This window comes from Patiriisocius marinus (genome assembly GCF_008974325.1).
In the GTDB taxonomy this organism is placed as follows: domain Bacteria; phylum Bacteroidota; class Bacteroidia; order Flavobacteriales; family Flavobacteriaceae; genus Patiriisocius; species Patiriisocius marinus.
The window spans coordinates 1-50,791 of the sequence record NZ_BKCG01000013.1 but is presented as its reverse complement, the minus strand read 5'-3'; the positions used below and the strand labels follow the sequence as shown (position 1 = coordinate 50,791).

The 50,791-nt window shown below is 34.3% G+C and carries 35 protein-coding genes, 2 tRNA genes, 1 pseudogene and 1 riboswitch; of the genes and pseudogenes, 24 read left to right on the top strand and 14 right to left on the bottom strand.

Annotation, left to right across the window (positions count from 1 at the left end; all coding sequences use genetic code 11):
• The 4 genes from GBH57_RS16390 to GBH57_RS15555 form a co-directional block, all read left to right on the top strand.
• Positions 1-158 (top strand): T9SS type B sorting domain-containing protein (locus tag GBH57_RS16390; RefSeq protein WP_151675426.1); only part of this gene is annotated, 158 nt, incomplete at its 5' end.
• Between the two features lie 23 nt (positions 159-181).
• Positions 182-1,201, top strand: coding sequence for a PorP/SprF family type IX secretion system membrane protein (locus GBH57_RS15565; RefSeq protein ID WP_151675425.1), 1,020 nt, complete (start codon positions 182-184; stop codon positions 1,199-1,201).
• Positions 1,202-1,401: 200 nt separating this feature from the next.
• Positions 1,402-3,594 (top strand): histidine kinase, encoded by a 2,193-nt coding sequence (locus GBH57_RS15560; RefSeq protein ID WP_151675424.1) that lies wholly within the window; start codon positions 1,402-1,404, stop codon positions 3,592-3,594.
• Between the two features lie 18 nt (positions 3,595-3,612).
• A complete protein-coding gene (locus tag GBH57_RS15555) occupies positions 3,613-4,344 on the top strand; it encodes a LytR/AlgR family response regulator transcription factor (protein WP_151675423.1) in 732 nt (243 codons plus the stop codon).
• Positions 4,345-4,389: 45 nt separating this feature from the next.
• Here GBH57_RS15555 and murI read toward each other — a convergent pair whose 3' ends face one another.
• The 8 genes from murI to GBH57_RS15515 form a co-directional block, all read right to left on the bottom strand.
• Positions 4,390-5,178 (bottom strand): glutamate racemase, encoded by a 789-nt coding sequence (gene murI / locus GBH57_RS15550; protein WP_151675422.1) that lies wholly within the window; start codon positions 5,176-5,178, stop codon positions 4,390-4,392.
• Between the two features lie 126 nt (positions 5,179-5,304).
• Entirely contained in the window at positions 5,305-5,814 is a 510-nt protein-coding gene (locus GBH57_RS15545) for an OmpH/Skp family outer membrane protein (protein ID WP_151675421.1), read from the bottom strand.
• 58 nt (positions 5,815-5,872) lie between these two features.
• Positions 5,873-6,757 carry an OmpH family outer membrane protein gene (locus GBH57_RS15540; protein WP_151675420.1) on the bottom strand — a complete coding sequence of 295 codons (885 nt, stop codon included), beginning with the start codon at positions 6,755-6,757 and terminating at the stop codon, positions 5,873-5,875.
• 36 nt (positions 6,758-6,793) lie between these two features.
• The gene (locus GBH57_RS15535) at positions 6,794-9,406 is read right to left on the bottom strand and encodes a BamA/OMP85 family outer membrane protein (RefSeq protein WP_373865841.1); all 2,613 of its coding nucleotides are present in this window, start codon (positions 9,404-9,406) and stop codon (positions 6,794-6,796) included.
• Positions 9,381-10,121: an undecaprenyl pyrophosphate synthase gene (gene uppS, locus GBH57_RS15530; protein WP_151675419.1), complete on the bottom strand. Its 741-nt coding sequence runs from the start codon at positions 10,119-10,121 to the stop codon at positions 9,381-9,383. Before uppS ends, GBH57_RS15535 begins: the two co-directional genes overlap by 26 nt.
• A gap of 4 nt (positions 10,122-10,125) precedes the next feature.
• Positions 10,126-10,821 (bottom strand): type IX secretion system protein PorG, encoded by a 696-nt coding sequence (gene porG / locus GBH57_RS15525; protein ID WP_151675418.1) that lies wholly within the window; start codon positions 10,819-10,821, stop codon positions 10,126-10,128.
• 109 nt (positions 10,822-10,930) lie between these two features.
• Positions 10,931-11,815: an NAD kinase gene (locus GBH57_RS15520; protein WP_151675417.1), complete on the bottom strand. Its 885-nt coding sequence runs from the start codon at positions 11,813-11,815 to the stop codon at positions 10,931-10,933.
• Positions 11,816-11,884: 69 nt separating this feature from the next.
• Positions 11,885-12,541, bottom strand: coding sequence for a CBS domain-containing protein (locus GBH57_RS15515; protein WP_151675416.1), 657 nt, complete (start codon positions 12,539-12,541; stop codon positions 11,885-11,887).
• A 144-nt stretch (positions 12,542-12,685) separates the two neighbouring features.
• Between GBH57_RS15515 and GBH57_RS15510 the strand changes: the two genes are divergently transcribed.
• From GBH57_RS15510 to clpX, 7 genes are all read left to right on the top strand, one after another.
• A complete protein-coding gene (locus GBH57_RS15510) occupies positions 12,686-13,399 on the top strand; it encodes a pyridoxine 5'-phosphate synthase (protein ID WP_151675415.1) in 714 nt (237 codons plus the stop codon).
• The gene (locus GBH57_RS15505; RefSeq protein WP_151675414.1) at positions 13,399-14,160 is read left to right on the top strand and encodes an alpha/beta fold hydrolase; all 762 of its coding nucleotides are present in this window, start codon (positions 13,399-13,401) and stop codon (positions 14,158-14,160) included. The genes GBH57_RS15510 and GBH57_RS15505 overlap by 1 nt, the downstream gene beginning before the upstream one ends.
• A 116-nt stretch (positions 14,161-14,276) precedes the next feature.
• Complete coding sequence (locus tag GBH57_RS15500; protein WP_151675413.1) at positions 14,277-15,527, top strand: OmpP1/FadL family transporter; 1,251 nt, start codon at positions 14,277-14,279, stop codon at positions 15,525-15,527.
• Positions 15,528-15,544: 17 nt separating this feature from the next.
• Complete coding sequence (locus tag GBH57_RS15495) at positions 15,545-17,080, top strand: SGNH/GDSL hydrolase family protein (RefSeq protein ID WP_151675412.1); 1,536 nt, start codon at positions 15,545-15,547, stop codon at positions 17,078-17,080.
• Between the two features lie 212 nt (positions 17,081-17,292).
• Positions 17,293-18,612, top strand: a complete 1,320-nt coding sequence (tig, locus tag GBH57_RS15490; RefSeq protein ID WP_151675411.1) for a trigger factor — start codon at positions 17,293-17,295, stop codon at positions 18,610-18,612.
• 164 nt (positions 18,613-18,776) lie between these two features.
• Positions 18,777-19,451: an ATP-dependent Clp endopeptidase proteolytic subunit ClpP gene (gene clpP, locus GBH57_RS15485; protein ID WP_151675410.1), complete on the top strand. Its 675-nt coding sequence runs from the start codon at positions 18,777-18,779 to the stop codon at positions 19,449-19,451.
• Positions 19,452-19,561: 110 nt separating this feature from the next.
• On the top strand, positions 19,562-20,794 hold the full coding sequence (gene clpX / locus GBH57_RS15480) for an ATP-dependent Clp protease ATP-binding subunit ClpX (protein ID WP_151675409.1): 1,233 nt from the start codon (positions 19,562-19,564) through the stop codon (positions 20,792-20,794).
• 165 nt (positions 20,795-20,959) lie between these two features.
• Here the strand turns inward: clpX and GBH57_RS15475 are convergent, their stop codons facing one another.
• Together GBH57_RS15475 and GBH57_RS15470 are read right to left on the bottom strand one after the other, a co-directional pair.
• Positions 20,960-21,145, bottom strand: a complete 186-nt coding sequence (locus GBH57_RS15475; RefSeq protein ID WP_151675408.1) for a hypothetical protein — start codon at positions 21,143-21,145, stop codon at positions 20,960-20,962.
• A 194-nt stretch (positions 21,146-21,339) separates the two neighbouring features.
• The gene (locus GBH57_RS15470) at positions 21,340-22,854 is read right to left on the bottom strand and encodes a GH3 auxin-responsive promoter family protein (RefSeq protein WP_151675407.1); all 1,515 of its coding nucleotides are present in this window, start codon (positions 22,852-22,854) and stop codon (positions 21,340-21,342) included.
• Positions 22,855-22,897: 43 nt separating this feature from the next.
• Here GBH57_RS15470 and GBH57_RS15465 point away from each other — a divergent pair, with 43 nt between their 5' ends.
• Positions 22,898-23,692, top strand: coding sequence for a DUF2797 domain-containing protein (locus tag GBH57_RS15465; RefSeq protein WP_151675406.1), 795 nt, complete (start codon positions 22,898-22,900; stop codon positions 23,690-23,692).
• A 17-nt stretch (positions 23,693-23,709) separates the two neighbouring features.
• On the opposite strand, the gene GBH57_RS15460 is transcribed toward GBH57_RS15465, so the two are convergent.
• Genes GBH57_RS15460 through GBH57_RS15450 form a run of 3 tightly spaced genes read right to left on the bottom strand, consistent with a single transcriptional unit; the run spans position 23,710 to position 27,790 of the window.
• Positions 23,710-24,339, bottom strand: coding sequence for a LysE family transporter (locus GBH57_RS15460; protein WP_151675405.1), 630 nt, complete (start codon positions 24,337-24,339; stop codon positions 23,710-23,712).
• A 46-nt stretch (positions 24,340-24,385) separates the two neighbouring features.
• Positions 24,386-27,082: an AsmA family protein gene (locus tag GBH57_RS15455; protein ID WP_151675404.1), complete on the bottom strand. Its 2,697-nt coding sequence runs from the start codon at positions 27,080-27,082 to the stop codon at positions 24,386-24,388.
• A gap of 9 nt (positions 27,083-27,091) precedes the next feature.
• The gene (locus tag GBH57_RS15450) at positions 27,092-27,790 is read right to left on the bottom strand and encodes a queuosine precursor transporter (protein ID WP_151675403.1); all 699 of its coding nucleotides are present in this window, start codon (positions 27,788-27,790) and stop codon (positions 27,092-27,094) included.
• A gap of 75 nt (positions 27,791-27,865) precedes the next feature.
• On the opposite strand from GBH57_RS15450, the gene folK reads away from it, so the two are divergent.
• Positions 27,866-28,993: a 2-amino-4-hydroxy-6-hydroxymethyldihydropteridine diphosphokinase gene (gene folK, locus GBH57_RS15445; protein WP_151675402.1), complete on the top strand. Its 1,128-nt coding sequence runs from the start codon at positions 27,866-27,868 to the stop codon at positions 28,991-28,993.
• A gap of 13 nt (positions 28,994-29,006) precedes the next feature.
• On the opposite strand, the gene GBH57_RS15440 is transcribed toward folK, so the two are convergent.
• Positions 29,007-29,543, bottom strand: a complete 537-nt coding sequence (locus GBH57_RS15440) for an RNA methyltransferase (RefSeq protein WP_151675401.1) — start codon at positions 29,541-29,543, stop codon at positions 29,007-29,009.
• A 281-nt stretch (positions 29,544-29,824) separates the two neighbouring features.
• Positions 29,825-29,950, top strand: a riboswitch (SAM riboswitch).
• A 107-nt stretch (positions 29,951-30,057) separates the two neighbouring features.
• Between GBH57_RS15440 and GBH57_RS15435 the strand changes: the two genes are divergently transcribed.
• The 11 genes and pseudogenes from GBH57_RS15435 to GBH57_RS15385 all read left to right on the top strand — a co-directional run bounded on the left by GBH57_RS15435 (position 30,058) and on the right by GBH57_RS15385 (position 50,667).
• Entirely contained in the window at positions 30,058-31,353 is a 1,296-nt protein-coding gene (locus GBH57_RS15435) for an O-acetylhomoserine aminocarboxypropyltransferase/cysteine synthase family protein (RefSeq protein WP_151675400.1), read from the top strand.
• Positions 31,354-31,404: 51 nt separating this feature from the next.
• Complete coding sequence (locus tag GBH57_RS15430; RefSeq protein ID WP_151675399.1) at positions 31,405-31,857, top strand: OsmC family protein; 453 nt, start codon at positions 31,405-31,407, stop codon at positions 31,855-31,857.
• 8 nt (positions 31,858-31,865) lie between these two features.
• Positions 31,866-32,852: an alpha/beta fold hydrolase gene (locus GBH57_RS15425; RefSeq protein ID WP_151675398.1), complete on the top strand. Its 987-nt coding sequence runs from the start codon at positions 31,866-31,868 to the stop codon at positions 32,850-32,852.
• 91 nt (positions 32,853-32,943) lie between these two features.
• Positions 32,944-34,020 (top strand): annotated as a pseudogene (locus GBH57_RS15420) (homoserine dehydrogenase family protein); the annotation flags it as partial.
• Positions 34,021-34,066: 46 nt separating this feature from the next.
• The gene (locus GBH57_RS15415; RefSeq protein ID WP_151675396.1) at positions 34,067-35,089 is read left to right on the top strand and encodes a homocysteine S-methyltransferase family protein; all 1,023 of its coding nucleotides are present in this window, start codon (positions 34,067-34,069) and stop codon (positions 35,087-35,089) included.
• A 4-nt stretch (positions 35,090-35,093) separates the two neighbouring features.
• Positions 35,094-37,844 (top strand): methionine synthase, encoded by a 2,751-nt coding sequence (gene metH, locus GBH57_RS15410; protein ID WP_151675395.1) that lies wholly within the window; start codon positions 35,094-35,096, stop codon positions 37,842-37,844.
• 31 nt (positions 37,845-37,875) lie between these two features.
• Positions 37,876-38,832, top strand: coding sequence for a methylenetetrahydrofolate reductase [NAD(P)H] (metF, locus tag GBH57_RS15405; RefSeq protein ID WP_151675394.1), 957 nt, complete (start codon positions 37,876-37,878; stop codon positions 38,830-38,832).
• Positions 38,833-38,992: 160 nt separating this feature from the next.
• Entirely contained in the window at positions 38,993-41,641 is a 2,649-nt protein-coding gene (gene mutS, locus GBH57_RS15400) for a DNA mismatch repair protein MutS (protein ID WP_151675393.1), read from the top strand.
• A 254-nt stretch (positions 41,642-41,895) separates the two neighbouring features.
• A tRNA-Gly gene (locus GBH57_RS15395) sits at positions 41,896-41,968 on the top strand.
• Positions 41,969-42,007: 39 nt separating this feature from the next.
• A tRNA-Leu gene (locus GBH57_RS15390) sits at positions 42,008-42,093 on the top strand.
• 600 nt (positions 42,094-42,693) lie between these two features.
• Entirely contained in the window at positions 42,694-50,667 is a 7,974-nt protein-coding gene (locus GBH57_RS15385; protein WP_151675392.1) for a cadherin-like domain-containing protein, read from the top strand.
• Positions 50,668-50,791 lie beyond the last annotated feature (124 nt).

Genomic DNA, 50,791 nt, shown 5'->3' with positions numbered 1-50,791 from the left:
ATGGAAAACTGTTAAAGCAGATAAGTCCAGTAGAGTCAGGATGGGATGGAACCTATAATGGAAACCCATTACCATCGAGTGATTATTGGTTTAGAGTAGAGTACCAAGAAGAAAATGTAACAAAAGAATTGAGAGGGCATTTTACCCTAAAACGCTAAGTTAAAGACGACAACAGACAATTATGAGAATAAAAATGACCTACGTTGTTTTACTATTATTAGTATCACAATTTTCAATTGCGCAAGACGGTATACCAATATACCAAGATTATTTAAGTGATAATCTTTATTTGTTGCATCCCTCAATGGCAGGTGCTGCAGCTCACAACCAAGTGAGATTAACTGCACGTCAACAATGGTTTGGACAAGACGATGCGCCTAATTTGCAAACTTTAAGTTTTAATGCAAGAACTGGTGAGAATGTTGGTCTTGGAGCTATTGTTTATAATGATAAAAACGGTTTCCATTCACAATCTGGAGGGTATTTGACTTTTGCATATCATTTAAAATTTTCTAGGAGTGATGCAGATTTGAATCAATTATCTTTTGGTTTAAGTGCTGGTTTGTCTCAAAATAAATTAGATGAGTCTACATTCTTGTTTTCTTATCCAGACGATGATAGTTTTGATCCTAGAATTTCAGCAGGAATTGAACAGTCAGCTTCATATTTTAATATTGATGCGGGTGTTTCTTATAATTTCTTAAACTTTTCTTCTCATTTTACTGTTAAGAATTTAATATATCAGAATAGAGATATTTATGATCCAAGAAATGAATCTAATAATCAACGTCGCTATTTAATTTCAACAGCATATGCAATTGGTAGCTATGGTGCAGATTGGAGCTATGAGCCTTCTTTGTTATTTCAATTTGTTGAAGCTACAGGAGAACAAGCTTTAGATGTTAATTTCAAAGCATACCGTGAAATGGATTTTGGACAACTATGGGGAGCACTTTCTTATAGAAGAAGTTTTGACGGAGCAGAGTATTTTAACGGTGGTGCGGTTGATGCTCAAAAACAACAACTAATTACTCCAGTTGTAGGTGTTAATTATAAAAACTTTGTTTTTGCTTACACTTATAGTATTCAATTAGGTGATGTGAAATTTGATAATGGAGGATTCCACCAAATTACTTTAGGATACGATTTCTTAGGAAATCGTCCTGAGCCTTATGACTGTAATTGTCCTGCAATTAACTAGAAAAGAATTGATATACATATTTTAAGACCTCCTTTGTGAGGTCTTTTTTTATGGCAAAGCCGAAATGAGCAAAACTTATTTTTTAATTAGTAAACGCTACATATTGATTCGTGAAGTGCTGTTTTAAACTATAATTCTTATCGAAATCTTTAAATACCTGTTTTTATTCTCAAAGTAAAGGTTGTAAGTTTACTTCAATTATGAATATATACTTTAAAAAACACCTTCTTATTTGCGTCTGTTTTATAAATACTATTTTAGGTATAAGTCAAGTAACATCTGTTCAGGAAGATTTCCTCTTAAAAGGAAAGGTGGTTGATGAATTTACTAATGCGCCTATAAAAAATGTAAATATTGAAATTAAATCTGGCGATTATACTACCACTGGTATTGACGGTTCTTTTAAGCTAAACGCTAAAATTGGAGATGAGTTAGTGATTAAAAATTCCGATTTTAAAACTGTTTATTATAAAGTTTCATCGCGAGAATCCATAACCGTTAAAGTCCAAGCGTTAGTGGCTTCTACTAGATTAGAACAAGGTAAGTTTAGGTCTCACGAACAATTTATAGCCTATTTAGATTCTGCTAGGGCTGTTATGAAATTTAGTGCAGAGCGAAGTATTGAATACGTTGCAAAAGCACTTGAAGGAAGTTCAGGGAAACCACCCACAAGTCTTCAAAAAGCAATGGCATTTGAAACCTTAGGAGACACTTACCAGTATTGGGCGTTATTTGATTTAGCCATAGATAATTATAAACGAAGTATTAAAAATCAATTTAGCTCTACAAGAAGTATTAAGTTAGGTGCTGCTTATAGTAAACATAATAATTACCAAGAAGCAATACAGCTTTATACTAATTTGCTTAAAAATAATTTGACGCCTAAACAGAAAACATTAGTTTATGAAGGCTTAGGAGATGTTGAAACTGCTACGGGGAAAGTTGCTCAGGGAGTAGGTCATTATAGAGAAGCATTAACAATAGCCCAAGCACAAGGGTTTAATGATAAGGTTTTAGATTTAAATTCTAAGATTGGAGCCGCTTTTGCTCGTGATGGAAATATTCAAGAGGCAGATAGTTATTATGGAAATACTTTAGAACTCTCTAAAAAAGAAAACCCAGCTCGTGCCGCTGCACAAAAAAATACGGTAGCTGATTATTATAGTCAAAATGGTGAATTTGAAAAGGAAATACAATTACGTGAAGAGACTATTAATGAAATAGAAAATTTGAGTGACGATAATGCTATTAAAGACCAATCATCTCCATTGACACCACAACGTCAAAACTATAAAATTGCAAATGCATTATTAGGCCAAGAAAAATATATTGAAGCAATACCATATCTGGAAAAAAGTATTGAGGAAGCAGATGAGAAAGCTGATTTAATTGTTGAAAAAGATGCAAGAAGAAAACTTTCTGAAGTATATGCGGATATTGGTGAATTTGATAAAGCGGCAGAAGGTTATAAACGTTACACGGAAGTTTTTGACGAACTATATATAAAAAAAGAACAAGAATTATCTCAGGCAACAAGGTTTGCAAGAGAAATAGCAGCTAAACAAAACCGAATTGCTGGACTTGAAAACGAACGTTCATTAAACGAAAGTAGGTATAAATTGGCTTTTGAAAATCAAACCTTAATTGAGCAGAATAATAAAACTCAAAAATGGATTATTGGTTCATTAATGCTTGTAGCTTTATTGTTACTATATACCGCGTACGTTCAATATAAGAATGTGAAGCAACAAAAATATGCCAACAATTTACTTGCTCTTAAGTCATTGAGAACACAAATGAACCCCCACTTTATCTTTAATGCTTTGAATTCTGTTAATAGTTTCATTGCTACTAATGATGAACGAGCTGCAAATGCGTATTTAAGTGAGTTTTCTCAATTGATGCGTTCGGTTTTAGAAAATAGTGAAGAAGATTTTATTCCGCTATCAAAAGAAATTGAATTATTAGAACTTTATACCAAGCTAGAACATTTCCGCTTTAAAGATAAATTTGAATATTCAATTAACGTTGACGAATCGATTGCTCAAGACGATTTTGTTATTCCACCTATGTTGTTACAACCATATGTAGAAAATGCTGTATGGCACGGTTTACGTTATAAAGAAGAGAAAGGAAAGTTGGCTATTTCGTTTAAAAAGATGAATGCTCAAAGCGTAATGATTATAATTGAGGATAATGGAATTGGTCGTATTAAATCGGCTGAATTTAAAACAGAAAATCAAAAGAAACAACGTTCTCAAGGAATGGGAAATATTAAAAAACGAATCGGCATTTTAAATGAAATGTATGATGATAGGGTAGATGTTTCAATAAGTGATGTTGAAGCTGATGGCACTGGAACTCGTGTGAGTCTAGTTATAAAAAAGGACTAAGTATATAAAATTGTTTGAATGAAAATAGATGCAATAATTGTTGAAGACGAAGAAACAAGCAGAGAGATTCTGCGAAATTATGTAGCTAAATATTGTCCTAATGTTGTAATAAAGGGTGAGGCTTCAAATGTAGATGAAGCTTATGCTTTGATTCAAAATAATACATTAGACTTAGTTTTTCTAGACGTAGAAATGCCTTTTGGGAATGCTTTTGATTTATTAGATAAAGTAGGGGATAGGCAATTTGAAACTGTGTTTGTTACAGCCTATAATAATTATGCAGTAGATGCACTAAATGCGCACGCTTCATATTATTTACTAAAACCAATTTCAATAGATAAATTAATAGAAGCGGTAGCCTATGTTACTGAGATAAAAGAAAAAGAAAATAGTTTACAACATCAGGTTTTGAAGTCGAACCTAACACAAGTTATTGGTAAAATAACAATCCCTTTGGCTAATGGTTTTGAAGTAATTGAAACTGCAGATATTATATATTGCCAAGCAGATGATAATTACACGCATATCTATTTAAAACAAGGAAAACGGTTAGTTAGTAAAACATTAAAGTATTTTGAAGACGCATTAAAGGATAGTGGTTTTGCTAGAATCCATAAATCCTACGTAGTAAATGTGAATGCAATAACTGAGTATAAAAAAGGCAAGGGAGGCAGTGTAACTTTATCAACTGGTAAGGAACTTATGGTGAGTCCTTCAAAAAAGAAAGAGCTACTCTCATTTTTTGCGTAAGTGGTTTTCTTCGGAAATATTACAACTGAAACTAAACGCTTCAAATTAAAACGCTTCAAATTCTATTTTAAGACGCCTGTAGCTGCTAAGTAGTAAGCTAAGTGTATAAGTTGTGGTGTTTGTTTTAAAAATGCATAGAGGGCTTTCTTTTGAAGTGTTTAGTAGGTTTGATTTTGATAAAACATTTTGAGTTTGTTTAGCTACTGCAGCACCACTATCAATTATTGTAATGGTTTTAGGTAATATATTAATTAGTAATGGTAGTAAATAAGGATAATGAGTGCAACCTAAAACAAGATGGTCGCATTTTGCTTCAACAATAGGGGTGATATATGATTTTAGGAGCTGTTTAAGTTCTTCACTTTCTAATTCGCCGTTTTCAATTAACGTTACCAAGCCTTCTCCAATTACTTCTACAAGATTAATGTTTTTAGTAAATAAAGAAGAAGTTTCATTAAATAATGCACTACTAAGTGTTCCTTTTGTAGCTAGAATTCCTATGCTTTTTGAAGTTGTAGATAATGCTGCAGGCTTAATTGCAGGTTCAATACCGATAATTGGAATATTAAACATTTCTCTTAATTCAGCAATTGCATTAGTAGTGGCGGTGTTACAGGCAACAACTATAAGTTTACATCCTTTATCAATTAGATATTTTGTGTTTTTAATTGAAAGGTCAACTATTTCTTGAGGAGTTCTATTTCCGTAGGGTGCATTTGCACTATCAGCTAAATAGATGGTGTTTTCATAAGGTAGTAAGGAATGAATCTCTTTCCATATAGAGGTTCCACCTACACCTGAATCAAATATACCTATGGGCGATTTACTATTCATTGTATTGTAAAAATACACAATTTGTCGTGTTTGTTTGTTGAAGTTTGAAACTTGTGTTTTTAATTTTAAGGCAAAAAAAATACCCGTCTATAGACGAGTATTTTTAATATGTATTTTAAGGAAAAATTAGATTCCTAATTCTTTTTTTACATCTCCAAAAAGATCATAACCATCTGCTAAAATTACACCGTTTCCAGTAGCAGAATCTAATACGTATTGGTATCCTTTAGCACGTGCAACTTTTTGAATTGCAGCTCTTGCTTTTTCTAAGATAGGTTGAAATACATCAACTTCTTTCTTTTGAAGATCTTGAAGTGCTTGTTGTCTGTAAGCAGCGATGTTACGCTCCATACCTTGTACTTCTTCAACACGTTTTGCGTTTTCTTCTTGAGTTTTAGATCCTTCTTCAGCTCCGTACATTTTTACTTTAGCTTCAAATTCCTTTGCCATATCTTTAATAGCAGTATCATACGTTTTTTGTAATTTTTCAAGTTGACTTTGCGCTGCTTTCATTTCTGGCATAGCTTCAACTAAAGCTTGAGTATCAATATGTGCAGTTTTTGACTGTGCATTCATAAAACTAGTAGCTCCTACAAAAAGTGCGATTGCTACGAATAGAGTTTTCATTGTTTTCATTGTAATTGTATTAAAAAATTAATTAAGTGTTATATATAATTAGGTTACTAAACTTCGATTATTTATTTCCTCCGTCGCCCTCTTCACCACCACTAGGTAATGCATTACTTGGTGGAGATTGTGTTCCATTTTCTTCAGGAGGCCAAGGAGTTCCATTTCTTACAGCTTGAACACTGTCTCTCTTACGCTGGCGAATTTCAAGTAAACGAGCTCTTTTAGCATCATATTCAGCTTTTTTAGCAGCTCTTATTGAATCACGTTCAGCTTTACGATCATTCATTATTTGTTCACGCGCTGTTTGCTTTTCTTCAATTGCTTCTTCTCTTTTTGTTACTTCAGCATCTTCTTCAGTGCTTAAGTTATCGCGTTGTTGAATTTCTCTCTTCTCTCTTTTAGAGGTGGCTTCTTTTCTTTTTTCTACACGATTAATACTTCTAAGTACTTGTTCACTTATATCGTTTCTTTCTGCTGCAAACAGCATAACAACATCAGCTGATTTGTCAAAAATGAAATCATATTTCTTAGCTTCAGCAATATCTTGTACAATATTAAATACTTGATCTTGGATAGGCTGAACTAATTGACGTCGTTGAATTACAAGGTCTCCTTTTGGTCCAAATTTCCCTTGCTGATAAGCGACCATTTCATCTTCTTTGATTTGAATTTCTTCTTCTCGCTCAACAATTAATTCTTTAGTCAATAAAACGCGCTCGTTTGTAAGCGTAAGTTTCATTAAGTCAATTTCTGCTTGTTTTTTTTCGATATCAGCTTTCCAGCGTTGTACTTTTCCGTCTAACTGAGTTCCTGCTTCTTTATATTCTGGAACATTTTCAAGGATATACTCCATGTCAATGTACCCTATACGAACACCTCGTTGTGCTTGTAGTGTAAAAGTTATGCCCAAAAGAGCTATTGCGAAAAATAGTAATTGATTCTTTTTCATAATGCTATTTATTGTTTAGAAATAATCGTGCCAAAATTAAAATTGTTGTCCAATAATGAAGTGAGTTTCCCACCCACTTTTCTCTGTACCACCTAATATTGGGTCAAATCCGTAACCAAAATCAATACCAAGTAGTCCAAATGCTGGCATAAATATACGTAATCCTGCGCCAGCAGACCTCTTCACATCAAATGGATTGTAATCTCTAAATCCATCGTAAGAGTTTCCTCCTTCAACAAAAGCCAATACATAAATAGAGGCTAATTGCTTCAATGTAATAGGGTGCCTCATCTCTAACGAAAATTTATTGTAAATGGTATTTCCATCTTGTGGAGATAATGATTGATTTGGATATCCTCTTAATTGAATTACTTCTCTCCCATCTAAACTATATGCTCCTAAACCATCCCCTCCTACGAAGAAACGCTCAAAAGGAGGTATCCCTCTATCATTATTATAAGCTCCTAAGAAACCAAATTCAGTATTAGTTTTTAATACCAAATCTCCAACTAATTTTGTGTACCAAGTACCTTGGAATTTAATTTTATAATATTCTAACCACTTAAAACGTTCTTGGTCAATTTCAGCAATACGTTCTTGAGTGTCTACATCACTTGTGTTTTCTAAAAGGAAATCAACTAGACCTTCACGTTCAGCTTGTAATGCTTCATAATCAACGCCATTAAATGCAGAGTAAGGTAAAGTTACCTTAGCCGTTATTTTAAATTCAGATCCAAATTTAGGGTAAATAGGATTATTACCTACATTATTACGACTAAGTCCGATTGTGTATGCTAAATTGTTTGAGTATCCATCTCCAAATGTAAAGAGTCCAGTGTTGTAATTTTTTAAGTTATAATGTTGGAAACTTATAGCATTAGAAAATGTAAAGTTGTCATCTGGCCAAGTTAGTCTTTTAGCTAAGCCAATTGATCCGCCAGTAATTAAGAAACGACGATCTCTATCTGCTTCACGTTCTGTAAAGTCGTAGAAATATTGCACTGTGTGAGAAAACGAAGTGCTTAATTGTACTGGGCGTTTTCCACCTAACCAAGGCTCAACTAAAGATAAACTATATGTTTGGTAATAACTACTTGCTTGAGCTCTTAAAGAAAGTTTTTGTCCATCACCCATAGGTAGCGGAGTGTAAGCGTCTTTATTAAGTATGTTTTTTAATGAAAAGTTGTTGAAAGATAATCCAAGTGTTCCAACAAATCCACCACCTCCGTAACCACCTTGTAGTTCAATTTGACTAGATCCCTTTTCAACTACTGAATATTCCATATCCAATGTTCCATTGTTAGGATCTACATTTTTAAAGTTAGGGGCAATTTGTTCTGGATCGAAAAATCCTAGTTGACTTAATTCTCTAATAGTTCTAACTACGTTTTTCTTACTATATTTTTGTCCCGGACGTGTTCTAATTTCTCGATAGATAACGTGGTCATTAGTCTTGTCATTTCCAACAACGCTAATGTGATCAAAATAGGCTAGTTTACCTTCTTTGATTCTTATTTCGTAATCGATGGTATCTTGTCTAACGGCAACTTCAACAGCGCTTAATGTTGAAAATAAATACCCATTATTTTGATACAAGTTTGTAAGGTCAAATGCTTCAGGATCTGTTTTGTCTTCAATTCTTTTAGACATTAATGTTCCATTATAAACTTCTCCTTTTTTAATACCCAATGTTTGGCGCAAAACAGCATCAGTATAAACACTATTACCAATAAATCTAATATCACCAAAATAATATTTTTTACCTTCTTCAATGTTAATATTTACTCCTAAGTTTTTTTCATTGCGTTCCCAAATACTGTCTCCTACAATTCTAGCATCACGGTACCCGTTAGATTTATATTTTTCAATAATTGAAGCTTTGTCTTCTTCGAAGCCACTTTCGGTAAATTGCGACATTTTCCAAAGACGTACAGGATTTCTTCTTTTGGTATTTTTCATAGAACGACGAAGAACGCCGTCGCTTAAATTTTCGTTTCCATCAAATTCTAATGGACTTACTTTTACACGCTTGTTTTTGTTTACAAGAATTTTCATGTCTCTTGCAATTTCTTTTCCAGTAGAATCTCTTTGTGGAGCAGTGCTAATAAAAACCTCAGTATTGTAGAATCCTTTTTCAACGTACTTGTTTCTAATGAAATTTTTAGTAGTTGTTATAAGGTTTTTGGTGATTTTTAAACCAGGTTTAAGGTTCGTTTCTTTTATTATTTCTTTTACAACACCTTTACGCATTCCTTTACCATCAATTGAAATTTCACCTAATTTAGGTAATTCTTGAATGTAGATTTCAAGATCTGCATTCTCACCTTCAATTTTAGTTACATAAATTGCGATGTCGCTAAAAAGCTTTTGGTCCCAAAGTTTTTTAGTTACTTCGGCTAAACGTTCGCCAGGAATATAGATTCGCTCCCCTTTTTTAAGTCCAGTAAAAGCTACTACAGTTTGCTCGTTGAAGCTTTGTGCACCAGCTACGGTTATCTCATTAATAGTGTACTTTCTACCACTGTCTAGTTGCTTTTGTTGTGCATTTACATTAAAAACCGAAAGCATTGTAATTACTACAATGCTAAATATTTTCTTGTAACTGTTTAAAAAAGTACTCCTTCTAAAGTTGCTCACTTGTCTTTCCAAATCTTCGTTCTCTTTTTTGATAATTTAATATTGCTTCAAAAAGATGGTTTTTTGTATAATCGGGCCAAAGTGTATCTGTGAAGTACAATTCAGCATATGCTATTTGCCATAATAGAAAATTACTAATGCGCTGTTCGCCACTCGTTCTTATCAACAAATCCACGTCTGGTAAGTCCTGAGTGTACAAATGCTCTGTAATAATCTTCTCGTCAATATTATCGGGCGAAATTAGTCCTTTTTTCACTTTAAGACTAATCTCTTTAATTGTTTTTGTAATTTCTTCTCTAGACCCATAACTAAGTGCTAGTGTCAAGGTCATTCTAGTATTGTTTTTTGTCTTTTCAATAACATCCTTAAGCTCTCGGCGTGCCTTTCCTGGCAAAGTATCAAGGTTACCTATTGCATTAAGTTTAATATTGTTTTTATTAAGAGTTTCTATTTCTTTTTTTAATGAAGAAACTAATAAACGCATTAACAATTCAACTTCCATTTTTGGCCTATTCCAGTTTTCAGTAGAAAAAGCGTATAATGTTAAATATGGGATGTTGATTTCGGCGCAAGCTTCAGTGATTTCACGCACTGCCTTCGTGCCGCTTTCGTGCCCCATTGACCTAAACAACCCCTTAGCTTTTGCCCAACGACCATTACCATCCATGATAATTGCTAAATGCTGAGGAAGCTTGTTTTTGTCTATTTGGTCTAAAGGACGATCCATTTTTTTAGAAGTTACAATAACATGGCTTACGGCCAAAAGTGAATGAAAATGTTATGCCTGTAAAAACATACCAATCGTTGTTGTTTGTATTACCAAAGGCACTATACTCATTGCTGTCAAAATTATCTCTCGGGTTACTAGCGTCAATGTTGTCAGTAAAAGCATATCGTGCTCCTATTTCAATCGCTCCCATAAAATTTGTTCCCAAAGTCGTTTTGTACCCTAATACAATTGGGATTGCAAATGCACCAGCACTTTGTTTGTAACGAGTAGTAATACCGTCGTTTGTTACAAATGCATCGTCATAGAAAAAATATGTAATACCGGTATATAGATATGGAGCAGATACTGGATTACCACTATTAAGGTTAAATTCCCAAAAGGTATATTCCATTCCTACTGATAATTCAGAAATTGTATTCTCATAACTGTAACCTCTTTGTTGTCTGCGAGTTTCGCTGCTTTCGTTATCGTCTCCTTCAATTTGCGCAACTATAGCTGAAAATCTAAATGAATGCCTTTCACTTCTGTTCCATTTAAATATACCTCCTACAGCAAGTGTGTTAGGGTTAATATATGCGGTATTTCCTACATCGCCAATGACATTAGCTCCTCCAACAAATCCTCCTATTTCGTAGGTTTGCGATTGCGCTATAAATGAGCTGGTTAAAATAATAAGAAGGGTTACAAAGTACTTCATAAATGTTAAAAAGTTTGCAAATATAATAATAAACTTGACTATCAAGGCATTAAATAAGGCTTATGGCAGATAGTCTATGAGATAAACAAATTTTGAAGATTTTTATTGCTTAATTCCGCTTATCCTCACCCCATAATAGTTTCTTACGAAGTGTTTTTGTGAAACTTTCATTTTTGAGTTGAACTAATTTAATAGAAAAAGGTGCTTTTTGTATAGTGAGTATCGTTTCTGTTTTTAGCGTTATGATTCGGGAATCAAGAGATACTAGGTGAATTTCCTCACGCCCGGAAACTTTTAATTCTATAATGCTATCATCTGGAAGTACAAATGGACGAACATTTAAGTTGTGTGGTGCAATAGGTGTAATTACAAGCGAGTTGTTTTTAGGGTCAATAACAGGCCCGCCGCAACTTAATGAATATCCTGTAGAGCCGGTGGGTGTTGCAACTATTAAGCCATCAGACCAATAAGAAGTTAGGTATTCACCGTTAACCGTTGTTTCCACCTTTATCATAGAGGTGGTGTTTTTTCGGTTCACGGCAATTTCGTTTAGCGCAAAATTTAAGGGTACAATTTCTTCGTGGTCCGGAGTAGTTGTTAGTGAAAGTAAGCTACGTTCGGAGATTTCATATTCACCTCTTAATATTTGTGATATGCTAGATGCAATATTTTCCTTTTGAATAGTTGCAAGAAAACCAAGTCTTCCAGTATTTACCCCAACAATAGGAATGTTTAAATCGCGTACAAAAGTGATCGATTTTAAAATTGTCCCATCACCACCAATGCTGAAAAACAAATCGTAAGTATCATCTAATTTTGAAAATGTTGGGAGTTTTGAAAGGCTAGGGTGAAACTCTTCATGTTCTTTCATCAACCGCAGAAAATTTTCTTCAATTAATATTTCAACATCACTTTGCTGTAGTGCGTTAAGTATTGACTGAATATGAGTTTCAGAGTTGGTGTGGTAAAATTGACCGTAAATCCCTATTTTCATATATCTTAATTGCTTGCGCAAATTTATTTAAAACAGTTGGTATTTAAATACAAATTTTTAGGCGTTGCCTTACATGTTAAGGTATCTGTCTAAATATTCAGATCGCTTTTTTAAATCTTCTAAAAGTTTGTCTTCACCGTGATTTGAAACTACATTGTAGCTGTAACGTCTAAAGGTTTGTACAATGGCATTCATTCCAGTGTGCCCTATTTTAATAGTAGCTTGCATAATGTCGTTTTCTAATTTAGAGATAAATAAACCTAATATTTTAGCATCATTACTTTCTACAATTTGGCACATTTCAGAAAAAGAATAATCAGTAACTCCTTTTTCAACAACGATAATACCACCTGCTTCACTTAGAAATGGTGTCTCATTGAAAATATTCATTATATCGTTAAGTTCAAAATATCCCAGATAATTATTCTTGTCGTCAAGAACCGGCATGATGTTACTATTGTTGAGCGCAAAAGCTTCAAGTATATCAATCCAGTTCGTGTGTTCTTTTACATGAAATGGCTCTAAAGCATAACGGTATTCACTTAAAGGTTTTTCTGTTTCAAAGCAATGTACATCTGTTTCAGAAAGATTACCAACAAATTCATTCTTCTCTAATACTGGAATATGTGAATATGTAAGTTTATTAAAACTATGTTGTGCATCTCTTATGTGAGCAGAAATATCAAAAGGCTTTATGTCGTTTATTATGTAATCTAGTGTGTTCAAAACTGAAATTTTTATGCAAATTAGACAATATTCCTTTTAATACCGTATTGAAGCATGGTATTTTTGTTAATAGCATTGTGTTTGTAAATGGAATATTTCAGTGTGTTAATTAAAAAATTCCCCGCTTGAGACGGGACGAAACTGATGACAAAATTAAGCGTAAATATCAATAAAATAGCAACAATTAGAAATGCACGTGGTGGGAATACACCTAATGTGGTTCAGGTTGCGAAGGATGTGCAACTTTTTGGAGCACACGGTATAACAATACATCCTCGACCAGATGAGCGTCATATTACCTATAAAGATGCATATGATTTGAAAGATGTTGTGACAACTGAGTACAATATTGAAGGAAATCCTATTCCTAAATTTGTAGATATGGTATTAGAAATTAAGCCAACTCAGGTAACTCTTGTGCCAGATAGTGTGGATGCAATTACTTCAAATGCTGGTTGGGATACTCTTAAAAATCTCGATTTTTTAAAAGAAGTAATCGCAAAATTTAAAGAAAGCGGAATTAGAACTTCAATATTTGTTGATCCACAAATAGCGATGATTGAAGGGGCTGTGGCTACGGGAGCAGACCGTATTGAGTTATATACTGAGGAGTTTGCAGTGCAGTATGCCCTCGGAAATTTTAAAGCGGTAAAACCGTACACGGATTGTGCCATTAGGGCAAACGAATTAGGTTTGGGAATTAATGCTGGTCACGACTTGTCATTAGAAAACATTCAGTTTTTTAACCAAAATATGCCTAATCTAGCCGAAGTAAGTATAGGTCACGCGTTGATAAGTGAAGCCTTATATTTAGGACTTGAAACAACTGTAAATAGATACCTAGAATTATTGAAATAATGATATTACACTCACAAATAATAGGAGAAGGGACCCCACTAATAATACTTCACGGATTTATGGGAATGGGTGATAATTGGAAAACCTTAGGTAATAGGTTTGCAGAAGAAGGCTACCAAGTACATTTAGTAGACCAAAGAAATCATGGGCGTAGTTTTCATAGTGATGTTTTTACTTATGAATCAATGGCATACGATCTATTGAAATATATTGATCACTATAATTTAGAGTCAATTAGTTTGCTTGGTCATTCAATGGGTGGGAAAACAGCAATGCAATTTGCTTGCGAATATCCACATCGAGTACATAAATTACTTGTTGCAGATATTGGTCCAAAAGCCTATCCACAACATCATCAGGATATTTTAAAAGCACTCTCGCTATTAGACTTCAATACTTTGAAAACTAGGAAAGAAGCTGATGGGGTTTTGTCTAATTATATAAGAGATTTAGGAACACGTCAATTTTTGTTAAAGAATTTATATTGGGTTGAAAAAGGCGTTTTAGGACTTCGTGTTAACCTTGAAGTAGTTACAAAGGAAATTGCAGAAGTTGGAAAATCTTTAAATCAATCCTTTGTATTTGAAAAAGAAACACTATTTTTAAGAGGTTCAAAATCTGGTTATATTGAGGATGTTGATGAATTGCTGATTTTAAAACAATTCCCGAAATCTAAGATTGTTACCGTCGCGAACGCTGGTCATTGGCTGCACGCAGAAAATCCTGATGAATTTTACTTATTTGTGATGAATTTTTTATAGTATTGCAAAGGTTAATTTATTATGTATGCATAGTAAATTGTGTGTCAGCAGTTTAAATTACCTATGTTAATTAAAAGTTATTATTAAATTAATTATTAATCAAACCTAAAACAATTATGAAAAAAGTATTACTTCTTACTGTATTTGCGCTTGTTACTGCGGTAACTTATGCAGGTGGATACAGAATTAGTCTTCAGGGTAACAAAGCGATGGCTATGGGTCATACAGGTGTTGCTGTAGTCAACAGTAGTGAATTAGTATTCTTCAATCCTGCTGGATTAGTGTACTTAGAAAATAGATTGAACGTATCGGTTGGTGCTCATGGTGTATTTGCTGATATAGCATACCAAAATGAAGCAACTGGTGAAAATGCAATGACCGAAAGTTTAATAGGTACACCTTTTTATGCTTATGTTTCATACCAAGCAACAGATTGGTTAGCATTAGCTCTTGGTGTTTATACTCCTTACGGAAGTGGAGTTTCTTATGAAGATGATTGGGCTGGATCACACTTAGTAAATAATATTGATTTACAAGCTATTTTTATTCAACCTACTGTTTCTATTAAATTGAGTGAATATTTTAGTATTGGTGGTGGACCAATTTATGCAATAGGTTCAGTAAACTTCAATCGTAACTTAAACCGTACGCTAACTGATGTAAACGGTGAAAGAGCCGAAGTTACATTAGATGAAACTGGTGTAACTAAATGGGGATGGACTGCAAGTGCAATGTTCAATCCAACAGATAAGTTAAGAATAGGAGCTACATACCGTTCTAAAATTATTTTAGAAGTTGAAGAGGGTGAAGCAACATTCGACAATATTCCAAATTCAGATTTAACTCCATTCCAAGACACAACATTTGCAGCAAGATTACCTTTACCTGCTGAAATGACAGTTGGTCTTTCATATGAGGTTACAGATAAATTATTATTTGCATTTGATTTCAACAGAGCATTCTGGAATGAATACGAGTCGTTAAATATCGATTTCGCAAATGAAGATATTCCAGATTCAGTAAATGCACGTAACTATGAAAATGCATCTACATACCGTTTTGGTTTACAATATGCGGCTACTGAAACTTTTACTTTAAGAGCTGGTTATTATTTTGATGAATCACCTGTTCAAGCTGGACGTTTCGCTCCTGAAACTCCACGTAATGATAGTGATGGTTACTCTGCAGGTTTAACTTTCAATGTAGGAAGTAGATTTGAAATTGACGCTTCGTTCTTGTATTTACACTTTGATGAGGTTGACGCTTCTTACGATGCGTATTTTGAAAATGGAAATGCTGTACCTTTCGAAGGGACTTACAAGTCAAGCGCATTTATTCCAGGTCTAGGTGTTACTTACAAGTTATAATCAAAAAAATCAATAAGATGAAAAATACTATAAAATTTATGATTGGTTTAGCTGCCGTAGGTTTGGTAAGCTGTGAGCCAGAATTTGATACTCCTGTTGATGAGGGGTTTTACGATAATGGAGATGCAGACTTTTCTACTTACGTCGCTGTTGGTAATTCTTTAACAGCAGGTTATGCAGATAGCGCATTATATATTTCAGGACAAGAAAACTCATATCCTAATATTATGGCAACTCAATTCACTTTCGTTGGAGGTGGTGAGTTTACACAACCATTAATGTCAGATAACTTAGGAGGTTTGTTTTTAAACGGTACTGAAGTTGCTGGAAATAGACTTGTTTTGTCTAATGATGAAAATGGAAATCCTTTTCCAACTACATTAGAAGGTGTTGGTACTACTGAAATTACAACAAGTGCAACAGGGCCTTTTAATAATATGGGGGTTCCTGGAGCTAAAAGTTTTCATTTAGTAGCACCTGGATATGGTGATGCTGGAGGAGTTTTAAGTGGAACAGCTAACCCTTATTATGCAAGATTTGCAACTAGTTCAAGTGCAACTGTGATTTCTGATGCTGTGTCTTTAAACCCAACATTCTTTAGTTTGTGGATAGGTAATAATGATATTCTTTCTTATGCTACTTCTGGAGGTTCAGGGGTTGATCAAACGGGTAATTTAGATCCTTCAACTTATGGTAGTAATGACATAACAGATCCTAATGTTTTTGCAGCAGCTTATAGCGCGCAGGTAGATGCATTAACTTCTGGTGGTGCTAAAGGTGCTTTGGTAAACATACCAAATATTACTTCAATTCCATATTTCACAACTGTTCCTGCTCGTTCTATTCCTTTGGATGCAGCAACTGCAGGAGCATTAAATGCTCAGTTTGGACAATATAATACTCAAGTATTACCAGGATTAGTTCAGTTTGGAGTTATTACTGCTGAGGAAGCAGCTTCAAGAACAATAAATTTTGTTGAAGGTGTAAACTTTCCAATAATTGTTGATACTGATTTAACAGATGTTAGTGGAGTTTTACAGGGGCCACCTTTAAACCTTCCACCAGCAACAGCAATGTTATTAGGGCAATTACGTCAAGCAAACTCTAGTGATTTAGTTGTTTTACCAGCATCTAGTGTTTTAGGCTCAACACCAGACCCATCAAATCCTCAGGGAGTTGTAGGGGTGTCTATTCCTTTAGCTAATCAATTTGTGCTTACTAGTGTGGAGCAAGAGAGAGTTTCAGTTGCAGCACAATCTTATAATGCTACAATCCAAGCGTTAGCAGCTGCTAATGATCTTGCATTTGTTGATGCGCGTTCAGCTTTAGCAGATGTAGCGGCAGGTGGTGTAGCAATTGACGGAGGTGTATTGACTTCTACATATGTTACAGGTGGAGCGTTTTCTTTAGATGGTGTTCATCCAACAGCTCGTGGATATGCTTTTACAACTAATGCTATTATTGAAGCTATTAATAAAAAGTATAACGCAACTGTACCAACAGTTGCTCCGGGAAGTTTCCCTTCAGTTACTTTAGAGAATAATGTAAACTAAAACAATAGTTTATACTTACTGAAAACCGCTCTATTTATTTAGAGCGGTTTTTTTATTCCTTAAAATTATATTTGTTTATGAGTTATTTAACTCAGTATTTTGAAATGCAAGATACTTGTTGTGTATGCTAATTTGTCGTATTTTTGCACGCTCGTAAAAAGCACGAATTGATGTGCTTAAGCGTTTAAATAAGAAGAAAAGGAAAGACTCTCATGGATATTAAAAAGAAAGACATTGATGCGTTAAATGCAGTAGTAACGGTAGAAATCAAGAAAGATGATTACCAGTCTAATGTAGAAAAAGTATTAAATAATTATAGAAAAACTGCTAACATCCCAGGTTTTAGAAAAGGTCATATCCCAATGGGAATGGTTAAAAAACAATACGGACAATCAGTTTTAGTTGAAGAGGTTAATAAACTTCTTCAAGAAGGACTACATAAGTTTTTAAATGAAGAAAAACTCGATGTTTTGGGTAATCCTTTGCCTAAAAATGAAACAGCTATCGATTGGAAATCTGATGACTTTACATTCGAATTTGACTTAGGTCTTGCGCCAAAGTTTGATGTTGATGTTAAGAAAAAAGCAGTAACAAACTATAAAGTTGTTGCAGATGATGAAATGTTAGACAACCAAGTGAAAACAATTCGTAAGCAATATGGGAAACTTACTTCTCAAGATGCAGTCGCAAAAGGAGTTGAAATAACTGGAACTTTTTCTAATGATGAAGCAGGAATAGAGAAAAGTACAACAATAGAGTTAGATGCACTTAAAGGCAAAACTCAAATTAAAGCATTAACTGGAGCTAAAGTTGGTGATGTTGTTACGCTTAAAACAAAAGGATTGTTTGCAGATGATCACGATAACCAAAAATATTTAGGCGTAGATCACGATGCTGCTCACGGTCTTGATGTTGAGGTTTCTTTCAAAGTAGAGGAAGTAAATACTCGTGAAATGGCAGAACTTAATCAAGAACTTTTTGATAAGCTTTTTGGGAAAGATGTTGTAACTTCTGAAGATGAATTAAAGGCTAAAATTAAAGAAGATGCTGAACAACAGTTTATGCAACAAAGTGATCAAAAACTTTTAAATGACGTTGTAGAATCATTAATTGAGAATACAAAATTTGATCTTCCAACGCAGTTTTTAGAAAGATGGATTCAAACATCTTCTGAAAAGCCAATGACAGATGAAGAAGCAAAAGCTGAATTTGAAAGAAGCGAAAAAGGATTGCGTTACCAGTTAATTGAAGGGAAGTTACGTGCGGAAAATAACTTGCAAGTAACCTTTGATGAGTTGAAAGATTATAGCCGTCAAATGATTAAAGCTCAAATGGCTCAGTTTGGTCAAATGGATCCTAGTGACGAAGAGCTAGATAATATTGCAGCGCGTATTATGTCTAACCAAGAAGAAGTTAAACGTTTAAGCGAGCAATTAAACACAAATAAACTTTTACAATATTTTAAGGAAAATGCAAAACTTAAGACTAAAGAGGTTTCTTATGATAAATTCATTAAAGAAGCGTACGCATAAGTCTTTAAAATATTAACTATCTTTAGGGCGCTTTATATATCAATAGAGCGCCCTTGTTTTTTGGTAACTTTAGTATAGTTTAATTAAAAGACAAAGGTGTTAAAGCTGTAAAATTTTGGCGAAAGCCATAAAATATCAACGATTAAAGTAGATTTAAAAGGACTATGGATTACGGAAAAGAATTTAAAAAATACGCAATAAAGGATCAGGGAATAAGCAGTACGTACTACGATAAAATAATGAGTAGTATGTATCCTGTAAACTTAACTCCTAATATTATTGAAGAGCGACAAATGAACGCTGTTGCAATGGATGTTTTTTCTCGACTAATGATGGATAGAATTATCTTTCTTGGTACAGGAATTAATGACCAAGTAGCAAATATTGTACAAGCGCAATTGTTATTTTTAGAAAGCACAGATGCTTCTAAAGATATTCAAATTTACATAAACTCTCCAGGTGGGAGTGTATATGCTGGATTAGGTATATATGATACAATGCAATTTATTAAACCCGATGTTGCAACAATTTGTACAGGTATGGCAGCTTCAATGGGAGCAGTTTTATTATGTGCAGGTGAAAAAGGAAAACGTAGTGGTTTAACACACTCACGTGTTATGATTCACCAACCTATGGGTGGAGCTCAAGGACAAGCTAGTGATATTGAAATTACAGCTCGTGAAATCATTACACTAAAAGAAGAATTGTATAAAATAATCTCAAATCACTCAGGACAACCTTATGACAAGGTTTATGAGGATAGTGACCGTGATTACTGGATGAAAGCAGATCGTGCTAAAGAGTATGGTATGATAGACGAAATTTTAGCACGTAACTAGTATGTAGCTTACGCGAAAATTATAAGCATCCACGACTTGTAGTGAAATTATCCATTGCAAATCACCGATGAAATTTAGAATTCTGAATTTATAATTCATAATTAAAAAAAATGGCAAAGGAAGTATTAGAGTGTTCTTTCTGTGGAAGAAAAAAGGCAGATACAAGTTTACTAATCGCTGGTTTAGACGCGCACATTTGTGATCGTTGTATTGAACAAGCGCATGGTATTGTAGTAGAAGAAGCAACACATTCTGGTGATGAGGAGTTAAGTAATGAATTAATGCTAAAAAAGCCTAAAAATATAAAGGCATTTTTAGATGATTACGTTATAGGACAAGATCACACTAAAAGAGTGATGTCTGTGGCAGTATATAATCACTATAAAAGATTATTACAGCCTAAAACGGATGACGATATTGAAATTCAGAAAAGTAATATCATTATTGTTGGGCAAACAGGAACTGGTAAAACACTAGTTGCTAAAACTATTGCAAGAATGTTAAATGTGCCTTTAGCAATTGTTGATGCAACAGTGCTAACGGAAGCAGGTTACGTAGGTGAAGATGTTGAAAGTATTTTAACTCGTTTATTGCAAGCAGCAGACTATAATCTTGAGAAAGCTCAAAACGGTATTGTTTTTATTGATGAAATCGATAAAATTGCTCGTAAGAGTGATAACCCATCAATTACACGTGATGTAAGTGGTGAAGGTGTGCAACAAGCGTTACTTAAGTTGTTAGAAGGTACAGTTGTAAATGTGCCCCCTAAAGGTGGACGTAAGCATCCAGATCAAAAATTTATTGAAGTAAATACGGAAAATATATTATTTATTGCAGGTGGAGCTTTTGATGGAATTAACCGTCATATCTCTAAACGATTAAATTTACAAGCAGTTGGTTTTAGTGCTTCAATGAAAGAGAATTTGTTAGAGACAGATCAAATGTTGCGTTATATCATACCTAAGGATTTAAAAGACTTTGGATTGATTCCTGAAATAATTGGTCGACTTCCTGTATTAACTTATATGAATCCATTAGACAAGGGAACGCTTAGAGCTATTTTAACAGAGCCGAAGAATGCTATTGTTAAACAATACAAGAAGTTATTTGAAATGGACGGTATTGAGCTTATAATAACTATTGAAGCTTTAGATTTTATTGTAGAGCAAGCTATAGTGTACAAATTAGGAGCAAGAGGTTTGCGCTCACTTTGTGAAGCTGTGTTAACTGATGCAATGTTCGACCTGCCGGGTACTGACGAGAAAGTATTAAAGGTGACTAAAGAGTATGCTGAAGAGAAACTTAATAAATCTACCATTAAGAAGTTGAAAGCAGTTTCTTAACTATAAACTAAAAGCTAGTAGATAGCGATTAGTATAATCAGTTTAAAATAAAAGAGCCAAATGTAAATTACATTTGGCTCTTTTATATATATAATAAGTTGAAAAAAAAGACTCCCAGTTGAATGTTCAACTAGGAGTCTTTTAAAACTTAACTTAAACTTATTTTTATGGAGTAACAATCACCTTTTTAGTTGATGTATTCAGTATTTTTTGTTCCATTAGCTCTGTTTTACTTTTTAAAGTGTAACCTGCTAATTCAGTATCGCTATTTTTTATAGAATTAGTTGTTCCGCAAGACGTAAATGTGCTTGTTAAAACTACTGCTGCTAAAATTAAAATTGCTTTTTTCATTATTATGTAACTTCTATTGTACAGTGCAAAACTACATCGTAAGAAAAGTACTACCAAAACTATTGGCTGAACGTAGTGGAAATTCGTTGAAATACATTTTCCTTAATGTGTTTCGGTAAAGCGCCTGAAATTAACGTTTTACGGGATGTTTTTAATCCGATTAAAGATGTATTTGGGCGATATGTTAATATTTACTACTTGTTAAGTTGCAGTAATTCTTCTAAAAAGTCACGTGTATTTGAAAGTCTAGGAACTTTATGTTGGCCTCCAAGTTTATCGTGTTGTTTGAGCCAATCGTAAAACAAGTGATTTCTTCCTTGGTGAATTGTAGGGGCATTTAAAGTAGTGTTGTTGAAACGTTTTGCCTCATAATCGCTATTGACTTCCATTAACGCTTGGTCAAGTGTCTCAGAAAACGTTTTAAAGCTTTTAGGTGGATCTTTAAATTCTATTATCCACTCGTGTGCACCTTTTTCTTTTCCTTCCATAAAAATAGGTGCGGCGGTGTATTCTACTATTTCACAACCTGTAACCAAAGAAGCTTTTTTTAATGCGGCTTCAGCATTTTCAATTATCAACTCTTCACCAAATACATTAATATGGTGTTTGGTTCTTCCGGTTACTTTAATTCGATAGGGATCTACAGAAGTAAATCGAACAGTATCACCAACTTTATAGCGCCAAAGACCAGCGTTAGTTGTTATAACAATTGCATAATTTTTGTTTACTTCAACATCTTCTAATGAAATTATTTTTTGAGAAGGGCTTCCGTAAGAATCCGTAGGGATAAATTCGTAGAAAATTCCGTAATCGAGCATTAAGAGTAATTCTTTGCTGCTATTTCTGTCTTGGATTGCAAAAAAGCCTTCACTTGCATTATAAATTTCGTAATATCTAAAGGAGTCTTTTGGCAGTAACTTATTGTATTGTTCAATATATGGGTCGAAACTTACGCCTCCGTGAAAATATACTTCAAGGTTTGGCCAAACTTCAAAGAGATTTCCTTTCCCTGTGGTTTCCATAACGTTGTTTAATAACACTAACATCCACGATGGAACTCCAGCCAAACTAGTTACATTTTCTTTAATGGTTTCATCTACAATGGCTTGCATTTTAGTTTCCCAGTCTCCCATTAAACTAACTTCACTACTTGGAGTGCTGCTATATTCTGCCCAAAAAGGCATATTGTCAATTAAAATAGCAGATAAGTCGCCAAAAATAGTTCCGTTTTCTTTGTATAATTCTTTGCTTCCGCCTAAGCGTAAACTCTTACCAACAAATAATTGTGAATCTTCATTATTGTTTAAATACATGCAAAGTAAATCTTTACTTGCAGCATAATGACACTGCTCTAATGATGCTGTGCTAACTGGGATAAATTTACTTTTAGCGTTTGTGGTTCCGCTAGATTTAGCAAACCATTTTATAGGAGTAGGCCAGAAAATATTTGTTTCTCCTCTTCTTGCACGCTCAATTCGTTCTTGGTTTTCTTCGTATGTTGTAATTGGTAGTCGTTCGGCAAATTCACGATAAGTTTTTATGCTTGCAAAATCATACAGCTTACCTATCTCAGTATTTTTTGCAGTTTGAATTAAGTTTTCAAGTAATTCATTCTGCACATCAATTGGGTACTTAATAAAGAGTTCAATTTGATGAGAACGCTTTTTTAAGAACCAAGAGGCAATAGAATTTACTATGGGAATTGGCATAATTTTGACCTATCTTTAAAGTTTAAAAATACAATTTTATTTTATGCAGTACCAAGGCGTTCTAACAAAAATGCAAACTGAAATAGGTTCACCTATTCAGTATTATTTAGTTTTCGAAAATGATTTTTTAAATGTTAACCAATTACTTGATAAGCAAGTTACTATCAATTTTGTAGGATACCAATGCCTTAATTGTAAAAAAAATAAAAAAATCTATAGACAGGGATTTTGCTATGATTGTTTTTTTGAAATTCCGCAAGCTGCAGATTGGATCATGAAACCTGAGCTAAGTAAAGCGCATTTAGGTATTGAAGATCGTGATTTAGAATACGAGGAGAAAGTGCAGCTTAAGCCTCATGTTGTTTATTTAGCCAATAGTAGTAATGTTAAAGTAGGGGTGACTCGAAAAACTCAAATTCCAACTCGATGGATTGATCAAGGTGCCCATGAAGCAATTGAAATTGTAGAGGTTCCTAATCGGTATCTTGCGGGTATTACTGAAGTCGCTTTAAAAGATTATGTGGGTGATAAAACTAATTGGCGCACAATGCTTAAAAATGAAATTCAAGATGAAGATCTTGTTGCTTGGCGTGATAAGTTGCGACAGTATATTCCTGAAGAGGCACAGCAGTATTTTATAGAAAGTAATACTGAAACTAACCTAGAGTTTCCAGTTTTAAAATTTCCGAAGAAATTAAGAACACTCAATTTAACTAAGACTCCAGAATATACGGGAGTACTTAAAGGGATAAAAGGGCAGTATCTAATTTTTGATGATGATACAGTTTTTAATGTAAGAAGCAACGAAGGTTTTGTCGTTACGTTGCGTGTATCTTAAATTGAATATTTCTGAAATTAGAAATACGAAAATTTAATGGCTTGAAGAACGCCAATTACAACAAGAGCGATACCTGTTATTGTTGAAATTCGGCTTTTAGAATTAGTTGATTTTCTATTAAGTTTTTCGCTCCAAATTGCATAAGCATAAAGTGTGGCTGTTTTACCTAAAAAAATTCCTAAAAAGAAGAGAAGTAGTGTCGATACCATACTCATTTCTGAAATATGAATTCCATACATTCTTATTACAGTGTATGCTAGTACCCAAAACAATATTACTGGAGGGTTGATAAATGCAAATAAAAAGCCTCTTAAAAATGTATGTATTTTTATGTTGAATTTTAGATTGAGGTTTTTAGTGGGTATCTGTTTTTTTAATAATATGCCCATACCTATTATGATAAACAAACTAAATACAGTAATCTGAATCCAGAGGTTTTCTTTGAAGAAACCTACAAAGATTTTAGTGTAATATAGGGTTGCTATTGCTATTGCAATCTCACCTAAACCTGCACCTATTATTAATAAACGTGATTTGTAAATGGAGTGGTTTAACGTAGTGTTTATTACTGCTAAATTTGCTGCTCCAGGTGGTGCTGCAGCAATGACCGCAGCTATAAAACCTATTATAAGTGTTAATAAAAACATACACTATAGGTAGCCAAATTAAGAAGATACTTACAGTGTGTTTAAATTAATTTCCTTTTTCAATAGAATCCTTTGCTTTGTTTTTATTTCCAAAAATCCCTCCTAAAACATCTTTAATTACAGTTTGAGGATCTTCTTTTGGAGGAGTTGTAGTTTGATTAGTGGTAGTAGAATCTTTCGGTTTTAGAATTCCGTTTAGAATTCCACCTACGGTACCACCTGTTGTATTGTTTCCGCTTGAATTTCCTCCTCCAGTGATAATGTCTTTTATAGCATTTGTACCTTTATCAATCAATTCATCTTTTTGCTTGTCAATTAGTTTTTGAGTTAGTTCACTAATAGCAGCTTTTGTGTTTAGATTAATTTTAGGATTTGTAAAATTTCCTGTTAATCCTATAGGAAGAGCAACAGTCATCGCATTTGCTTCGGCAGGATTTATTTTAGATAATAGTGATGTTACTTCACTTCCTAAGTATCTAGCAGGAACATCAAGCTTTACATTATAATTCATCTGTTGATCTAGACCGTGAGAACCTCCTGCAGTTACTTTAATTCCTTTTACATCAAAGTTAAATGGAGCTACTATTATGTTTCCGTCATTAAAGGTAAGGTTTGTTGTAACATCACGAAGGCTTAGCTTGTCAAGATCTATAAATGTTAATTGTTGACTTAATTGAGAGAGTAATGGCATTTGGTTTTTGTCTACTTCAGCAGTAAGTATTTCAGCAAATGCAGTACCTGCTAATGTTTTTAAATTAGGAGTAAGGTCTTGATTTAAATTTCCATTTAATTTAAATTTAGTAGTCATACTACCTTGAAGTGCTTTAGCTACTGGAGCTAAAAACTTTAACAAACCTAACTTAGAAAAAGATTCTTCAATATTAATTTTGCTTAAGTCTAAGTCCATTCCGAAAGTAGGAGTAGTTTGTTTTGTATTAACGTTTCCGTCGATAGCGATATCTCCACCAAAAATTGTTGATGTCACGTTTTTTAAGGCTGCGGTTTCGTCTTTAATTGAAACACTTCCTTTCGTATTTTCTAATACTAAATCATCGTACAGCACTTTGTTTACATTAAAGTCTAGAGTAGCATCAAGAAAATCTGGCAATTTAAAACTAGCCTCTTCATTAAAAGATGTATTATTGCTGCTTTTTCCAGTGGCGGGTGTTTCAGTAGTCATAAAATCATTCACGTTAAAAGTGTTTGATGTTACTTTAAAACGCCCTTTTAAATCTTGTTTTGCCATAACCCAAGGGATAAGGTTTTGTATGCTTCCGGTGGCATTCATATCTGTACTTCCTGAACGTGCTGTCATATTGTCTAGCTGTATGTTTCCAGGGCTCATTGTAATTGCTGCGTTGTCAATGTTTATTGGATTTTTAAATGCAGCATCTTGGTATGTAAAATCCTTAATACTTGCAGTACCGTTAGTTTTGATATTTTGGTATTGCTCTGTTTCCACAGATTTCATATCAAAGTTTGTTATGACGTCTGCTTTAAAAATTCCTGTTAATTTTTTATCAAGTTCGACAGGTAATACTTTCTCAATATTTGCAAGGTTTATAGTCCCTTTTAATGCAAGGTTAATCAACATGTTATTTGTGAAATCTTTAATATTTCCGCTAAGGTTAAATAGCTCTTCGTCAATTTTGAAAGTCATTCCTGCAATGTTAAGATAGGTGTCTTTAAGTAGACCGGTGCTATTAACTAAATCTGCATTTATAGAAATATCGCGTACAGTTTTAGGTAAATTGGGGTATTTGAAAGAGGCGTTTTCACTACGAACTTTTATATTCATTGTTGGGATATGCTCCTCATCAACAATACCTTTAAGTACACCATTTACTGTAAAATTTCCAGTAGTGGTTACTCCGTCTAACTCCTTCACATATTCCTTTGGGATTACCGCAAGAAAGTTTTTAAAGTCTGAGCTTGGGGTATTGAAAGTTAGATCAATTTCATTGCTGTTTTCATTGACTTTTACAAAACCATCAAATTTTAATGGAAGCTCGTTAACTTTGGCTTCATTTTCTAGAAATGTATATTTCTGATTAGTAAGATCCATTTGAAAAACAGCGTCAAGAGCTACTTTATTATTGGACAAATAAGCTAGTTTGTCCATTTTGTATGAGACAATCGCACTGGTGTAAGTGTCAAGTTCTAAGTTGTCTAAACTAAAATCTCCTGTTCCTTCATGGTTTAGTTCTTTGAGAGATAAATATGTTTTAGTAGACTCGTCTATATAATTAACACGCGAATTTTTTAATTCATAATGTTGTAAGTCGAAGGTAAATCCACTGCTTTCATTTTGTGACGTTTGTTCAGCTGCACCAGAATTATTTTTCTTGGTAATGTCATAATTAGCAACTCCATTTTCATTTACAAGAATGTTGATATAAGTGTTGTTAAGAATAATTTCATCTAGTTTTATGGGGTTATCTCCGCTTTTGAAAAGCGGTGTAATACCCATATGTAATTTAAGTTGTTCTCCGCTAGCTAACGTATCGCCGGCAAAAGGTTCTTTATTAATTACACTGAAATTTTCGACAACTAAAGTTGCATTAGGAAAACTACGAACAAGGCTTAAGTCAAAATTTTCCCAAGCCACAGTTGCGTTAATGTTTTTATTAATATTTTTAACTAATAGCTTTTCTAACGATCCTTTAAAAAGATATGGTGCGGCAAGTAAAAATAGGATGATAACACCCAAAACAATTCCACTAATTTTCAATACTTTTTTCATGCTTATTTTTTAATAATCGTTAAGTTCTTCTCCTTGTTTAAGGTTAAATCGGTCTCTAATAATGCCAACGGCTAAATATAAAAAAGGGGTGTCTAGTGCTGCTACTATTACTTTAAATAAAAAGCCGCTCAATAAAAGGCCACTAAATAATGCCCAATCTATTTTCCCAAAACTACAGAGCAATAATAATACCGTAGCTGTATCTACAAATTGTGATATAAAAGTTGAGAAATTATTCCGCAACCATAAATGTTTTCCTTTTGTTAATCGTTTCCAAAAATGAAAAATTTGAATATCGATAAACTGTGCCAATAGATACGCCATCATTGAAGCAAAAACTGCAATGGAAGTCGCGCCAAAAACCTTAGTAAACATTCCATTATCGATTGGACTCCAGCTTGTAGCGGGAACATAATCTGCTATTAAAATAATTGCGAGTGAGAAAAATGAAGCAAATATACCAGCAATCACTAGTTGGTTTGCCTTTCGTTTTCCGTAAACTTCACTTACAATGTCAGTTATTAAAAATGTAATTGGGTACGGAAGTATTCCTACTGAAATTTCAAACGTATAAATACCAAAGAAATCCCAATAAAAGAACTTCTGGAATATTAAGTTAGAAACCACTAGCGAACATATAAACAATGCTCCTAAAATGAGATAGATACGCTGTGCAGCTAGTTGGTCTTTGAAATTAAGGGAATTCACGTCTTGTTTTATTGTTTGCAAAGATATAAGGCACTAGTTTTGTTTTTCTTAAATTCGTTATAAAATACCTTAGTTATCATTCAATATCACACCATATATCTTAGTTTAGGTAGTAACCTAGGTAATCGCTTCGAACATTTGCAAGCGGCTGTAAATGTATTATTTAAAGAGTTAGGTTCAGTAAATAAAATTTCAGCAGTTTATGAAACTCCAGCTTTAGGCTTTGATGGAGGTGACTTTTTAAATTGTGTTGTTGAAGTCTCAACAATAATGACTTCAAGTAAGACATTAAAAACTGTCTTAGCTATTGAAAAAAAGTTAGGAAGAGAGCGAGCTGAAGTTGAGGGGTATACGTCAAGGGTTATTGATATAGATATATTGCTTTATAACGATGATGTCATTGAAAGTAAAAGCTTACAAGTTCCACATCCACGCATTCAAGAGCGTAAATTTGTTTTACAGCCACTTGTGGAAATAAATTCAAGCCTTTTTCATCCATCGTTTAAGCAGAGTTTTGTTACGCTTTTAGAACAAACTTCAGATACTAGCACTATTGTTAAGCAGTCTAAATGGCTTCGTAATCCTAGAAGTGATTATGATTTTAGCAATATTAATTATATCGCAATAGAAGGAAATATAGGAGCGGGAAAAACAAGTTTAGCGCATTTAATCTCAAACGACTTTAATGCGAAACTTATATTAGAACGTTTTAAAGATAATCCATTTTTACCTAAATTTTACGAAGATCAGCAACGCTATGCGTTTCCTTTAGAGATGTCATTTTTGGCAGATAGATACCAACAACTTTTAGAGGATATAAAACAATTTGATTTGTTTAAAGATTATGTTGTAGCGGATTATGACGTTTATAAGTCGTTAATTTTTGCGAAAGTGACGCTACAGCCAGAAGAATACAATTTGTACAAAAAGCTTTTTCATTTAATGCATAAAGAATTAGCTAAGCCAGATGTATATATTTATTTGTATCAAAACACAGAGCGATTATTAGCGAATATTAAAAAGCGAGGAAGAAGCTACGAGAAGAGTATTGAAGCTGAATACCTTCAAAAAATTAATGATGGATATTTAGAGTATATTAAAAACACGCACAACGATAATATTAAGATAATTGATATATCAGAAATGGATTTCGTGAAAAATAGAGCCCACTATATTTCAATACTAGAACAAATATTACATTAGAGTATATTAATTTCTAGTGTCTAATTTTAGAAAATAAATCCCAAACTACCACACCAGTACTTACCGAAATATTAAGTGAATGTTTTGTTCCGTATTGCGGTATTTCAATAACGCCATCGCTTGATGTAACAACTTCTTGTTGCACACCTTTAACCTCGTGACCAAAGACTATTGCGTACGTTTTATCTTTTTCAATAGCGAAATCCTGAAGTGCTATTGAATTTTCAGCTTGCTCTATCGCTACGACATAAACACCTAGGCTTTGCAATTTGTTAACTACGTCCATTGTGTTTTCAGCATATTCCCATTCAACACTATCTGTAGCTCCAAGGGCAGTCTTTTGAATATCCTTATGTGGTGGCTGCGCTGTAATACCGCAGAGGTATATTTTCTTAACTAAAAAAGCATCTGCCGTTCTAAAAACAGAACCAATATTATTTAAACTTCTAATATTATCCAGAATAATAATAATAGGTGTTTTTTCTGAAATTTTAAAGGTTTCAGCATCTATACGATCTAACTCACTATTTTTTAGCTTCCTATTTTTCATTGTGCAAAATTAGCCAAAATTAAAGAAGAACTAGAGTGAAAACCTGATTCAAAAAGGAAGCAAGACTATATTATTTAGTTTAGCGTGCTTAACAGGCTAGTTAAAATTTCAGCTTAAAAACTAATGATATTATTTATTTTCTTTTATATCCGCTTTATGCGGTAATTAAATCTAAATTATCGGTATTAAATATCTATTATCGGAAAAATATTCTTTTTTATTTGGAAGTTTAAAATATTTTTCACAATATTTGTACTCACAAAGTTCAAAGCTTTATTGAAATGTTATCAAGAAAGGTGGAGGGATTAGACCCTACGAAACCTTAGCAACCCTCGATGTCATACCGTAATTTCGGTTTCGAGAAGGTGCTAAATTCTACTAAAACGAAAGTTAAAGATAGATAACGACCACACAATGTTTTTTCAGAATATTGTAGTCAATTCTTATAACATTTTTCTAAATCATTATTAATAGACCTTACTAAAACAGAGCGGTCAACCAAAAAATTAGAAAAATGAGTACCCAAAAATTTGCAACCCAAGCATTACATGCAGGACACGATGTAACAAAACACGGTGGAACACGCGCGGTTCCTATTTATCAATCAACAGCATATGTTTTTGATGATTCTGATGATGCTGCGGGACGATTTAATTTAACTGTCCCAAATTACATTTATACACGTTTAAATAATCCTACGAACGATGTTTTAGAACAACGATTAGCAGCACTTGAGGGAGGTATCGCGTCTGTTGTTACAGCGTCTGGAACTGCTGCTATTTCTACGGCATTGCTTACACTTTTAAAAGCAGGAGATCATATTGTTGCATCAAGTAGTTTGTATGGGGGGACCTATAATTTATTAAGCGTAACATTACCTCGCCACGGGATAACAACAACGTTTGTTGATCCTTCAAACCCTGAAAATTTTAATAAAGCAGCAAAGGAAAACACTCGTGCTTTCTTTATTGAATCCTTAGGAAACCCAAAGCTTGATGTGCTTGATATTGAGGCAATCTCAAAAGAGGCTAAGTTGTATAAAGTACCATTAATTGTAGATAATACAGTGGCAACACCTTATCTGTTAAACCCTATTGCATATGGAGCCAACGTAGTAATACACTCACTCACAAAATATATTAACGGAAATGGAACTGCTTTGGGTGGTGTTATAATTGATGCAGGGACTTTTGATTGGACAAATGGAAAATTTCCAGAATTTACCGAGCCATCAGCAGGTTATCATGGATTAGTTTATAGTGAGGCTATTGGACCAGCAGCTTTTATTGCTAAAATTAGAGTTGAAGGACTTCGTGATTATGGTGGAGCATTAAGTCCATTTAATGCATTTCAAATTATTCAGGGTTTAGAAACACTAGAATTACGTATAAAAAAGCATAGCGAAAATGCGCTTGAATTGGCAAAATGGTTACAAGAACAACCAGAAGTTAATTGGGTAAACTATCCAGGATTAGAAACAAGTGCTTATACTAAGCTTGCTAGAAAATACCTGCCAAATGGTCAAAGCGGTGTAGTTACTTTTGGTGTTGAAGGTGGGTATGATTCGGCTAAAGCGATTGCAGATACGACTAAGTTATTTTCTCTTTTAGCAAATATAGGCGATACAAAATCTCTTATTATTCATCCAGCAAGTACTACACATCAACAATTGAATGATGAAGCTCAATTGGCTACAGGTGTTAGTAAAGATTTGATCAGATTGTCTGTAGGTATTGAAAATATTGAAGATTTAAAGTCTGATTTAAAAGAAGCATTTATTATAGTTCGGGAAACTGTTCTTCAGAAATAGTATGGCTTTTATTAGAAAACTACTATATAATTTCATTTTAATAAAAACATTATGAGCGATTTATTATTTACAGTTGCGGGAGAAAATACTTCTGCAACTCACTTTATAGGAAACACAAGACAGTTTAGTTTAATAGTCGATGAACCCGAAGGATTAGGCGGTACTGATGAGGGTCCAAACCCAGTAGAATATATTCTTGCTGGTCTTGCCGGTTGCACAAATGTAATTGGTCACATAGTGGCAAAAGAATTAGGCTTTACCATTAAGAAATTGAAAATCGAAGTTTCAGGCGAATTAAATCCTCAGCGATTTTTAGGAGTCTCGCAAGAGGAAAGAGCGGGATTTAAGTCTATTAGTCTTAATCTCATTCCAGAAACTGATGCAAGTGTCAAAACACTAACAAAATGGTTGCAAATTGTTGAGGATCGTTGTCCTGTAAGTGACACCATTCAAAATAAAACACCGTTAAAAATTTCACTTCAAAAAGAATATAGCTTCCAGTAATTTAAATAATGGACAAGCTAAAATATATATCAATACCAACATATTTCACTGAAAGTGGAAGAGAGATAACTACTAATTTATCGTATCAGATTTTTGGGAGAACGTTAGGCGATGCGCCTATTGTACTTGTAAATCATGCATTAACAGCTAATTCTAATGTGCTAGGGGTTTCGGGATGGTGGAATAAAATTATTGGAAAAGAAAAATGTATTAGTACAGAAACTTATACGGTTTTAGCTTTTAATGTTCCGGGAAACGGTTTTGATACTAAGGCCGAAAATATTATTGAAGATTATAAAAATTTTACAGCTAGAGATGTCGCTCAATTATTTTTATTAGGATTACAGCAATTGCGCATCAATAAGGTTTTTGCAATCATTGGAGGTTCAACGGGAGGAGGTATTGCTTGGGAAATGGTAGCGATAAATCAAGTTGTAATAGAGCATTTAATCCCAATAGCTTCAGACTGGAAGTCAACGGATTGGGTGTTGGCAAATTGTCATATTCAAGATAGTATTTTGAATAATTCAGCAAATCCATTGTTCGATGCTAGAATACATGCAATGACTTTGTACAGAACACCAGAATCATTAACCGAAAAATTTAAAAGAACTGAAAAGGAGAAAGGGCTTTATAATGTTGAAAGTTGGCTTAACTATCACGGAAACGAATTGACAAGTAGGTTTCAGCTTTCAGCATATAAGTTAATGAATCACTTGTTAAAAACGGTAGATATTACCAGAGGAAGAGGTGAATTTTTAGAAGTAGCCACAACGATTTCTTCAAGCATTCACATTATTACAATTAATTCAGATTTATTTTTTAAGCCGCAAGAAAATTGGAAAACCTATACATACTTGAAATTATTAAAAGACAATGTAACTATAAGTGAAATTAATTCTATTCATGGTCATGATGCTTTTTTAATTGAATATGATCAGTTGTCAAAAATTCTGAAACCAATTTTTAAAACTGAAAAAGAGGTTTCAAAATAAAATAATATTACAAAATAAAAAGATGTTTATGAGTGCTATAATAGAGTCAAAACAGGAGAAAATAAACTTGGAATCCTTGAAAAAAACAGATGTTAATTTAGTCATTTTTGGTCATGGATTAGTTGGTGGCGCGTTGATTGAACAAATATTATCAAAGCAAAAATCATTATTAGAGCGAAAGGATCTTAATTTAAAAATAATCGCTGTCGCGAATTCTACAAAAGTGCTTTTAGCACCAGAAGGTATTACAGCGAATTGGTTAAATGAAAAAGAAACAAGTGGAATTAAACACTCTGTAAAAACAGTGTTAGATTTTGTTAAATCGTATGATTTAGACAACGTTATAGCGGTAGATAATACTGCGGATGAAGCAATTGTTTTTGAATATGAAAATTTTGTAAACTCAGGGTTTCATTTAGTTTCTTCTAATAAAAAAGGCAATACTCAATCGTTAGATTTCTACCGAAATTTGAGAGCGACATTACAAGTTAAGAATAAGAAATATTTGTACGAGACTAATGTTGGTGCAGGATTACCTTTAATAGATACTATCTCATTATTGCATGCTAGCGGTGAAAATATCACTAAAATTAGAGGGGTTTTCTCAGGTTCATTAAGCTACATTTTTAATGAGTTTTCTGAAGGAAATAAAACTTTTAAAGAAGTATTAGTACAAGCAATTAACAAAGGTTTTACTGAACCAGATCCTCGTGAAGATCTTTGTGGGAATGATGTAGCAAGAAAACTATTGATTTTAGCACGGGAATTAGATTTACACAATGAACTTGAGGATGTTAAGGTTGAAAATTTAATACCAAAGGAATTAAGAAAAGGTACTAAAGAGAATTTTTTAAACTCTTTAGAAACTCTAAATATTCCATTTGCTATAAAGAAGAAGAATTGTAATTCTAAAAATGTTTTACGATATGTAGCAGAATTATCTGGTGATCTCACAAAAAACGATGGTGCCAAATTAGCAGTTCGGTTGGTACAAGTGGCTAGAAATTCAGTGATTGGCCAGTTAAAAGGAAGTGATACAATTTTTGAAATCTATACAGAAAATTATGGTGATAATCCTATTGTAATTCAAGGTGCTGGAGCAGGAGCAGAAGTTACAGCGAGAGGAGTATTTGGAGATATACTTCGGTTAAGTGAACAGATACGATAAGGAATAATTTAATGGTTAACTCCATGGTGTAAATGAGCAAGTAAAAATGGATAATAAAACAGCTACTATAAAAAAAGCTCTTCAGGATAGAATTCTTATCCTAGATGGGGCTATGGGCACAATGTTGCAGCGCTATAATTTCAGTGAAGAAGATTTCAGAAGTAAACGTTTCAAAAATTTTCATAAACCATTAAAAGGAAATAATGATTTGCTAAGTATTACGCAGCCTAAAGTAATTGCAGATGTGCACGCAACGTATTTTGAGGCAGGTGCAGATATTGTTGAAACTAATACTTTTTCGAGTACATCTATTGCGATGGCAGATTATGAATTAGAGGATTACGTTTATGAATTGAATTTTGAAAGTGCAAATATTGCAAGAAAAGTAGCCGATAGTTTTACAGAAAATGAACCTCTCAAGCCAAGGTTTGTAGCTGGTGCAATGGGACCAACAAATAAAACTGCGAGTATGTCTCCTGATGTTAATGACCCGGGATTTAGAGCTGTTAGTTTTGATCAATTACGACTTGCGTATAAAAAGCAAGCTGAAGCTTTAATAGATGGAGGAGTCGATTTGTTGTTGGTGGAAACTATTTTCGATACGCTGAATGCTAAAGCTGCCTTATTTGCCATTGAAGAAGTGAAAGAAGCACGAAATATCGATATTCCTATAATGGTTAGTGGGACAATAACTGATGCTTCGGGAAGAACATTATCAGGGCAAACTGCTGAAGCTTTTTTAATATCAATTTCACATATTCCTGTATTAAGTGTTGGGTTTAATTGTGCTTTGGGAGCCAAGCAGCTTACCCCTCATTTAGAAGTTATTTCGCAGAAAACTGATGCTGCTATTTCAGCACACCCTAATGCGGGGTTGCCAAATGCTTTTGGAGAATATGATGAATCACCAGAGCAAATGGCTGAACAGATTCGTGAATATTTAGATAAAAAACTTATAAATATTATTGGTGGATGCTGCGGTACAACACCGGAACACATTAAGGCTATTGCTGATGTTGCTAAAAATTATACACCAAGATTATTAAATCTATCTACATTACTTGTTTAAAAATATGATTGACTTAAAAAGAACTATAACTAAAAACCGTGTTCTAAAGCTATCAGGTTTAGAACCGCTTGTTGTTACACCAGAATCTAATTTTATTAATGTAGGGGAACGAACAAATGTTGCTGGTTCTAAAAAGTTTTTACGATTAATTAAGGAACGAAAGTTTGAAGAAGCATTGTCAGTAGCAAGACATCAAGTTGAGGGTGGTGCTCAAATTATTGACATCAATATGGACGATGGTTTAATTGATGGAAAAGAAGCGATGGTTACTTATTTGAATCTAGTAATTGCAGAGCCAGATATTGCGCGTGTACCAATAATGATTGATAGTTCTAAATGGGAAATCATCGAAGCTGGGTTACAAGTTGTGCAGGGTAAATGCATTGTAAACTCTATTAGTTTAAAAGAGGGCGAGGCTATTTTCATTCAGCAAGCTACATTGATTAAAAGATATGGTGCTGCGGTAATAATTATGGCTTTTGATGAGGTGGGTCAGGCAGATAATTATAGTCGTCGTTGTGAGATTGCTCAACGCTCTTATGTTATATTAACTGAGCAAGTTAACTTTCCAGCAGAGGATATAATTTTCGATTTAAATATTTTTCCTGTGGCAACTGGAATGGATGAACATCGAAGAAATGCAATAGATTTTATTGAAGCAACGCGATGGGTGAAGCAGCATTTGCCTTATTGCAGTGTGAGTGGAGGTGTAAGTAATGTAAGTTTTAGTTTCCGTGGAAATAATACTGTTCGAGAAGCAATGCACTCAGTGTTTTTATATCACGCCATAAATGCTGGGATGAATATAGGGATAGTTAATCCTGCATTGTTAGGTGTGTATGATGACATTCCAAAAGATTTGTTACAACATGTTGAGGATGTTATTTTAGATAGAAAAAACGATGCAACAGAACGACTCTTAGATTTCGCCGATACTGTAATTAGTACTACTAAAGAAAGTACAATAGATTTAAGTTGGCGTCAAGAGCCACTTCAAGACAGAATTACTAAAGCTTTAGTGAAAGGTATTGATCAATATATTATTGAAGATGTCGAGGAGGCACGGTTGCATAACAATGAAACAATTAATGTTATTGAAGGAAATTTAATGACAGGAATGAATATAGTGGGAGATCTCTTCGGAAATGGTAAAATGTTTTTACCTCAAGTAGTCAAAAGTGCCCGAGTGATGAAAAAAGCTGTAGCATATTTAGAACCATTTATTGAAAGAGAGAAAAAAGAAAAGAGGGAAAAAAATAAAGAAAAGGAAGTTTTAATTGCAGATACAGTAGTATCGAAGATATTAATGGCTACTGTAAAAGGAGATGTTCATGATATTGGAAAGAATATTGTGTCTGTAGTTTTAGCGTGTAATAATTATGAAATAATTGATCTTGGAGTGATGGTTCCTCCAGGAAAAATTATTGAAGAAGCTAAAAAACATCAAGTCGACATTATTGGTTTAAGTGGTTTAATAACACCTTCATTAGACGAAATGGTTTTTCTTGCAAAAGAAATGGAGCGTCAAAACTTTCAGGTTCCATTGATGATTGGTGGAGCAACTACAAGCAAGGCACATACAGCTGTTAAAATTGACCCACAATACTCTCACGCTGTTGTGCATGTAAACGATGCGTCTAGAGCTGTAACTATCGCAGGGGAATTGCTGCAAAAAGATAAGAAAGTCTCTTATAAAAGTAATTTAAAAAATGAATATGCAATTTTTAGAGACCAGTTTGTAGGACGTCAACGGGTTAAGGAGTATGAGACTATTGAAGCAGCAAGAAAGAATAAACTTGAAATAGATTGGAGTACTTCTCAAATAATAAAACCCAATACATTAGGAGTGCAAATTATAGATAATTTTGATATTGCAATATTACGAGAATACATTGATTGGTCCCCTTTTTTTAGAAGTTGGGAACTTCACGGTAAATATCCTCAAATATTACATGATAAAATTGTTGGACAACAAGCAAAGGGGTTGTTCGAAGATGCTGATGTATTATTAGAAAAGATAATTTCAGAAAAATTATTACAGGCAAAAGCTGTTTTTGGACTTTTTGAAGCAAATACAATTAATGACGATGATATTGAAATAACCAATAGATCTTCATCAATTGTAGCTAATAAATCTAAAGGGAAAACTATATTTCGAACGCTGCGTCAACAATCTAAAAAAGCCATAGGTCGTCCTAATATTGCTTTGGCAGATTTTGTAGCTCCTAAAGAAACTGGACTTAAAGATTATATGGGATGTTTTTGTGTGAGCACTGGTTTTGGTACTAAAGAATTAGCAGAAAAATACGAGAATCAAAATGATGACTATAATAGTATTATGGTTAAGGCACTAGCAGATAGGTTGGCCGAGGCTTTCGCAGAATACCTGCATAAACAAATTAGAACGAAACATTGGGGATACAGCGCAGATGAAAAATTAAGTAATGTAGACCTTATTAAGGAACATTATAAGGGGATTCGCCCAGCACCAGGTTATCCAGCATGTCCAGATCATTTAGAGAAAGAAACTATTTGGGAATTATTAAACGTAAAAGATAACATTGGAGTGGAATTGACAAGCGGACTAGCGATGTGGCCAGCTGCTTCAGTTTCGGGTTATTATTTCGGAAATCCTGAAGCACGGTATTTTGGTCTTGGGAAAATTAAAATGGATCAAGTAAAGAACTTTGCTTCACGCAAGAATATTTCAGAAGAAAAAGCCTTAAAATGGTTAGCTCCTAATATTGCAGACTAACAATAAACAATTCTTTTAAATACTATTAATAATGAAAGTTATAGAACATATTAATAACGCAAACGGAAAGACGCAATTTTCATTTGAAATATTACCGCCATTAAAGGGGCAAAATATTACGCAAATATTTGATCAAATGGATCCATTGATGGAATTTAAACCACCGTTTGTTGATGTTACATACCACAGAGAAGAGTATGTTTATAAGGAATTAGAGAATGGGCTGCTGCAAAAAAAGATAGTACGAAAACGCCCAGGAACGGTTGGTATTTGTGCTGCAATACAAAATAAATACCAAGTAGATGCAATACCACATATTTTATGTGGAGGCTTTTCAAAAGAAGACACTGAAAATTTTTTAATAGACCTTGGGTTTTTAGGTATTGATAATGTAATGGCTTTGAGAGGAGATGCGGTTAAAAGTGAAACCTATTTTACCCCAGAAAGAGATGGACATTCCTATGCCGGAGATTTGGTGCAGCAAATTTCAGAATTAAATATGGGGAAATACTTAGATGCAGAAATTGAAAATCAGGCTCAAACAGATTTCTGTATAGGCGTTGCAGGCTATCCAGACAAACATCTGGAAGCTCCAAGCCTTGATAGTGATATTCATTTTTTAAAAAAGAAAATTGATAAAGGAGCAACATATATTGTTACACAGATGTTTTTTAACAATGCCAAGTATTTTTCATTTGTAGATAAATGCAGAGCTGCGGGAATAACGGTTCCAATAATTCCTGGTTTAAAACCACTTGCAACAAAGAAACAACTCAATTTAATACCACACCGTTTTAGTTTAGAATTACCAGACGAGTTAATTGCCGATGTTGTAAAATGCAAAGACAATAAGGCTGTTAGGGAGTTAGGTGTTGCTTGGTGTATACAACAAAGCAAGGAGCTTATCGCTGCAGGTGTGCCTGTGCTGCACTATTACTCGATGGGTAAAAGTGATAATATACGAGCTATTGCATCGTCTCTATTTTAATGTGTTGTACTTAGAAATCCTTATTGTTAATAAATCTGCAATTTCAGCAAGATATAGTGTATAACTCCTTTGTAGTATGGCTTCGGAAATTTTAAGGGTTTAACTATTTTTATAGCTCATTAATAATAGTTAAACCGTTGTAATTTAGCGGAACAAAAATATGAGCAAGCCAAAGAAAGTCACTCCTTTAATGAAGCAATACAACACCATAAAGGTGAAATATCCCGATGCACTTTTATTGTTTCGTGTGGGTGATTTTTATGAAACATTTGGGGAGGATGCAGTTAAGGCTTCGGGAATCCTAAACATTACTTTAACGGCAAGAAACAATGGAGGGGAACAGACGGAACTAGCAGGTTTCCCTCATCATTCTTTAAATACATACTTGCCTAAATTAGTAATGGCGGGTTGTCGTGTAGCAATATGCGATCAGCTTGAAGATCCTAAAATGACTAAAACAATTGTCAAGCGAGGTGTGACTGAATTAGTAACCCCTGGTGTGGCTTTGAATGATGATATATTACAGTCTAAATCAAATAACTTTTTAGCTGCCGTTCATTTTGGTGCTTCAAAGGGTACTAAAAACGCTAGTGGAAATAAAATTGGGGTGTCATTCCTGGATATTTCAACAGGTGAATTTTTAACTTCTGAAGGAAATGCAGAATACATTGACAAGCTATTACAGAATTTTAATCCTAGTGAAGTGCTTTTTAGTAAGCAAAAAAGAAAGTTGTTTTCAGAAACATTTGGCGATAATTTTCATGTTTTTCATTTAGAAGATTGGGTATTTCAAAAAGACTATGCAGATGAGACGTTAAATAAGCAATTTGACACCATCAGTTTAAAAGGTTTTGGGATTGATCATCTTGAGCAAGGTGTTATTGCAAGTGGAGCTGCGTTACATTATTTAAGCGAAACACAGCATAATAAACTGCAGCATATTACTAAAGTGTCACGCATTGCTGAAGATGAGTATGTATGGATGGATCGTTTCACAATTCGAAACTTAGAACTTTATCATAGTAATCAGCAAAATGCTGTTACATTATTAGATGTTATAGATAAAACGATTTCACCCATGGGTGGTCGCATGTTAAAACGATGGATGGCATTGCCACTTAAAAATGTGGAAACTATTAAGCGACGCCATGAAGTTGTGAGTTATTTAATTGAAGAAACTCAAGTTTTAGATAAAGTTAAAACCAATATTAAAAGAATAGGAGACTTAGAAAGATTAATTTCTAAAGTTGCTACAGGTAAAATAAGTCCGCGCGAGGTTATTCAACTTAAAAATTCGCTTGAAGCAATTGTTCCCATTAAAACTTTAGCTGAAACTGCTACTAATGAATCTTTGAAAATTATAGGAGAGCAATTGCAGGAGTGCGAAGTGCTTAGGGATAAAATTAAAGAGACTTTAAATGAAGAATCGCCTGTAAATATTTTAAAAGGAAATGCTATAGCTTTAGGTTTTCATCCAGAATTAGATGAGCTGAGGTCAATTGCAAATGGAGGTAAAGAATATCTTAATCAAATGCTAGCTCGCGAAACGGAGCGAACAGGTATTACTTCATTAAAAATAGCAAGTAATAATGTATTTGGCTATTACATAGAGGTGAGGAACACGCATAAAGATAAAGTACCTGAGGAGTGGATTAGAAAACAAACCCTTGTTAATGCAGAAAGATATATAACTGAAGAATTAAAAGAATACGAAACTAAAATACTTGGAGCTGAAGAAAAAATCTCAGCTTTAGAACAGGAGATATTCTCAAAACTGGTGCAATGGATGTTGCAATATATAGGTCCTGTTCAACAAAATGCATCATTAATCGCAGAAATGGATTGTCTTTGTTCTTTTACAACCCAAGCCAAGGATGCAAATTATACGAGACCATTATTTGATGAATCAACTGATCTTGAAATTAAAGAAGGACGTCATCCAGTTATAGAAAAACAATTACCTCCAGATGCTCCGTTTATTAGTAATGATGTAATGCTAGATAGAGAAAATCAGCAAATTATTATGATTACGGGTCCTAACATGAGTGGTAAGAGTGCTATACTTAGACAAACAGCTTTAATTGTATTGCTAGCTCAAATGGGTAGTTATGTTCCTGCACGTAGTGTTCGTATGGGAATGGTAGATAAAATATTTACAAGAGTAGGAGCTAGTGATAATATTAGTATGGGCGAATCTACTTTTATGGTAGAAATGAACGAGACGGCAAGTATACTTAATAACATAAGCGAGCGTAGCTTGGTTTTACTTGATGAAATAGGTAGAGGTACAAGTACCTATGATGGTATTTCAATTGCTTGGGCAATTAGCGAGTACTTACATGAACATCCTAGTCACGCAAAAGTGCTATTTGCAACACATTATCATGAAATTAATGAAATGACCGAAACATTTAAGCGTATTAAAAATTACAATGTTTCTGTGAAAGAATTAAAAGACGATGTTTTATTTCTTCGGAAATTGGTTCCGGGTGGTTCACATCATTCATTTGGAATTCATGTAGCAAAAATGGCAGGAATGCCACAAGCTGTTATTAATAGAGCAAATAAAATTTTAAAACGCTTAGAGAAAAGTCATTCATCAGAAGAGTTAAGTGATCAAATGAAGAAAATTTCGGAAGAAGAAATGCAGTTAAGTTTCTTTAACCTCGATGATCCACTTTTAGAAGAATTACGTGATGAGATTTCTGAAATAGACATTGATACTCTAACACCTGTAGAGGCATTAATGAAATTGAACGAAATGAAACGTATGTTACATAGAAATGCTAAAGTAAAAGGTGAAAAGTAAGTTTTAGAGTTTTGTTATAAGGATTTTTTAGAATACTTATACTAGATTCTAACTATAGGATGTACTTGAAATATTAACTGTAATTTATTATTAAAGGTATTTATTTGGTTATCATAGCGTTAGAAATAATCTTAAAAATATCTTTAAAAAAGTTCCAAAAACGCTTTGCAATTGATGTAATATTTTTAAATTTGCATCCGCTTTAGCAACGAAGCACGTTCTTAAAAATTATCTATTCTAAATAGATATAATTTGCGAAAATAGCTCAGCTGGTAGAGCGCCACCTTGCCAAGGTGGAGGTCGCGGGTTCAAATCCCGTTTTTCGCTCTGTAAACTACCTGGTTACTTAATTGTAGCTGTATAATCGCTGAAGTGGTGGAATTGGTAGACACGCTGGACTTAAAATCCAGTGGGCAGTAATGTCCGTACGGGTTCAAGTCCCGTCTTCAGTACAATGTTAAAAGCCGAATCGAAAGATTCGGCTTTTTTTTTATGTATATATTTTTCTTAATTACTTTCAATAGTATTTTATTAACCGATTTTAATCATTGCATTATTATTTGATATTTCTATTGATTTTTAAAATATCATAATAAAAAACTATTCAATTCAGCTGATTTTAATGCGTTTTAAGAGCATTTTAATTTTGTTTCAATCATTAGCAAGGATTCTTAACTATTTTCTTTTAAACGTCTATTCATGTCTTTTTGTAGATATTCCGAAAAAACAAATTATTTTAATAAGTTGTCATTTTTTTTGTCACAACCTCTACAATTGACGTTTTGTCGACATAATTGATATGAAAATTGGCTATTTTTCCTTCAATTTTGGCGTCAAGAGGCCTTAATATTCCGATAAAACGCACTAACTAACGATAGATAAGGTGTTTTGGCCGACCATATTTGTGTTTCATCGAAATACAAAAGTTATAAACAAAATATTTTTTTTGACTTTATTATTTAACTTAATTTTATGAATTATATTTTGACCCTAATTATGTCAAAGTATTAAAGTATTTGATTCAACAGAATTACTTAAATAAACCAAAATTTATGGGAAAAATTACGCTTCCTTTCGTTTTAAGAAACAAATTAACTTCAATGGTAATATTGGGGAAAAGGAGTTTCTTACTTTTATTATTAACCACCTTAAGTTTTGTTACTTCAATATTTGCCCAAGATTATGCAAATAGCGATTTCGAAGTGCTTTACCAACCATCTTCTTCAACAGCTACTCCAATAGATCCAGATGTTGGAATTGGTTCTGGAAATGAAGCTTTCAATGAGATTGGTATAACTGCATTAGGGTCAGGTACAAATTCAGTTCAAGTAACAATTAATTTGCCTCCAGGGGTAACTTATATAACTGGAACTGCCAGTATAGTAGGTCAAAGTACTAGTGCTGCGGGAGCTTACACAATAGCTGATGTAATGCCTGTGAATTCTACAAATCCAGTATTTGAAATTAACAAAGGTGCCGCAGCAGTAAATTGGGGTGTTGGTGAGTTTGTAAATTTTATATTTCAGCGTACTGCAAATTGTTTAGCAGTTGAGCATTCTGAGGCAGAGGGTACTTTCAAAGATTATGTAGCGTTATCTTATTCTGGAGGTTTAGGATCTGGTGAAGATACTAATCCTAATTCTGGAACTTATAATTTAGTAGCGCCTTCCTTACAAGTTGATGGACCTATTTTATCACTACCTGCTGTAGTAGGAGGAGTGCATGAAAGAGAAGTTGTTGATATAAACGCAGGTAATTCAGGTGTTGTAGAGGCGTATCATGAAGTATTTCTTGGTGATGATATATTAAATTATCAGTTGTTTTATTTAGATTTAACAACTCCACTTACTCCAGATGATCCTAACGCAAACCCACTAGTGTTTAGGTTTAATATGACAGATCCAAATATGGCATTTGGTACTGGAAATGGAATGTTTGAAAATGGTGATGGTATTTTTGATGATGGTGAAGATTTAGTATTTACAGAAAGATTTAGTTTAGCATCTTGTGGTAATTCAACCGCAGACACAAATGTAACACACAAATCAGGATGGGATTGTTTTTTATCTGATCCAGTTGTTGGTTCTGTTCTTTTTGGAGGTGATTTACCAACATTGGTTTTTAATGTTGTTGATAATCCAAGAGAGCTTTGTGGATCTAATACAGTACGTGTAGAAATTACTAACACCGGTGTAGGACCTGCAGCTTGGGCAAAAGATGTTAGGTTATCTTTTGGTTTGGGGTCAAATAATCAACTGTTAAATATAGATTACAATAATAATAACCGTTGGTCAAGTGGTTACTATGATCAGAAGATATTTACTAACTTTAGAATAGGTGGAACAGATGTGTCTGGGAATATATCGGGATGGCAACCTGTTAGTGCTGCTTACCAACCTTCGGGTGATACTCAAATGTTAGCGGAAGATACCTTAACTGCAGACCCTGATGGACCCAATGCTGGTTTTTCTAATTTAGATAATGATATATATTTTGATGATATCGCACCAGGACATACTGTTATTTTAGAATATGATATAACTTTTGTGGATGATGATCAATTTATGTGTTCGTCTGGTGATGATAGATTACAAGATTGGGAGCATATATATTTGAATGCAATTGCTAGAACGCAGTGTGATGTTTCTAGAATTTCTGGTACTGATTTAGGATATGGTAACTTAGCAAGAGATTATCAAGTTCCTACTTTAAGAGAGCAAGATACAGATACAACGGACGGTGCTGTATTTGAAGTGGCAATTAACCCTTATTTTATTAATGCAGGAACGGATTATAAACATAATGGGCATGCAATATTAAATACTAACGCAGATAACGAAATGGTTGTTTCGATAGAAGTTCCAGCTGGTGTTGTTTTAGCGCCAGGAGCAGATTCTGCCTTTTCTCAAGATCCAGTGTCTGGCGTTGTGACTTATACAACTACAGATTTACAAGAAGGGTATTCTAATCGTTTAGGTGGAGCTGGTACTACAGATAAATTTGTGCGTTTTCCTTTAATAGCCTATTGTGGAGTTACAAACCCTATTGTTATCCCTTACAAAACAACATATAATTGGTACGATTCTTTAGGAAATATTTGTAAAACAAATGAAGTCCATTGCGATAATTTCTTACCAATATTATTACATAATTGTGACCCTTGTCAAGGGCCAAATATTACGGCATTTGATTCTTATAGAATTACACCGGGTTATACGGATGATACAATGATGTCTTTGGTAAATCTTGATCCAGCAATTCACGAGTTGGATATATATTTAGCTGGAGATGATATGCGAGTAGAGGCTGAAGGATTTATGAATAGTTCTGCAGGAGGTATTGTGGGTGATGATTTACATTTCAGACAAAAATATGACTTGCCCGATGCAAGTGCTACACATTTGGGTCAAGAAACTATTTCTTTTATAGAAGGTCAAGTTTATTTTAAAGATGCTTCAACTGGATTAACTACTGCTGTGACTACTTTGGATCCACCAGTAATTATTCCGGATCCAACTCCTGGTGCTGTCAATAGTTTTATCGCTGATTTTGACTTTTCTAATGCTATTACAACCTTAGATTCAGGAACTGTAGATAATAACGATGAATTTTTTGTACTAATGGATTGGCATTTCAAAGTTGATACATATTATGCAGATAATTATAATGTTATGGGTTTCAGAGGGCGTTTCTTTACTATTGAGCCAACGCACCCTAATGCAAATACTACTACCGGTGAGCTTACTTGTGATGATTGGGGAGATTCAGTAGAGTTTACGAGGCCATTCATGCGAACAGCTGGTAAGAATGAGGTTTTTGCTAACTGTGATGAACTTGAAGCTATTGATTATAATAATTATATAAGAGGTTCTGTTGGACACGTGCACCCAGGCGAGTATAGACCCTTTAATGCGATTAAACAAATAGACTATTTTGTTCCAGATGGGGTTAGGGTTTTAGATGCTAGCCAATCAACTAGTGTTGGAACTTATAGAGCAAGTGATGGTGATTTATTATTGGTACAACAAGATGATAATCATTGGAGAGCAACTCCAGTGGCTGGAAGTGATTATAGAGATACTGATCAAAGAGCAACTGCATCATATAGAACAACACTTACTCTTAAGGGTACTTGTGAGTTAGAGGAAGCAACTACTATGGATGTGTTTACTACTATGGATTTGTATTCGTGGGCACATAATGTATATGCAGATCCATCAAAATATGGTGAAGATCTTTCAAGAATCCAAAACGTTGTATTTACGGATGATGGTTTAGATAGTAATGACCAAATTAATGCAGCAGGAAATACAGATGCCGGTGTGGAGGTTACTTTAAATTATTCACCACCTACATACAATTTTCAACCATTAGTAGGTTCAAGTACAGATGGATATGGACCAGAAGCATTTTTTGATTTACAAATTGTAAATACCTCTGGATCAACAATTGATTACCATTGGATAAAAGTTCCTGCAGGGGTAATTACTGTTACTAATGCTTATTTAGATGTTAATGCAGATGGTACTGGTGGAGGAACACCAGTTAATAATATTTCAGATATTTTTATTGACTCAGCCGGTAATAGTTATGTTAATGTAGGTTCTGTAGCTGTTGGAGCTACAAAAAATATTCGAATTGCAGGATCATACGATACTTGTGAAGTAAATGTTGTTGATTTTTATCTCGGTTATGATTGTGATGCCTATCCAGCAGATTATGAAACGGCTACAGATTTTTGTTATAAAGAAATTGCTACAATTTCGTTAATACCTGCTTCTGCTTTAGTTCAGCAAGAAATTGTGGTGCAGCCAATTTCTGCAGTTGATAATTGTACTCCTTTTGAGATAACACTTGAGTATAATTCTGGTTTAAATGGAACTGTTGTTGATTTTATAGCAACTCTAGAGCCATTTGGTGGAACTTCAGCTTTAGATATTATTTCTGTTGAAGTGCAATATCCTTTAGCTACTCTTCCTTGGAATGATATAACAGGAACCGTTGTGGATAACGGAACCACTTATGTAGTTGATATTTCAAATCCAGCAATGGATGAGTATGGAGGTTTACCAGGTACAGGAGCTGTTGGTTCCAGCACAACTGAGAGAAAAGCACAACTTCGCTTTATGTTACAAACTACTTGCGATTATCAATCTAACGCACCTATTGGCTTTAAAATAAATGGTAACGCTGCTTGTGGTGAACCAGCGTCAGGGGACAATGCTAGAGTACTGAGTAATGGAATTACAATAGATGGTTTGCAATCACCATACAGAGCCTTCCCTGAAGTTACTATTGCAGACCCAATTGATGGGTGTGGTGCTAATTTTCTTGTAGTTGATAAATCAACAATTAAAAATATAAATGGAAGTCCAGCAGCTGTAACAGGAACAGAAGATTTTGCTAAAGTAACTATTCCAGCAGGATTGTCTTACGTGCCAGGTACATTGCAAAATACTGGTGGTGGTACTCATCCAATGATGATATCGTCTGAGATGACAAATGAATTAATAGTTCAATATCCTCAAGGGATGATGGATGATGATTCTATTGAATTTTCTTTTGAAGTAACCCCAATAAATGGTGTTTGTTCAGATGCAGCTTCAGTTGAGGTGAGTAATTATATTGAGAGCTCTGGTTCTAATTGTGCGACAAATGGAGGTGTAAGTTGTAGTGAAGCAATAATTCAAACAGGTAGTAAAGTACAAGATGTAGCAATTCGTAAGCCTTCGCCCGCAACTTTAAATTCTTCAGATGCTGTACTTACGGAAACAGCATCTGCGTTTGCTTATGTACTTGCTTCAATAACTATAGAAAATACAGGTGATTTAGATATGCCTGCAGGAGCAGAATACGATTTCTATTGTGCTGATGCATCTGGTAACCCTGTGGGGAGTAGTATTTATACTGGTAATTTAGTTGGAGCAATTCCAGCAAATGGTTCATTAACAGAAGCAATCCAGTTTAATGGTTCAGAAGGATGTGACGAGACTACGGGTATTGTTTTTGTAATGGAACCAAGTGATGCGAACTGTATGTGTGGTCCTACGCAAATTCCAATGGCCTTATTAAGAACGCCAATACAAGCCATGCCAGATGATTTTGTGACAGCAATAGATCAATCAATTCATATTAGCTTATTTGGAATCAATGATGGGTTTGGTGATGATCACGATGATGAAGATATTTTAGGAGAAGGTAATACTGTAGTTTCTAGCTATACGCAACCAGCTAATGGTACTGTTATAGTTGATCCTGATGGTACAATGCACTTTACACCTGCACCGGGTTGGTCAGGTGAAACGTCTTTTGAATACACAATAACAGACGAAGACGGTAATACAAGTACAACTACAGTGACTATTCGTATCCCAATGGGTCCTGAAGCTGTAGATGATGAAGATTTATTAAATCCAGCAGGTCCTGTAACAATGGACACATTAATTGGGGATAATGATATAGCCGACACTATTGCAGATCCTTCAAATGCAATTGATCCTGCAACAGTTAATTTTGTAGATCCAAATGCTACAGATTCAAATGGTGATGGTTTCAATGATACATTAGTTGTTCCTGGAGAAGGAACTTGGACTGTGTCTTTAACAGGTGAAGTAATGTTTGTGCCTGTGACTGGTTTTACAGCAGATCCAACTCCAATTAACTATGTGGTAAATGATCTAGGTGGTTTAACTTCTGTAAATGAAGCAACTCTTACTATAACTTATGTAAAAGTGCCGCCAGTACCACAAGATGATTATGATTTAGATAATGTAGCTGGCTCAAATGTTACAATAGATTTATTTGCTAACAATCAAGATCCAAATAATCCAAATCCATTAATAGATTCAGATGCAGATGGAACCGTTGATATTACTTCTGTTAGTTTAATTATACCTTCTGGTGCAACAGGAATTACTGTCGTTGACGGAAATGTTACTGGATTTGATGTTCCTGGTGAGGGTACTTGGAGTCTTAATCCATTTAATGGAGAAGTAACCTTTATTCCTTTATCAACATTCACTGGGAATCCGACCCCTATTGATTATACAATTAGAGATAACGACGGAAACATTAATTTACCTGGTGATAATGCTACAATTACAATCACTTATTTATGTGATTTGGATGCTCCTACTTCTCCAGATGTAACACCTATGTTTTGTGTTTCTGATGGAAGTACGCTAAGTGATTTAGTAGTAGATAATATACCTGCTGGCGCAAGTCTAGTTTGGTATGATAGTTCGGGTAACGTACTATCAAATACAACAGCCTTGTCAAATGGTGTAATGTATTATGCAGGTTTTGCAGAGGCTGCACCTTCAACGTGTATGTCTGATGTTGCAGACAGATTACAATTTACAGTAACTGTTAGTCCAGAACCAGAGGATCCAAATGGAGACACCCTTCAAGAATTTTGTGAGTCTGATATGGCTACACTTACTTTAGAAGATTTAGAGGTTACTACAGATGGTCAAACATTGACATTGAATTATTATGATACTTTAGCTGATTACAATGCTGACCCTAAAGTACCATTACCTTCTACAACTTTATTAACAGCATTAACTGATGATTTAGTTGTAATTAGTCAAACTAATGCAGCTGGTTGTGAAAGTATTGATTTACTTACCGTGATAGTTTCATTTGTGCCAACTGCTAATCCAGGGACGGATGCAACTGTTACAGCAACTTGTGACCCTGTAGATTTATTTGCAGCTCTAGGTACTGCTGATTCTGGTGGAACTTGGAGTCCAAACCTAATAGGTGGAATGTTTGATCCTACAGTTAATCCTTCAGGGGTATATACTTATACAATAAATGGAGATGCTCCTTGTTCAGATGTTTCAGCAGCAGTTACTGTTACTAATGATTGGCCTACTTCTGATTGTGATGGCGATGGAGTTACAAATGAGCAAGAAATAATTGATGGTACAGATCCTACAGAAGTTTGTGATTTTGTAGACACAAATATGACTTTACCACCAAGTGCTGAATGGAATATGTTAGATTGTGATGGTGATGGAGATTCAAACGCAACAGACTCAGAGCCAAATAACCCTTGTGTATTTACAGCGGGAAGTACTGCTGATACATCTAATCCAGTATGGCAAGCAGCCGATTGTGATGGCGATGGAGAAACAAATGGTTTTGAAAATGATAATGGTTCAGACCCAACAGATCCTTGTAGTATAAGTGGTCTTCCTACAATTCCTTTAGCAGGTGATCCTAACTATAGTGTTTGGGCAGCCGCAGATTGTGATGGCGATGGAGATCCAAATGGAACAGATACAGAACCATATAATCCGTGTGTTTTTGCAGTGGGAAGCACAGCAGATACATCAAATGCAATCTGGCAAGCAGCCGATTGTGATGGTGATGGAGAAACCAATGGTTTTGAAGATACTAATGGTTCAGATCCAACAGATCCTTGTAGTGTTAGTGGGGTTCCAACAGCACCAAGACCAAGTGACCCGAATTACGTTGTGTGGGCAGCTGCAGATTGTGATGGAGATGGAGAAACCAATGGTACTGAAATTTTGAATGGTACAAATCCATTTAATCCTTGTAGTGTAACTAATGGTACAGTACAGGTTGATCCTGCTATGCCAGGTACACCAGAACAAACTGCATATGATATTTGGGCAGCAGAAGATTGTGATGGTGATGGTACTTCTAATGGAACTGACCCAGCACCTTACAATCCTTGTGTAGATGATGGAACTATAGGTGATGAAGACAGACTAAATCCAATTTGGCAAGCAGCCGATTGTGATGGTGATGGAGATCCGAATGGAACGGATGTAGCTCCTTATGACCCTTGTGTTTTTGCAGCTGGAAGCGTTGCAGATACGTCAAACCCTATCTGGCAAGCTGCTGATTGTGATGGCGATGGAGATCCAAATTCAACAGATCCTGATATTAGTAACCCATGTGTATTTACAGCTGGTAGTGTGCCAGATACAACTAGTGCAATTTGGCAGCCGCAGATTGTGATGGAGACGGAGAGACCAACGGAACAGAGGTAATGAATGGTACAGATCCATTTGATTCTTGTAGTGTAACAACCCCAACAGTTCAAGTAGATCCAATGTCACCAGGAACAGCAGCGCAAGCCGCATATGATTTATGGGCAGCAGGAGACTGTGATGG

What these genes read in the sequence shown, in the direction of transcription:
- GBH57_RS15415 (WP_151675396.1), top strand. Translation starts at nt 34,067, where the DNA reads ATGGATAATAAAACAGCTACTATAAAAAAAGCTCTTCAGGATAGAATT.
- GBH57_RS15470 (WP_151675407.1), bottom strand. Translation starts at nt 22,854, where the DNA reads ATGCCAATTCCCATAGTAAATTCTATTGCCTCTTGGTTCTTAAAAAAG.
- metH (WP_151675395.1), top strand. Translation starts at nt 35,094, where the DNA reads ATGATTGACTTAAAAAGAACTATAACTAAAAACCGTGTTCTAAAGCTA.
- GBH57_RS15565 (WP_151675425.1), top strand. Translation starts at nt 182, where the DNA reads ATGAGAATAAAAATGACCTACGTTGTTTTACTATTATTAGTATCACAA.
- GBH57_RS15465 (WP_151675406.1), top strand. Translation starts at nt 22,898, where the DNA reads ATGCAGTACCAAGGCGTTCTAACAAAAATGCAAACTGAAATAGGTTCA.
- GBH57_RS15495 (WP_151675412.1), top strand. Translation starts at nt 15,545, where the DNA reads ATGAAAAATACTATAAAATTTATGATTGGTTTAGCTGCCGTAGGTTTG.
- GBH57_RS15455 (WP_151675404.1), bottom strand. Translation starts at nt 27,082, where the DNA reads ATGAAAAAAGTATTGAAAATTAGTGGAATTGTTTTGGGTGTTATCATC.
- GBH57_RS15430 (WP_151675399.1), top strand. Translation starts at nt 31,405, where the DNA reads ATGAGCGATTTATTATTTACAGTTGCGGGAGAAAATACTTCTGCAACT.
- GBH57_RS15460 (WP_151675405.1), bottom strand. Translation starts at nt 24,339, where the DNA reads ATGTTTTTATTAACACTTATAATAGGTTTTATAGCTGCGGTCATTGCT.
- GBH57_RS15520 (WP_151675417.1), bottom strand. Translation starts at nt 11,815, where the DNA reads ATGAAAATAGGGATTTACGGTCAATTTTACCACACCAACTCTGAAACT.
- GBH57_RS15545 (WP_151675421.1), bottom strand. Translation starts at nt 5,814, where the DNA reads ATGAAAACAATGAAAACTCTATTCGTAGCAATCGCACTTTTTGTAGGA.
- murI (WP_151675422.1), bottom strand. Translation starts at nt 5,178, where the DNA reads ATGAATAGTAAATCGCCCATAGGTATATTTGATTCAGGTGTAGGTGGA.
- porG (WP_151675418.1), bottom strand. Translation starts at nt 10,821, where the DNA reads ATGAAGTACTTTGTAACCCTTCTTATTATTTTAACCAGCTCATTTATA.
- GBH57_RS15505 (WP_151675414.1), top strand. Translation starts at nt 13,399, where the DNA reads ATGATATTACACTCACAAATAATAGGAGAAGGGACCCCACTAATAATA.
- mutS (WP_151675393.1), top strand. Translation starts at nt 38,993, where the DNA reads ATGAGCAAGCCAAAGAAAGTCACTCCTTTAATGAAGCAATACAACACC.
- GBH57_RS15475 (WP_151675408.1), bottom strand. Translation starts at nt 21,145, where the DNA reads ATGAAAAAAGCAATTTTAATTTTAGCAGCAGTAGTTTTAACAAGCACA.
- GBH57_RS15440 (WP_151675401.1), bottom strand. Translation starts at nt 29,543, where the DNA reads ATGAAAAATAGGAAGCTAAAAAATAGTGAGTTAGATCGTATAGATGCT.
- uppS (WP_151675419.1), bottom strand. Translation starts at nt 10,121, where the DNA reads ATGGATCGTCCTTTAGACCAAATAGACAAAAACAAGCTTCCTCAGCAT.
- GBH57_RS15385 (WP_151675392.1), top strand. Translation starts at nt 42,694, where the DNA reads ATGGGAAAAATTACGCTTCCTTTCGTTTTAAGAAACAAATTAACTTCA.
- GBH57_RS15425 (WP_151675398.1), top strand. Translation starts at nt 31,866, where the DNA reads ATGGACAAGCTAAAATATATATCAATACCAACATATTTCACTGAAAGT.
- GBH57_RS15560 (WP_151675424.1), top strand. Translation starts at nt 1,402, where the DNA reads ATGAATATATACTTTAAAAAACACCTTCTTATTTGCGTCTGTTTTATA.
- GBH57_RS15540 (WP_151675420.1), bottom strand. Translation starts at nt 6,757, where the DNA reads ATGAAAAAGAATCAATTACTATTTTTCGCAATAGCTCTTTTGGGCATA.
- metF (WP_151675394.1), top strand. Translation starts at nt 37,876, where the DNA reads ATGAAAGTTATAGAACATATTAATAACGCAAACGGAAAGACGCAATTT.
- GBH57_RS15435 (WP_151675400.1), top strand. Translation starts at nt 30,058, where the DNA reads ATGAGTACCCAAAAATTTGCAACCCAAGCATTACATGCAGGACACGAT.
- clpX (WP_151675409.1), top strand. Translation starts at nt 19,562, where the DNA reads ATGGCAAAGGAAGTATTAGAGTGTTCTTTCTGTGGAAGAAAAAAGGCA.
- GBH57_RS15510 (WP_151675415.1), top strand. Translation starts at nt 12,686, where the DNA reads ATGACAAAATTAAGCGTAAATATCAATAAAATAGCAACAATTAGAAAT.
- GBH57_RS15500 (WP_151675413.1), top strand. Translation starts at nt 14,277, where the DNA reads ATGAAAAAAGTATTACTTCTTACTGTATTTGCGCTTGTTACTGCGGTA.
- clpP (WP_151675410.1), top strand. Translation starts at nt 18,777, where the DNA reads ATGGATTACGGAAAAGAATTTAAAAAATACGCAATAAAGGATCAGGGA.
- tig (WP_151675411.1), top strand. Translation starts at nt 17,293, where the DNA reads ATGGATATTAAAAAGAAAGACATTGATGCGTTAAATGCAGTAGTAACG.
- GBH57_RS15555 (WP_151675423.1), top strand. Translation starts at nt 3,613, where the DNA reads ATGAAAATAGATGCAATAATTGTTGAAGACGAAGAAACAAGCAGAGAG.